The sequence below is a fragment of the Mariprofundus sp. KV genome, assembly GCF_013387475.1.
Classification (GTDB): Bacteria; Pseudomonadota; Zetaproteobacteria; order Mariprofundales; family Mariprofundaceae; genus Mariprofundus.
In genome coordinates this window covers 1-57,671 of sequence record NZ_VWNB01000013.1, presented here as the reverse complement: position 1 = coordinate 57,671, position 57,671 = coordinate 1, and the positions used below count along the sequence as shown (strand labels likewise).

Sequence of the window (57,671 nt, the reverse complement as noted above, 5' to 3'; positions counted from 1 at the left end):
TCGGACAGACACCAACGCACACCTTGCAGTCGATACAGTCACCCTTGCTGCTCTCATCCCCCCCTTTCACCTTACCGCGCGGCTCGCCACGGTGGTAGTCATAGGTCGGCAGAATCGAATCCTTATCCACCATCACACTCTGTATACGTGCATAGGGGCAGAGCCAGAAGCAGACCTGCTCACGCATAAAACCGGCCAGAATATAGGTGCCGGCAATAAACAGCCCCAACACCACCCAGGCGATCAGCGAGGCGGATAGGGTCAGATAGTCATGCCAGAGCTCAAAAGAGTTGGTGAAATAGGCGGCAAAGGTGATGCCGGTAAGGATGGCGATAAGAATCCACAAGGTATGTTTAATAACTTTTTTGCGGATTTTATCTGCCGACCAGGGTGCCTTGTCCAGCTTGCGCCGCTGCATGGGACTGCCTTCGATTTTATCTTCAATAAAGGTGAAAATATCGGTCCAGACCGTCTGGAAACAGAAGTAACCACAGAACAGACGCCCAGCTACAGCGGTTACACCAAACAGCGTGATCGCCAGCATAATAAGCACGAGAGAGAGCATCCAGATATCCTGCGGCCAGATGGTGATGCCAAAGAGATAAAACTTACGTCCCGGGATATCGAATAGTAGTGCCTGATGACCATTCCACTGCAGATAAGGGCTGATAAAGAAGAGCAGCCAGCTACTCATACTCAACCATTTAAGATTGCGAAAACGCCCCGGCATACGCTTGGCGTGAATCGTCTCACCACCGGTATTCACATGGTAGTGCAACGTGTCGGCATAGAGATCGTCGATGCTGTCACTGACCTGCCTGTTTTCGCTCATGATCTCCTCCGAAGAAGTCTCAGATCCCTCACGCCTTCCCCTTCAGGTGAGGGAAGGAGCGAAGATCTGTTAAGCCAAAGATGAATATGCTCATCTGAAAATTATTAATCTTTTGAGTTGATGATTTTATAAAACCAAATCATCCCGTAGACCAGAATAGCCAAAACGAAGACCATACTGATGAGTACACCTATTTCGACTGCATCCATGTTGTTCTCCTCTGAGTTTTTTCAATAGACACAAACAGTGCAGGGAGAGTCACCTCTCCCTGCATCGTGTGTTTTACTTGCCGCCGCCCATCGCATGCACCTTGATGGCCAGTATCTTGATCTGCTCAGGTGTCAGTTTGACACCGAAAGCAGGCATGATCGCACTGCGTGTCTCAGCGATATCCTCCTGATTCACACCGTAACGGATGGTTCTTAGCACCGCTTCACGACTGCCACCAAAGCGCCACACCTGATCGGTCAGGTTGGCAGCGCCGGAGAATGTATCGTCATTGAGTGCACCACCTTTGGCATTATCACCATGGCACCCCATGCAACCGGCCTCTTCAAAGAGTGCCCAACCCTCTTGTGTCGCTTCACCTCTGGGCAGAGCCACTACAAAGTCAGCCAGCTTTTCGATCTGATCAGATTCCAGCATATCGGCATGGGCTGGCATATCAGCCATACGCCCTTCAGTGATGGTTTCAATGATCGTGTCGATATCACCGCCAAAGAGCCAGTCATCATCCGCCAGCACGGGGAAGAGCCCTTCTGCACCCTCGCCACCAGCACCGTGACAGGCTGCACAGCTATCGCCGTATACAGCCTTGGCCGCCGACTCGGCAAAGTTGCGCAGTTCGGCATCAGCCATAATCTCACCGGCACTCATCGCTTTGAGTTTGGCCATATACGGCGCTTTGACCGCCTCATTCTCAACCACCGCCTCCTTGAACTCTTTGATCTGAGTCCAACCCAGCAGGCCTTCATTGGAGCCGTTGATCAGTGGAATGGATGGGTAGAGCAGGAAGTAGATGATGCACCAGATCCAGCCGATGTGGAACGAGATCAACCACCAGCGCGGAGGCGGGTTGGTCAGCTCGCGGATACCATCCCACTCATGTCCGGTATCCTGAGGTTTATTGGATTGATTATGCTTGTCCATGTCTCTCCTCCCGGTCGAGTTCCATATCATCTTCGTGATTGACGAAATCACGATGCTGTTCAAAGTTATCGCGGTTAGCTGGCTTAAGAATGGTGAAATAAGCCGCTGTCATAAGGCCTGAGATGACCAGCAGAATGGTCAGTCCGGTCCAGTCGGTGGTGGTCATGGCAGACCAGTCGGTGGAGAAGAAATCACTCACGATAATCCCTCCCTTCCTGGAATTTCACCATCGTTCCAAGCACCTGCAGATAGGCGACGATGGCATCCATCTCGGTTTTGCCTTTCACCGCCTCAGCGGCACCGGCAAAATCAGCCTCTGTATAGGGCACACCCACAGCTGCCAGTGCGCGCAGTTTGCGCTCTGTCAGTGTGTGATCGACGATATTCTCCGCCAGGAACGGGTAGCCTGGCATCACCGATTCAGGTACCAGCGAGCGTGGTGCTTTCAGATGCTGGATCTGCCACTCATCGGAGTATTTACCACCCACACGCGCCACATCAGGGCCGGTACGTTTGGAGCCCCACTGGAACGGATGGTCAAATTTCGACTCCGCCGCCAGTGAGTAGTGACCATAACGCTCTTTCTCATCGCGGAACGGACGAATCATCTGTGAATGGCAGAGATAGCAGCCTTCACGTACATAGATATCGCGCCCCTCCTGTTCCAGAGCAGTGTAAGGACGAATACCGTCCTCCTCCTTGTTGAGCTTCTCAATGGTGTTATCGAGATAGTAGAGCGGCACGATCTCGACAATACCTGCTACCGATACCACCAGTGCAATCATGAGGAGCAGAGCCCAGACATTTTTTTCGAGTTTTTCCTGAAATGACATCTGAATACCCCCTTAAGCCTTGGCTTCCGCAGCTGCAGAAACAGGCTGACGGGCACCACTGATTGTCTTGATGATGTTGTAGAGCATGATGAGAGAGCCCAGCAGCACCAGCACACCACCGATAGAGCGCAATGCGTAGTACGGATGCATCGCTGATACGGTTTCAGCAAAGGTGTAGACCAGATTGCCGTAGTCGTCTGTAGCGCGCCACATCAAGCCCTGCATGATGCCGGAAACCCACATCGCACAGATGTAGATGATGGTGCCGATGGTATGAATCCAGAAGTGTGTATTGACCAGACTCACCGAATAGATCTCGCGACCCCAAAGTTTGGTGACCATATGGTAGATCGCACCGATAGAGACCATCGCCACCCAACCCAAAGCACCGGAGTGCACATGACCGATGGTCCAGTCCGTGTAGTGACTCAAGGCATTTACTGTCTTGATCGACATCACCGGACCTTCGAAGGTGGACATGGCATAAAACGCCAGTGAGACAACAAGGAAACGTAATACGTAATCATCACGTAGCTTGTTCCATGCACCGGAGAGGGTCATCACACCGTTAATCGCACCACCCCATGATGGAATGATCATCGCCATCGATACAGCTGCGCCGAGTGAACCGGTCCAGTCGGGAAGTGCGGTGTACTGCAGATGATGCGCACCCAGCCATACGTAACCGAATGAGAGTGCCCAGAAGTGCAGTACAGAGAGTCGATAGGAGAATACCGGACGATTGGCCTGCTTGGGCACGAAATAATACATGATACCGAGAAAACCCGCAGTCAGGAAGAAGCCCACCGCATTATGGCCCCACCACCACTGAATCATGGCATCGTGAACACCGGAGTAGATGGAATAGGAGTGTGTCAGGGTAACCGGAATAGCCAGTGAGTTGACCACATGCAGGATGGTGATCATCACCATCATGGAGAGGAAGAACCAGTTAGCTACGTAGATATGGGATACCCTGCGATTGACGATGGTCATAATAAAGTTGAAGGTGAAAGCCAGCCAGACAACGGCAATAGCGATATCAATTGGCCAGATCAGCTCAGCATACTCTTTGCCCTGTGTCAGCCCCAGTGGGAAGGTGATTACTGCTGCAACAATAATTGCATTCCAGCCCCAGAAGGTGAACCAGGCCAGTTTATCACTCCACAGACGCACATGACACGTTCGCTGCACAATATAATAAGCTGTCGCCATCAAGGTTGAGCCACCAAATGCAAAAATAACGGCATTGGTATGCAGTGGTCTTAATCGGCCGAAGCTGATGTAGGGATTATCAAAGTTAAGTTCGGGAAATGTAAGCTCCCAGGCAATAAAATCTCCAACCAGCGCACCTACCACAAGGTAGACTACTGCAGCCAGGGAGAACCATTTTACAACGGTAAAGCTGTACTCTTGTTCGTCGGGTTTTTCTCCAGACACGGCTATCCTCCTATTCTTCCTCATAAAATCGTGATGCAGATCACAATTAGCGCAACATAATATTATTATTTTATAATATTGTCAATAGTAAATTTTAATGTTACTATGTCACCATCATACTACTATAGCAGAATCCATACAGCACACAGAGAGGACAAAATGTCGCAGCCAGAGAAAAAACAGATCAAACAACTTGGTCTGAAACTGTTTGCGGCAACGCTTCTACTTACAGCTGCATTATTTGTATGGAGTAGCTCCAACCATAAAAGCGACCATCTCTCACAGGATACCTGGGTGGATGCCGATGGCCAACTGCATCTGCTAGGTATAACACTCGGTAAAACCGTGCTGCGCGATGCCGAGATCGCCCTGAAGAGCCGTAGTGATATCGCCTTATATATATATCCTGAAGAACATGCCGAAGCCGGGCTGAAACTGGAGGCATTTTTTCCGGCCATTGCCGATCACAGTAAAGTCATCGTGGAGTTAGTGGCGGATGAGATCACTCTGCAACAGATGCAGCAGCGAAGTACCCTGCCCCACCTCTACCCCAACAAGGTGGCGCGCATGAATCTGCATCCGGAAGATCTGGCTCTCGCCCAGCAATTGGTTGTGAAAAACCTAACGCTGATACCCAGCATCACAATTACACCGGAAACACTCAAAGCCCGTTTTGGTGAACCTTCAACCATCAATAGCAGCGAAGATGGCATCACCTATTACCACGTTGCAGCCATTGGCCTGAAAGCCACACTGAAATCAGAGGATGCAACACGCCTCTATTTTACAAACCCGAACCAGTAGATAGAACCAGAGTACCTTGTGACAGGCATCGCATAGTTGGCAAGGCCGATGCAATAGCGTTGGCCTATCTTTTAAAAAGGAGCCAACTTATGCATCACTCATTCACTAAAAAAATTCGCCCTGTTCTGATAAAAAACAGCCCTTTAGTCATCGCCACAGCGCTCTATCTCGTCATATTCACAACCCATATATAACGAATCATGTGGCATTGATTATCTGCATGAGAGGAAGTGAAGTCAGTAAATGTTCTGATTGAACAGTTTACGAAAATAATGCGAACTGATCTCTATATATTCAGCTCAGGCATCAGCGGCAGCAGAATGATAAATTCAGCCCCCTCACCAGCAGGACTTGCCACTTCCATGGTACCACCATGTTTCTCCACAACATCAAAAACATTGGCCAGACCAAAGCCATTACCATCTGCTTTGGTGGTAAAGGCAGGTTCACATATCAGATCAATAACATCAGCAGCGATACCGGGTCCGGAATCTTTCACTCTCAGTTCGGCCCAGGGATAAAATTTATTCAGTGTCACCAGAATCGAGCCACAATTACCCCGACCAATAGCCTCAATGGCATTTTTCAGAAGATTCAGAACCACCTGATAAAGCTGCCCGTGATCACCGAGAATGTGCATAGCCTTAGCAGGGTGTTGCCAGTCAACAGTGATCTCCGGTGGAATCATCGGCCGGGTAAGCGAGATCGATTCATCAATAGAGCCGGAGAGATCAATAATACCGAGATGATCTTCACTATTATTGGCAAAGGTAAGAATGCGCTCAATCAATCCGTTGGTCCGCTCTATCGTTTGATCAATGGCATTGAGATGATTGTGAATTGATGGGTCATCACTGCGCCGCTTGATCATCGCTGATGCAGTGACAACGATATGCAGTGAATTACGGATATCATGGACAATGGCCTGAGTAAAATGGCCCAGAGAGCTCATCTTCTCAGCATGAACTTCGTGTCTGCACTCACGCCCCTCTTCACTGCTGGAAGGCGAACTGATCCCCTTTGCCATTATCATCTCCCTCAACATCCTGCTGAATGGATGAAGATGTTTACATAAAAGCGCTGTTTCCACAATGACTAAATCAGCATATAAATCATTAATAAACAGTGAATTGCTGTAGCTACCTAACGTGATTCATATCCCTATGCTGCATGGGGTTTTGCTGAGCTGAAGGAGGGCTCATCTGATGCGTGGACAGATCGTGACCTACTCCACCACCATGCAGCATATGCATCAGACTTGTGCCTCGCACCATGGTGAACAGTCCGAGAAGAATAACCAGAATACCGAGTAGCTTTAACACCAGCGAGCGTCTGTTGGCGGCAAGGAGATTCACCAATGCCGGTGCAGCCATCATTGCAGGAATGGTTCCCAGGCCAAAGGCCAGCATGGCAGAACCGGCTTCAGCCACCCCACCGGATGCGACACTTAAACCCAGTGCTGCATACACCAGACCACAGGGCAGAAGGCCGTTGGCCACTCCAATCGCAAACCAGCTTACCGGTGTACGTTTGCTGGCAGCCGATCTGATACGGTTGGCCAAACCCAGACCACCTATGGCACGGGCACCCAAGCGTGCAAAAGGATCAGGCATCCAGCCCGCCAGATTCAGACCAAAAGTGATCATAATCAGTCCGGCAAACAGCGTTAAGAAAAACTGAACCTGATCAAAACTTCCCAGCTGTTTCAGGGAGAAACCGATCAAACCACTGACCACACCCAACATGGCATAGGTGGTAACGCGGCCAAACTGGTAAGCGGCCAATCCTGACCACCAGACTTTTGGACGGGTCATGGAGAGTGCGGAGACAAGCCCGCCACACATGCCTACACAGTGCATGCTGCCAAAGAAACCCACCGAAAATGCTATGAGGAGAAGCTCCATCACTGACCCGATCTGTTGTGAATCGCCTTAAACAGGTCTCTGGTTACAATCTCCTTCTGCAACCAGTTGGCCCAGTGCTCAGCCGCTTTAAGCGTTGTGAAGCAACCACACTGGTGTGAGTGTTCAGTGAACCATACATGCGCCTGATAGAGACAACTCCGGTTCTCTTTCTGTTCCCTGACAAATAACATGAGTGACTCCTTTTTCTCTTGGATAATTATATTATCATTTACTTATATGTCAAGTGACAGATTGTCGCAGCAGAGTGTTTTTGTCTTCCCGCATTTCACGATGTAACACCCATTGTTACAATGGGCCTGCTGCTTTGCTATCGTTCGCAGAGATGGTTGAAACATGGCGGCGAATGAATCACAGATTCAACGTCAACGAGGGGAAAAGATTGAGCACTTCTGACAATCCAAAGAACAAACCGAAACGAATTCTTTCCGGTATGCGCCCGACAGGGAAACTGCATCTGGGTCACTATAAAGGTGTACTGGAAAACTGGCTGACACTGCAGCAGCAGCATCAGTGCTTCTTCTTTGCCGCTGACTGGCATGCACTGACCACCGATTACGCCAATCCATCCATCGTTAAAGATACCATATGGGATATGTTGATCGACTGGCTGGCTGTGGGCGTAGACCCGGAAAAAGCGGTGGTTTTCATTCAGTCCGAAGTACCTGAGCATGCCGAGTTGCATCTGCTCTTCTCCTTCATGACACCGCTCTCATGGCTGGAGCGCGTGCCCACCTATAAAGATCAGATTGAACAGCTCAGAGAAAAAGATCTCGGTACCTACGGTTTCCTCGGTTACCCGCTGCTGCAGGCTGCTGATATCCTGATCTACCGCGCTGATGGTGTGCCGGTCGGTGAGGATCAGGTGCCACACGTGGAGCTTACCCGTGAAGTAGCACGCCGCTTTAACCACCTCTACCGACAGGGTATCCCTCCCCTATTCCCTGAACCTGCATCAATGCTCATGCCTGCTGCCAAACTGCCGGGCCTTGATGGTCGCAAGATGAGCAAATCTTACGGCAACACCATTGAGCTGGGTGAATCCTGGAAAGTGACCGAGAAGAAGGTCAAAACCATGCCTACCGATCCGGCCCGTGTACGTCGCGATGATCCGGGCAACCCTAAAAACTGCCCGGTCTGGGATTTCCATAAGGTCTACTCCACAGAAGAGGAGCGCGAATGGGTCAAAGATGGCTGCACCACTGCAGCTATCGGCTGTATCGACTGCAAGATGTGTATGCTTAAACATCTGGAGGAGGAGCTGCAGCCGATTCGCGATCGCCGCATCGAGATTGCCAGCAGGCCCGATGATCTCAAAGATATTGTACGAGCCGGTAATGAGCGGGCTCGCCATGAGGCCTCCCGCACCATGGAGAAGGTGCGTAAAACACTGAAGATGGGCTATCGCGTATGATTCAGGGGGTGCAGGCGCCTCTGATTCAAGAGGAAGATAAGCAGTCTGCACTGCCTCCGGTTCAACTCGATCAATTTGAAGGACCGCTTGATGTACTGCTACATCTGATCCGCAGTCAGGAACTCGATGTTTTCGATATTCCTCTGGCCATGATCACCCGACAGTACCTCGATATTCTTGAAGCTCAGGAAGATCCTGATCTGGAGGTTGCCGGCGACTATCTGGTCATGGCCAGTACGCTGATGCAGCTGAAATCGCGCATGCTTCTGCCGCGACCAGAGATCGATGAAGAGGGTAATGCCATTGATCCTCGTGCCGAGCTTGCTGCCCAGCTGATCGCTTATGAGCAGTACCGCATGCTGGCTGAAGAGCTCAATGAAAGGCCGCGTCTGGGTCGTGATGTTTTCGTCAGATCTATCTTTCCGGAAGCCGATGAGGTGGAACGCCCGCTTCCCGATGGTGATCTCGATGCCCTGCTGCTCGCCTTCAGAGCAGTACTTAAACGCGTTGGTGGTGAGGTACGCCATCAAATCTTCTCAGAAACCATGAGTGTACGTGAACGCATGACCACGGTACTTGAGCGACTGCGATCCGGTGGCATGCAGCTGGATGAACTGCTGGCTGGAGAACCAGGTCGCGAAGCGCTGGTCACCACAGTACTGGCGATTCTTGAGCTCTGGCGTCAGCAGACCATAACTGTGATTCAGAGCGAGAATTACGGCTCAATCACCCTGATTCCCAAGGAGAGTATGCAATGAACAGTGACACACTACAGCAGCTCGCCTCTCAGATTGAGGCGATGATTCTGGCGAGTGATGAACCGCTTACCCTGCTTAAATTACGCACCCTGCTTGGCGAGGAGATGCAATCCTCCGACATCCGCGAAGCGATCACTGAACTGGAAGCGCACTACCAGAGTCGTGGCATCCGTCTGGAGAAGGCAGCTGGCGGCTGGCAGTTCCGTACAGCCCCCGAGCACGCAGAACTGATCCACAACATGTGGGAGATCAAACCGCAGCGTCTCTCCCGCTCGGCCCTTGAAACACTGGCCATTATCGCCTATCGCCAACCCACCACACGTGCCGAGATTGAGGCGTTAAGGGGTGTAAAGGTATCAAGCCAGATGATCGCCACGCTGCAGGAGCGCGGCTGGATCAAGGTGATCGGACGCAAAGAGGTGCCGGGTCGCCCTCACCTCTATGGCACCGGTAAACAGTTCCTTATCGACTTTGGACTGGAATCACTAAAGGATTTGCCGGAATCGGCACAGTTGATGGATGAAGATGAGATCCAGCAGATGGTGATGAAAAATATTGAACAACCCACGGAATCAGATGAAACAGACGAAGCAGACGAAGAAACCAACCAGGCAGCCTGAGCAGAATCGTAGCAGTAGCGGCGCCAAGGCTGCTGAAGCGGGCAGTAAAGGCAGATCTAAACCGTCTGAAAAGCGGGGCAAAGGCAAACCATCTCAAGTGCGAGGCAAAGCGCGCCCTCAAGGTAAATACCAGAACAAAACCAAGCCGGCCAAAAATCTGGATCCGGTCACTGCCAATCCGAATTCCGGTGAACGCATTAACAAATTCCTGGCCCGATGCGGCCTCTGTTCCCGGCGTGAAGCAGATCGTTGGGTTGAGGCTGGTCGTGTTACGGTAAACAGTGAGGTCAGCAAAGAGCCGGGGCTGTTGATCCAGCCACGGGATATCGTCTGTGTGGATGGCAAACCTGTTTCGGTACAGGAAAGTTTCACCTATATCCTCTATAACAAACCGATGGGCCAGCTCTGCACACGCCGTGATGATAAGGGGCGTGCTCTGATCTACGACACCCTTGATGTTGCGCCCAATGTCCAATCTGTTGGTCGACTGGACATGGACACGGAAGGTCTTCTTCTGCTCACCGATGATGGTGCGCTTACCCGCGCATTAACCCACCCTGCTGCCAAACTGCCACGTGAATATCGTGTGCGTGTCGGTGGTCAGGTCTCCATGGAGACGCTGGAGAAACTGCGTCGTGGCGGATTTGATATCGGTGATGGCGACAAGAGCGACAGCTGGGAGGTCACTGTAAACTCGGAGACCAAAGGTCACACATGGCTAACCGTGATCATTACACGTGGCCGCTATCGGGAAGTTCGCCGTACCCTTGAAGCCGTTGGTCACGCCGTTCGTCGATTGATCCGCACCCGTTTTGGCCCTATTCGCCTTGAAGAGGGCATGCCGCGCGGCAGCTACAGAACACTCAATCGTGCAGAGGTAAGAAAACTGCTTGATCGCACCAATATGGACCTTTGAACGATCCGACTCCGCTGCTGATTTTTGAAACACTGTTAACGGCCTACGGCCACCAGCAGTGGTGGCCGGCAGAGAGCCCTTTTGAGATGATGGTCGGTGCCGTGCTCACCCAGAACACCAACTGGAAAAATGTTGAGCAGGCTATTGGCAACCTGAAAGCGGCAAACATGCTTGATGCAGCTTCGATTGTATGTGCTGACCACGAACAACTGGCTGGGGTGATCAGACCATCCGGTTTTTTCAACCAGAAGGCTTGCCGACTGCAGCTGTTTTCACGCTTTTATATTGCACACGGAGAGATTTCCGGCCTGAGAAAACAACCGATGGATGAGATGCGAGTGCAGCTCCTCGCCCTCTCCGGCATCGGCCCTGAGACTGCCGACTCGATGCTGCTCTATGCACTGGAAAAACCTGTTTTTGTTGTTGATGCCTACACCCGGCGCATCTTTACGCGTCTGGGCCTGCTATCCGGGAAGATCGATTACGATGCCATTCAAAACTATTTCCATCAGCAGCTTGAACCTCAACTCTCACTGTTTCAGGAGTACCACGCCCTGATTGTTGAACACGCCAAACGCCACTGCCGCAGCAAACCGCTTTGCGGGAAATGCCCTCTGCTCAACAGCTGCAACTACTCAAAACAGTAGCAATAAACGAATATGTGATTTTTAAATAAGTGACAGCTGCCGCTGCTCTTCAGCAGCCTTCTGTTTGGCCACCACGCTCTTTTTCCTGATGGGGTCAGGTCTACTTTTGTACCGCTCTTGCTTTTCAGCCCGAACAATTCGCCCTACTGTCGTAAAATAGATGCCGAAAAACGCTGCAATCTGACTATAGCTGTAAACACCTGTTCGGTAAGCGGCAACGATCGCATCATTACGCTGCGGATAGAGCGCTGCTATCTCCTGCAAGCTTTTCACCGGCGCTTGTCGTTGCTGTTTGGGAATGTTTTTATCTTCAGCAGAGAGTTGAACCTGTTGATGTACTGTGGCCACAAAAGCATCCGATCCAAGATAGACCTGCCGGTTTAATCCTTGCCATATACGCTCATCAACACCGTCAGAGATAAACGCGCTATAGCTAGAGATCGCCCTCTTATGCGTACTGGAAAAGTGTGACAGCACTCTCTCTGTAGCAAGAAATTCAGGAGCCGCTTCCAACCCCGCGACACTCCGATAACTACTCCAGGGCCAGGATGCCACATCTTTGACCATGCCAGCCCGCACCGGGTTCAACACGACATAGCGAACCACCTCCAGAAAATATGCGTCAGCTTCAATAACGATAGCCTTGTATCGTCCCTGAAACAGGTGACCTGCTTGCTGATGCACTCTGTTAAAACGCTGGGTATAGAGCCCATTGAGTTGACGCATGCCTTTGCCAAGGTTTGCCTTCGGAGTCTCGATGACAAGGTGATAGTGATTATCCATCAGACAGTAGCCATGACAGAGCCAGCCCATATCATCAATCACATCAGCAAGCGTTTTCAGAAACTGTAGCCTGTCACTATCACTACGGAAGATATTCATCCCCGCATTACCACGGGAAGTGACGTGGTACATTGCACCTTCATATTCGATACGTAACGGTCTGGCCATGAGCTGACCCTAATTATCTTAAACAGACGGTTCAATAGTAGACCTGACCCCGAACAGGGTGTGGTAGACCTGACCCCGAACAGGGTGTGGCAGAGTTGCCCACAGAAGCTAGGCTCTGAGCATGTGGTTTGAACCCCCTGTTCCCCTCTCATCGTTACCGCGTGAACCCGGTGTCTACCGTATGCTCGACGGTGAGCGCAAAGTGCTCTATGTCGGTAAAGCGCGAAACCTGAGAAAGCGGCTCTCCAGCTACTTCCAGAAGATGCCCGACTCTCCACGCACCCAGGCGATGGTGCAGCAGATCCGTGATCTTAATTTTACCGTCACCAGCTCCGAGGCAGAGGCCCTGGTACTCGAACATAACCTGATCAAACAGCTGAAACCGCGTTACAACGTGCTGATGAAGGATTCGAAATCCTACCCCTATATTCTGCTCAGTGATGAGAATTATCCCAAGCTGCACCTCTATCGCGGCAAACGAACGCTGGCCGGTGAATATTTCGGCCCCTTCCCCAATGCCGGCGCCGTACATGCCACACTGCATGTGATGCAATCGATCTTCCGCATTCGTGATTGTGAGAACGGCGTATTTAATAACCGCTCACGCCCCTGCATGCAGCACCAGATCGGCCGCTGTTCTGCCCCCTGCTGTGATCTGGTCAGCCAGTCTGAATATGGTGAACAGGTCAATGAGATGCGCAGCTTCCTTAAAGGTGAGGATGAGGCGTTGTTGAAATCGTGGGAGTCGGAGATGCAGTACGCCTCTGATGCGATGGCATTTGAAAAGGCGGCACTGCTGCGTGATCGCATCCGCGCCCTGCGCTCCATTCTGGCCGGATCAGAGCAGCGTTCACTGCCGGAGAGTGCCGATGTCATCACCCTGATCCGCCATACCTCCGGCGTACTGGCCAGCATCGGCGTACGCCGCTCCGGTCGCGATCTCGGTACCCATACCCTGCGTATCGGTCAGGCTGTCGATGCCGAGGATGCCGAGATCCTGCAAACGCTGCTGATCGAGCGCTACCGCGATGATCTGCCACCGCATGAGATTCTGCTCTGCGCTTCAGAGCATGAGTGTGGTGAACTAAAACGGCTGCTTCGGCTGCTGCACCCCAAATGCAGATCGGTGGTCAACCACCCTCAACGTGGTAGCCGCAAGCAGTGGCTGGAGCAGGTCTTACACTCAGGCCGTCAGATGCTCTCAAGCCGTCGCAGTGAAGATCAGCAGCCGGCTTTTCAGGCGCTGGCGGAGCTGCTCTCACTGGAGACCATCCCTGAACGCATTGCTGCCGTGGATAACGCCCATCTCGGCGGTAAGCAGACGGTTGCCGCCATCACCTATGCCGGCTGGCAGGGACCGGAGAAGGATCTCTATCGCCGCTACAAGCTCGATGGCATCTCAGCTGCTGTTGATGTCAGGGAAGGTGATGATTATGGCGCTATGCAGGCGGTTTTAAGCCGCTTCTTCCGTGCTATCAGTGATGAGTCGATCACCTGCCCCGATCTGATGCTCATTGATGGCGGGCGTGGCCAGCTCGGCATCGCAATTGCATGTGCAGCTGATGCAGGCCTTCACGATTTGAAGCTGCTTGCTGTCGCCAAAGGAGATTCTCGCAAGATTGGAGAAGAGACACTCTGGCCGGGTTGGCTTGAGAGTGGCGAAGCGGGTATTGGCTCCCCCCTGAAACCGGGACGACACTCCCCCGCCCTGCTACTGATTGCCCGCGTTCGCGATGAGGCACACCGCTTTGCCGGTGCCTATATGCGCAAACGCAAAAAGCAGAGCATGTTCAGCTCTGCGCTTGATACCATCCCCGGCATCGGGCCAGCCAAACGCGCCACCCTGCTTAAACATTTCGGTGGTATTGAAGGGGTGAAAAAAGCGGCACGGGCGCAACTGGCTCAGGTACCGGGCATCTCCGATGGCCTTGCCGAGCGCATTTTTATCGCGCTACATAAATAACCCTGCTGTAAAAACAGAAACTGAACGCCTATACTCGCAAACCTATTTTCGGCGACATCAGGAGCGAACAGCTATGAGTGAGACGGGCAAAGAGATCATCCAAATATCAGCACTGATGGAGAGCAGTGGTGTGAAGTTCGGCACCAGCGGTGCCCGTGGTCTGGCTGATGATATGACCGACCGGGTCTGTTACGCCTACACGCTGGCTTTCCTGCAGTACCTGCTTGAAAGCGAGCAGATCACAACGGCTGATAAGGTCGCCATTGCCGGTGATTTCAGGCCAAGTTCTCCGCGCATCATGGCGGCTGTGGCCAAGGCTGTTGCTGCTGTCGGTTGCGAGCCGGTCAACTGTGGTTTTATCCCCACGCCTGCTGTTGCCTGTTATGCAATGAAGCTGAAGCAGGCCAGCATTATGGTCACCGGCAGTCACATTCCGGATGATCGCAACGGCATTAAATTTTATAAACCTGCCGGTGAGATCCTCAAAGAGGATGAACAGGCGATGTGCAACCGCGAAGTTGAAATTGCAGAGGGACTATTTGATGCACACGGCAATGCACGGCTTGCCTCCCTGCCCGGCGAGCAACCGGATGCCTGCCGCGACTATGTGCAGCGCTACCTGAACTTTTTCCCGGCCAATGCTCTTGATGGATATAAAATAGGTGTTTACGAACACTCCAGCGTAGCCCGCGATATTCTTGCTGAGGTCATTGAGGGCTTGGGGGCAGAGGTGGTGCGCCTGAACCGCTCGGACAGATTTATCCCTGTCGATACTGAAGCGATACGCCCTGAAGATGTGGCACTCGCACTGCAGTGGTCCCGGGAGCATAAGCTGGACTGCATAGTCTCTGCCGATGGTGATGGTGACCGCCCTCTGGTCTCGGATGAGAGTGGTGAGTGGTTGCGCGGTGATGTGGCGGGTATTCTCTGTGCCCACTATCTCGGTGCCAGATGCGTGGCAACACCGGTATCATGCAACAGCGCTGTCGAGAAAAGTGGCTGGTTCGAGCGGATTGAACGCACCCGCATCGGCTCCCCGTTTGTCATTGCTGCGATGGATGAACTTGTTGCCAGCGGCAGTGAAAATGTTGTCGGTTATGAAGCCAATGGCGGTTTCCTTACCGCCAGTGATATTACGCTTGATGGCAGAACGCTCTCTGCCCTGCCTACCCGTGATGCGGTTATTGTACCGCTTGCCATTCTGATGCTGGCAAAATCATTTAATGGTTCTATCTCTGACCTTTTAAAACAGCTGCCACAGCGTTTCACCAGCTCTGATCGTCTGAAAAACTTCCCGACTGAACTCAGCCAGCAACGGCTCAAACCATTAACCGGTGCAAATCACGACAGGAACAGGCGTGAAGCCGAAGCGATCCTTGGCGATCTGTTCGGCGATGTCACTGCCATCGATAATACCGATGGTGTGCGTATCACCTTCAGTAGTGGCGAAGTGGCTCATCTGCGCCCCTCCGGTAATGCACCGGAACTGCGCTGTTACAATGAAGCCGACTCTGAAGAGCGGGCTGCCGAGATGAACAAGACCTGTCTTAAGATCCTCGAAAGCTGGCGCGAATGATTGCTCACATCCGAAAAATGGTTCCATGCACTTTTCTTTGAACGCACAGGTAAACGTGTGATTTTACCTGTGCTTTCACAAAATTTCAGGATAACAATCTTGCACTGCTGAAGCATCTCCAGTTTCGCTCTCCTGCGGAATTGTGGTGGGCCTTCCATGGCCCACGGCTCATGCAATCGATAGAGTTCCACCATGCCCGATATTATCCTGACCACACTCAATGCCCGCTATACCCATAGCGCCATCGGCCTGCGCTATCTCTTCGCCAACCTTGGTGATCTGCAAGACCGTGCGACCATCAAAGAGTTTGTCATCAATGACAATGTGCAGGATGTAGCTGAAAAGTTGCTCAAAGATAACCCCGCCATCATCGGCATCGGCGTCTACATCTGGAACGCAGACCCATGCCGTGAACTGCTGGAGACAATCAAAAAGGTATCGCCTGAAACCATCGTCGTGCTTGGTGGCCCGGAGGTGAGTTACAGCCCGTTGCGCGTCAATTTTGATGCAGCCGATTTTATTATACAGGGCGAAGGTGATCTCGCCTTTGCTGAACTCTGTAATAGCATCCTGAGTGGTGATCTGCCTGCTGAGCGCATTATCAAAGCCGTGCCGGTGAACCTCGATGCAATCGAACTGCCTTACCGCTACTACAGTGATGAGGATGTGGCCAATCGCTATATCTATGTCGAGGCATCGCGCGGCTGCCCCTTCCTCTGTGAGTTCTGTCTCTCATCGATTGATAAAAAGGTGCGCCCGATCTTTCTCGACAGACTGCTCGATGAGTTTGAACTGCTCTGGGCGCGCGGTGTTCGTAGTTTTAAATTCATTGACCGCACCTTCAACCTGAATGTAGATGTTGCCAACCGTCTGCTCGATTTCTTCCTTGCCAAACAGCCCCCCTACTTTGTCCATTTCGAGGTGATTCCCGACCATTTTCCTGACAGCGTACGCGAGCGAATCAAACTCTTTCCGCCTGCCTCACTACAGCTGGAGATCGGTATCCAGACACTCAACCCGGAAGTGGCGTGTAATATCAGGCGCAATCTCAAGCTGGAGAAGATCGCAGAGAATATCCGCTTTCTCGAAACAGAGACCAGTGCCCATATGCATCTGGATCTGATTGTCGGACTGCCCGGCGAATCGCTGCAGAGTTTCGGCAATAATCTCGATCAGCTATCTGCCATGACCCACTCCGAGATTCAGATCGGTATTCTGAAAAAGCTCTCAGGCACCACCCTTGACCGCCACGATGAGCAATTCGGTATGGTCTACAGTGACCGTCCACCCTACGACATCCTCAAGAACAACGAGCTTGGTTTTGATGACATCCAGTGCATGAAACGCTTCGCCCGTTTCTGGGATCTCTATTACAACAGTGGCAACTTCAAACAGAGTCTGCCGCTGCTCTGGCCTGAGGGCAGAGTATTCGAGGGGTTCTACGCCTTCTCAGTCTGGGTCTATGGTGAAACCGCCTCAACATGGAAGATATCCCTTGATCGCCTTGCCCTGCTGCTGTTCCGTTATTTAACCGAGGTAAAAGGTCACGATGCCAGAGCGCTGGCCGCCCTGTTGATCGGTGATTTGATGAAGATCGAGGGCCGCAATATGCCCAACTTCCTCAAGCCCTACCGTCAGGACACCCCAAAATCCAAGCAGGTTCTCTCCGCCCACAACAAACGCCAGCTGCGCCATATTTAGAGACAACTCGAACGGTTGCTTCCAGCCATTGTGAGCGCTCTTAGGCTATCCGATCATTGTGCAGGCCAGGCCTAGCGCCAGACGCTGTCTGGTGAATCAAAGCTGTTAAGAGCCTTGATATAGTTGGAGCGCTCAAAGGCTGCCGGGTCGGTGGCTTTGGCATGGCTGACACTCCCCTTAAGCTGGGAGATGGAGGCGTACTCCTTCTCCTGCATCCACTGCTCGATCCCCTCGAGCACCTCAGCGAGATATTCGGGGCCGTGATGCAGCAGGGCTGAGCACATGTGTGTCACATCAGCTCCGGCCAGCAGCAACTTGATGGCATCATCTGCTGTGTGTACACCGCTGGTGGCGGCAAGTGTCATGTTCACGCGCCCGTAGAGCATGGCGATCCAGCGCATGGAGAGGCGTGATTCGACTGAGCTTGAGAGTTTCAGGCTCGGGGTTACAGCCAGTGTTTCAAGATCGATATCGGGCAGATAGTAGCGGTTGAAGAGTGATACACCATCAGCACCCGCCGCCTCAAGTTTTTTGACGAAATTACCGACCGAGCTGAACTGCGATGAGAGTTTCATGATCACCGGAATATCAACCTGCTTCTTCACCTCAGTGAGAATATTTACATAACGGCTCTCTACCGCATCAGCCCACTGCGTCATATCGGCAGGCATGTAATAGACATTGAGCTCCAGCGCATCGGCGCCTGCCTGCTGCAGCTGCTTGGCATGAGCAGTCCAGCCGCTGGGGGTGGTGCCGTTAAGGCTGGCAATCACCGGAATTTCCAGTGCAGCTTTTAACCCCTCCAGCTGCTCCAGATAACTTTCCAGATGGGTTTTATAACTATCCCCGGCAGGCAGGTAGCTGGAAGCTTCAAAATGGCCGATATCCTGATGATGCATCAGATGATCCAGCCGCTCCTCATCGGCAGTCACCTCCTCCTCAAATAGCGAATTCATGACAATGGCTGCAGCTCCGGCATCTTCGAGACGTTTGGCAGCGTCCGGATCACGTGCCAGAGGCGATGCAGAGGGTACCAGCGGGTTTTTTAGCTTCATACCCAGGTAAGTGGTCGATAGATCAGTCATGACTTCTCTCCTTCGCTCTCAGTCTCTGCAAATGAGAGGCTGGCCAGCTGTTCATAGTGATGGAATCGCTCCAGCACCCCGGCCTGTGCCCGTTTCATCAACTCATCAGCCGCTTCAGGATGGGTACGCCAAAGCATTGAGAAGCGTGCTTCGGTCTGGGCGAAATCCCTGTAGGGGATCGATGGTTTTTTGGAATCAAGCTGCAGCGGATTTTTACCTTCAGCCACCCGACGCGGGTCATAACGCAGCAGGTTCATGTGCCCGCTATTCACTGCCAACTCCTGCTGCCTGATGTTATGCGAGAGATCAACACCGTGGGCAATACAGGGGCTGTAGGCGATAATCAGTGACGGGCCATCATAGGCTTCCGCCTCCATAAAGGTTTTCAATGTCTGCAGATCCCTGGCACCGAATGCGACATGGCCGACATAGACATGTTCATAAGCCATAGCGATCATCGAAAGGTCCTTTTTGGGTACCGGTTTTCCGCCAGCAGCAAACTTGGCCACCGCACCAATCGGTGTCGATTTGGACATCTGGCCACCGGTGTTGGAGTAGACCTCGGTATCAAGCACGAGGATATTCACATTGCGACCGCTGGCCATGAGATGATCCAGACCGCCAAAACCGATATCGTAAGCCCAGCCGTCACCACCAATTGTCCAGACACTCTTTTTGACCAGATAATCGGCCAGCGATTCGAGATTGCGCGCCATCTCGCCATCGATGGCTGCCAACTGCTCTTTCAGCAGCACAACGCGGCGACGCTGTTCATGGAGTCCCGGCTCATCAGACTGATCGGCCTGAGCTAGGGCTGTGATAAGCTCAGCGTCGAGCTTCAGTTCAGGCTCCCTGAGCAGCTGCAGGGCATAATCACGATGGGCATCAATGGCCAGTCGCATACCCAGCCCGAACTCGGCATTATCCTCAAACAGGGAGTTGGACCATGCAGGCCCCCTTCCCTCCGCATTGGTGGTATAGGGTGTGGTTGGCAGATTACCACCATAGATCGATGAGCAGCCGGTAGCATTGGCGATCACCATACGATCTCCAAACAGCTGGGTGGCCAGTTTGATGTAGGGTGTCTCACCACAGCCTACACAGGCACCGGAGAACTCAAACAGCGGCTGGGCCAGCATCGCTCCCTTCATGCCGTTCCAGCGAATCTGTTCACGGTCATATTCAGGCAGTGCGAGGAAGTAATTCCAGTTCTCTCGCTCCTGTGCCCTCAGCGGTGGTTGTGCTGCCATATTCAGCGCCTTGTGGCTGGCATTACTCTTATCCCTGACCGGGCAGATCTCCACGCAGAGACCGCAACCGGTACAGTCCTCAGGGGCAACCTGATAGGAGATACGACTGCCCGCTTCAAACTCGCGCCCTTTCACCGCTACATGTTTAAAGCTCGCAGGGGCATCAGTTACGGCATCTTCGCTGAACACCTTGGATCGGATCGCCGCATGCGGGCATACAAACGGGCATTTGCCGCAGTGGATACAGATATCCTCATCCCAGACCGGAATCTCCAGTGCCAGATTGCGTTTCTCATAGGCTGCCGTTCCCAGTGGCCATGTGCCATCGTTGGGCATATAGCTGACCGGGATAGCGTCACCGCGTCCGGCAATAATTTCACCGGTAATGTTTTTGACGAAACGGGGAACATGATCGGCAACAGGCGGCTGCATGACCGATTCACTTGTCACTAGCGATGGCACCTCAACCCGGTGCAGATGAGCCAGTGCTGAATCGATCGCAGCAAAGTTACGCTCAACAATCTTCGCACCCTTACGCCCGTAGGTTTTCTCGACCGCCTCCTTAATCTTGGCAATCGCTTCATCTTTCTCCAATACACCGGAGATGGCGAAAAAGCAGGTCTGCATCACAGTATTGATACGACGCCCCATACCCGATTCACTGGCCACTTTATATGCATCGATAACGTAAAACTGCAGCTTTTTATCAATAATCTGCTGCTGCATCTTCTCGGTCAGATCATGCCACACGGCATCGACTGCATGTGGCGAGTTGAGCAGGAAGACAGCCCCCTCTGCGGCATGGGCCAGCATATCGTAGCGTTCAAGAAACAGCGGCTGATGGCAGGCGATAAAGTGCGCCTCATCTTTCCCGATCAGATAGGTGGAGTGGATCGGATCAGGTCCGAAACGCAGATGTGAGATGGTCACCGCCCCCGCCTTCTTGGAGTCGTAGACGAAAAAGCCCTGCGCATGCAGGTCGGTGCCCTCCCCGATGATCTTGATCGAGTTTTTATTGGCTGAAACCGTGCCGTCGGAACCCAGTCCGTAGAACATGCAGCGGGTGACATTGGCATTGGCAGATAACGTCATCTCACGCCACTCCAGACTGGTGTGGCTGAGATCATCATGGATACCGATGGTAAAATGATTCTTCGGGGACGCTTTCGTCAGCTCATCGAATATCGCTTTGATCATACCCGGTGTAAACTCTTTGGAGGAGAGACCGTAGCGGCCACCGATGATGCGCGGCATGGAGGCAAAGCGATCTCCGCCACAGCCCACATATTCAGCCAGTGCGGTCACCACATCCTTATACAGCGGTTCGCCATCGGAACCCGGTTCCTTGGTGCGATCCAGCACAGCGATCCTCTTCACACTGGCAGGTATCGCTGCAATCAGGTCTCTTGCAGAGAGTGGTCTATACAGGCGCACCTTGAGCACCCCTACCTTCTCACCACGGTTGAGCAGATCTTCCACCGTCTCTTTCGCCGCCTCTGCGCCTGATCCCATCAGCATCACAATCGACTCGGCATCATCTGCACCGTGATACTCAAACAGGTGATACTGCCTGCCGGTCAATTCGGCAAACTGATCGAAACAGGCCTGTACAATCGCGGGCATCGCCTCATAAAAAGGGTTCACCGATTCACGGCCCTGAAAATAGAGATCGGGATTCTGACTGCTGCCGCGCAGTACCGGCGCATCCGGGGTCAGGGCACGCTTGCGATGGGCGCGGATCAGTGCGTCGGGAAGCATGGCATGCAAGACATCATCGGATGGCACAATCGCCTCATTGACCTCATGCGAGGTACGGAAACCATCAAAAAAGTGAACCACAGGAATACGCGCTTTGAGGGTTACCGACTGGGTAATCAGCGCGAAATCCATCACCTCCTGCACCGAATTCGATGAGAGCATGGCAAATCCGGTCTGGCGCACTGCCATCACATCGGAGTGATCTCCGAAGATCGAGAGTGCCTGCGCAGCAATGGAGCGCGCCGCCACATGAAATACCGCACTGGTCAGCTCTCCGGCAATTTTGTACATATTGGGAATCATCAGCAGCAGACCCTGTGATGAGGTAAAGGTGGTGGTCAACGCACCGGACTGTAGTGAGCCGTGCACCGTGCCTGCAGCACCAGCCTCACTCTGCATTTCAATCACTTCAGGCACTGCGCCCCAGAGATTCTTGCGCCCCTGATTGGACCATGCATCACTCATCTCACCCATGCCAGATGAGGGAGTGATCGGATAGATGGCGATCACCTCGTTGGTACGGTGGGCAATGTAGGCCGCCGCCTCATTACCCTCGATGGTCACCTTATGCTTCTCCGCCATACCCGCCTCCTGCCATAAACCACGCAACAGGTTAAACGAAAAAAGTGGATTTTGCATGTAGCTAAATTGCTGTCAGCCACTGTGCATATACAGCAGTTATTGAGGCCTTCTTTTGTACCATCAGGATATTTGCAGCAAGCCTCTTCTCATACAAGAGGGTTCTATTTTCCAGCCTGCATGCGTTCGAGGTTCCGTTTCATCGCAGCCATGAAATCTTCGGCCTCTTCCCTGGCCTCTTCTGTGTTGGTATCGCGATCCACCCAGCGCATCACTGACTGCTCCGGCTCTTTGAGGAATGGAGAGGGTGCACACTTCTCCTTCTGACCGAAACGTTTGCGCACGCGCGTATAGCTGAGGGTGAGATAATAGCGGGCTCGGGTCATCGCCACATACATCAGGCGACGCTCCTCCTCCATGCGATTCTCCTCCAGCGCACTCTGATGCGGGAACATGCCATCCTCGACACCAACCACATAGACATGATCAAACTCCAGCCCTTTGGAGCCGTGTACGGTCATCAGACGCACCTGACCTGTCGGATCATCATCCTTCTTATCGGCCATGAGGAAAATATCCTGCAGGAAGCTGGCCAGATCGCCCCCCTTCTCCGCGTGCATGATCCACCAGCGGCGCAGCTCCATGAGGTTGCCCATGCGCATCTCCGCCTTCTCCTCACTCTCCGCTTCAGCCCGGATAGCCGCTTCAAGATGGGTCATGTCCAGTGCAGCATCAAAGGCCTCATCAGCTTCACCATGCTTAAACTGAAACTCCAGGGCGACAATCAGCTCACCAAACTCATGCAGGCTATGTGCCTTTTTATGCTCAAGCTCTTCGTGCTGACACGCCTCCAGCAGCGAGCAGCTGTGCGCCATGGCGAACTGTCCAAGCTCACCGAGCGCCTTATCACCGATACCACGACGAGGCCGGGCAATGGCGCGCATAAAAGCGAGATCATCATCAAAGTTGGCGATCAGACGCAGATAAGCGAGCAGATCCTGAATCTCGGCACGATCAAAAAAGGAGAGGCCGCCGGTGATATGGTAGGGAATCTTCTCCCGACGCATGGCCAGCTCAATCTCTCTGGCCTGATAGGAGGCGCGATAGAGCACACAGAAGTGATCCCAGTTGCTGCCGCACTCTCCATCATCAGCGCGCATACGCGCACCTTTGATATCGGTAGCTACCCGTTGCGCCTCCTCTTCAGGGTTAGGGGACTCCCAGACACGCACCGGCTTGCCCTTACCGAGATTGGAGCGCAATGTTTTACCCAGCCGTTCGGAATTTTTGGCAATCAGCGAGTTGGAGGCTTCAAGGATAGAGCCGGTAGAGCGGTAGTTCTCCTCCAGCTTGATCACCGTGAGTGTCGGGTAGTCGCGATCCAGCAGGAAGAGGTTTTTCACCTCCGCCCCGCGCCAGCCATAGATCGACTGATCATCATCACCCACCACCGTCAGATTACCCTTCTCAGGCACCAGAAGACGTACCCACTCATACTGCACACGCGAGGAGTCCTGATACTCATCAACAAGAAAGTGACGGGCACGTGAGCGCCACAGTGCCCGCACCTCATCATCCTCAGCCAGCAGGGCAATCGGCAAAACGATCAGATCATCAAAATCGACCGCATTCATCCGCTCCAGCAACAGATCATAGCGTTCACGAATCGCAGAGAGCTGGTTATCGTGTGCCTCAATCAGCCCGTTTTTCAGCGATGAGATACGGGAGATCAGACGATCCACCTGATCGGCATCGGCTGGCAGCTTCATATCCGAGAGTACCGATTTAAGGGCCGACTTCTGTTCGGCTCCGGCAAATACCGAGACATTGGCACGACGATTGAGCAGTTTGGCATGCTCACGCACAATCGCCAGCCCCAGTGCATGGAAGGTACAGATGCGCAGCTTCTCCGCTTTTTTACCCAGACGCTCTGCCAGACGCTCACGCATCTCTTTGGCCGCTTTGTTGGTAAAGGTTACGGCAGTAATGGCATCTTCAGGCACATCGCGCTCAACGAGCGTGGCAATGCGCTCGGTAATCACACGTGTTTTTCCCGAGCCTGCACCGGCCAGAACCAGTAGTGGCCCACCACGGTGATGGACGGCGCGATACTGCTCATCATTAAGCTGATTGCTAGACATAGGTGGCGCAGCATAGAGGGGTGCAACCACTTCGCAAGTGCAACATTTAAGAAGAGGGATTAGTCTTCACTGACCTTGGGAGGGGCGCCTTTTGCGTAAAGATTTTCCACATCATGTGTTTCGCGAATATGACATTCGCGGTATCGCAGGAAGCGACATCAGCGAGAAACTGGCTTACCGTCTGGGCAAAGCCTATGCGGCGATGTTGCCTGCGGGAGAGTCACGCCCGGTTATTGTTGGTCGTGATGTACGTCTCTCAGGCCCCTTGCTACAGCGTGCACTGGTGCGCGGACTGACTGATGCAGGCCTTGATGTTCTGGATATCGGCATTGTCCCTACCCCGCTGGCCTACTACGCCGTCTATACACTTGATGCAGCCGGCAGTGTGCAGGTAACCGCAAGTCACAACCCCGGTGATTATAACGGTTTCAAGATGATGATCGGTAAATCGAGTCTGCATGGCGATGAGATTCAGGCGCTTAAAGAGCTGATTCAGCAGGATTTCCCTGATGCAGCACAACCCGGAAGTTGCGCTCAGAGCTGCATCATCGACAGTTACATCGACTTCGTCGTGGGCGACTGCCCGCTGGCTTACCCGCTCAAGGTGGTGATTGATGCAGGGAATGGCCCTTCAGGAGCTATTGCCGCCCCACTCTACCGGCGTCTGGGTTGTGAGGTGATCGAGCTCTACTGTGAACCGGATGGCAACTTCCCCAACCATCACCCTGACCCGACCATCGAAGCCAACATGGCAGATCTGGCCGAGACTGTGCGTCGGGAAAAAGCTGATCTGGGAATCGCCTTTGATGGTGATGGCGACCGCATCGGTATTGTTGATGAGAATGGCGAGATAATCTGGAGTGACATGCTGCTTCTGCTGCTATCACGCCACCTTCTCAAAACCCATCCCGGTGCCACGATTATCTCGGAGGTAAAATGTTCTCAGCATATGTATGACGGCATTACCGAGGCTGGCGGCAAGCCGGTGATGTGGCGTACAGGTCACTCACCAATCAAAGCGAAGATGAGAGAGACAGGCGCCCTGCTGGCCGGAGAGATGAGCGGTCATATGTTCTTTGCCGACCGCTTCTTTGGTTTTGATGATGCCGCATATGCCGGTGCCCGCGTGATGCAGATGCTCACGCAAGGCAGAGCAAGCTTTGCTGATCTGTTAACCGGAGTTCCTGCCTCATTCGCCACACCTGAACTGCGCGTGGAGTGCAGTGATGCACGCAAGTTTGCACTGGTGCAGGAGGCCGTCGCCCATTTCCGGGCAGAGGGTTTCGAGATTATTGATATCGATGGTATGCGCATCCAGTTCAGTGACGGCTGGGCACTGCTACGTGCATCCAACACGCAACCGGCACTGGTATTGCGCTTTGAAGCAGATACGCAAGCGCGGCTAGCAGAGATGCGGGCCCTGATCGAAGGGTGGCTACTGGAGAACCGCTAAAGCTGATCAGGCTGCCTGCTGCTGCCTCTGAAGCGAGATGCTCTTGTTCTGCTGCTGAGATGAGAGCTGTGTCCAGCCTTCACGAAGCTTCTGAACCAGCTGAATCACCTCATTAACATGATCGGTTGAGCCGCTGCATAACCCTTCAGTAAGCCTGTTCATCATATACACATAGAGACTGGCCAGCCCCTGTGCCACTTGCCCGCCCTCTTCCATATTCAGGCTGGTAGAGAGCTCAATCAACGCCTCCATCGCCCGACTGGTATGCCTGGCTTCAGCCATCATATCGCTGGCCTGAATCGCCATACGCGCCTGTCCGAGTGATTTGAAGAGTGATTCATAGGTAAGCAGAACCAGCCCAAGTGGTCCTGCCCCGTCAATCTGGTTGCCCTGATACGTTTGATATCCGGTCATAGCTGCCTCCTTGCTGATTCAACTGGTTGTGATCATCACAACCATCCTTATATACCATAATGTATCGCATACCGGCTGGCAGACTTTAGAAGTAGCTGGAAATGAGTTACTGCTACAGGTTTTATGATTTTACTCAATCACGGTTCTGCTTTTCACACCACTCCTGCCATATCTTTCGGAAAGCATCTTCGACCCTGCAGGTAAAACTTTCAGCATCACATAACTTCTGCTCAACCAGATCCCGCAAGCTCAAACGCAAATCCTCCAGCCTCTGTCGGTCATCAGCCAATACTTTGGCAACAGTGACATACTGCTCAGGTGTTGATGCCGTCAAATCCTCTAAACCAATACTTGATAGTATACTCAAACCAACACGGCTGGCATGAAGATCACCATATAGTGAAACCAAAGGCACACCCATCCACAAGGCTTCAAAACTCGTTGTCGTACCATTATAGGGAAAGCTATCCAAGGCTATATCGACTTGATGATAGAGAGACAGATGATCCTGAGGCGATGCCAAGCGCCCATGAAGCATCAAACGATTCGCTCCGACACCATGCTTTCTAAAAGCGAGAAGCAGCTGCTTTTGAACCTCTTTATCACTCAACGCAGTATTTTTCAGCAATAACCGCGAATCAGGCACTGCCTTGAGAATCTCGCTCCATAACTGAATCAATTCAGGCTGAATTTTGGCCATCGCGTTAAAGCAACCAAAGGTAATATAACCTTTAGCGTTATTAGGTGCCATTTCAACATCAGGTGCCTCATTTAATGCAGAAAAACACAAGAAACCACCTGGTAAACGCAGCAATCTTTCAGCATGCCAACGCTCGTTACCGGCTGGGTCTGCCTTAATATCAGTAAAACGATAATCGATACTGGAGAGGCCGGTGGTATTGGGGTAACCGAGATAGGTAACTTGAATCGGTGCTGGTTTCTCAGCAAACACAAGTAACCTCTGAATAGAGGTATGACCACCTAAATCCACAAGAATATCGATACCATCCTGGCGGACCTGCTCTGCCACGGATCGATCAGGAAGCTGGCTTACATCTCGCCAAACATCAGTAAATCCCTGAAGGCGTTCGGTTATATCATCGGTTTTGATGACACTTGAGTAGCAGAAAATTTCAAAGTTGTCGCGCTGATGCTGCCTGAGCAGCGGTTCAAAAAAATAGGCCACCGAGTGGCGATATAAATCAGCTGAGACATAACCGATGCGTAACCGCCTGTTTTTATCAGGTATGTTCACATAAGAGGTGGGAGATAAGCCTGTTTTTACAGCGTGGGTTTCTGCAAACTTAAGATGCGCATCAAAGAGGCGCTGACCATCGGTAATGTGATAATTCAGATTAAATAGATAATTACTTGCTATACTCACATGATCGGGATGCTGTTGCATCGCTCGTTCAAGAAGTTTCTCAGCCTTCTCTGTTTGTCCCTGATCTCGCAGTAGAATAGCCAAATTAAGTTTAGCGCCATCTAAATCCGGATTGAGCTCCAGCGCCCGCTTCATGGCTCTCTGCGCTTTAAGAAACTCACCTTTTCTCTTAAGGGCATTGCCAAGATTAAAATGTGTGTCGGCAAGCCTGGGGTTCAGTTTAATCGCCCGACGATATGTCGCTATACCATCATCCAGTCGTCCCAGTGCACACTGTACACTGCCCAGATGATTTCGGAACATCGCTTCGCGTGGTCGCAAGGCAATCGCATTGAGAAGGAAAACCTCTGCTTCGGCTAACATGCCATGTTGATAGGCCAGCAGACCAAGCAGATGCTGCGCCTGCGCGTAGCTTTCACTTTCAGATGATATGGCTGAACATATCTGCTCTACTTCCTGAAAGCGGCCCTGATTATACATTTCAATTGCATCAGCAATGCCAGTCACAAATGACCTTCTCCCTCTCATTCACCACATCGATCATTGCCTACTATAGAATAAAGCAATCCATGAACAAGTCTGGATCATGCACTATAAATGATTGTATTTTAAGGGTCCTGGCCTGGAACATGCCGCTAACCGTCAAGCGCCTCTCTGATCATCGCTACCTTTCGCATGCCCTTCTCGAGTGATGCAATATCGGACTCTGCGGCACGGATCAGAGAAGATAGCTTACGCTGAGTACGCCGGAACTGGAGATTCAGGCTTTGCAGCTGGCTGATCAGGTTATCGTCCAGATTGGGAAGTTTCTCAACACTGATTTGCAGTTGATTCATTGCACTGTTAAGCGCTCTGTCTCTCTCACCCAGTTTTGCCCAGTTACGTCCTCTTATACAGCGATTCAACCCGTCCAGCGCCTTCAGGCAACCGGAGATCTGGTCCTGAACTGCGTCAGGAGAGGTTTTCACAGACCATAAGCCATCGCCGGCTGGAATGCGTTAGCGGAGACCTGTTGGCGTGCTACTGGCCGGGATAACTTTTTTTCCTGCTGATCAGCAAGCTCCTGCCAGCCATCACGCAATGTCCGGGCAAGTGCCATCACCTCATCCACACCCTTTGAAGAACCTGAGCACATATTTTCTGTCAGCGTGTTAATCATATAGACGTAGAGACGAGCCAGGCCTATGGCCACATCGCCCCCCTCTTTCATATTCAGCGATGATGAGAGCTCGATAACAGCTTCAATTGCTCGCCCGGTATGTTCGCCTTCCTGACTGAAATCACCCGCTTCGATAGCCAGTCGTGCACGGCCCAAGGCCCGATTAAGTGCATCATAGGTTAATAGCACAAGCCCTAAAGGGCCTGCTCCTTCAATCTGGTTTCCTTTATACGCCTTATAACCTGTCATATCAGCCTCCGTGCAATTTTTGTATTAATTGACGTTCATCGTCAACTGTTTGTGCATATATCTATCGGATTTTCCAAGCCAAACTTAAAGCCTGAGTGCAGTTATTTTAGTTGTTTCTGGCATTCTGTGCATTGATCTGCGCAGTCAGGAAATCACCCGAGCGCTGCAGTCCGGAAAGCACCTGCTGCATCTCAGTAAACTGTCTGGTCAGCAGCTCTCTCTGGCTCACCATCTGAGCCTCCATCGCCGCGATACGATCAGCCAGCGTGGTATAAATATCCATACTCGCCTGTTGCCTGTTCTGAAACAGGCCGGTGATCGGATTGGTAAAGAGGGAGAGCTGACCATCAAAGCGGGCGCCGATACCAATGCCGACGGTCAGATCGATAACACCTGTGGTGGTGCCTGTGTAGTAGACACCCATACCGTCAACAATACCGTCAGTGCCCTGCAGCAGCTGCCCCTTACCTGTGGCGGCGAGGCCATTAATAGTTCCCAGCACATCCAGGCCGCTTGCGCTCTGATCGGCAATACCAAGGCCATCAACACTCTGGGCAATGGAGAAGCCACTGCTGGAGCCATAACCGACAGATTGAATCTTTACACCGTTGCCTGCGATCACCGCTTCGATATTCATGGCATAACGCCCTTCGGTAACAACCGTATCTGAACCGAATGCAAGTGTGCCGCCGCCTTCGTTATTGGCCGTCAAGGAGATCGACAACTGGCTGTCACCAGACTGGATGTCGGTAATCTGAACATTACCATTCACATCCAGTGACGCGATCACCTGCTGGTTATAGGCGCTCTGAATTGCTGAAAGAAGGCCCGAAATGGTATCTGATGCAGGATCCAGCACTGTATAGGAGGAGTTCACCGCCTGACCTGTACGGGTGGTGCCGGTAATAGCGATGGTATCACCCACACTCACGCCCAGGGCCAGGTCATTAAAGAGATTGGAGCCGGTGGCTGGTAAACCGCCAACGGTCAATGCGGTGCTCAGATTGTGCTGTTCAGTAGCCACCCGCTGAAACTCAGTGTTCAGTGCACTGATGATAGCATTCTGTGTCTGCCCGGCAGTCAGATTAACCACTGCCTGACGGGCACTGCCGGTTTCAGTCAGGGTCACGGTCTGATCCGAGGCCAGAGCGACCGTCAAATCGGCACTGCCAGTAACTGAAGCCTGCGTGGCAGCCTGGGTGACATTCACCGAATAGGTGCCGGAAGTGGAGTTGTCGCCATGAATCAGAAACTGCATTTTTGAGTTTGTGCTGCTGCCGCTGGCGACAAAAAGATCACGGATGGTATTCGGATCACTGGCCAGAATGGGAGCAAACAGATTATCGTTGATTGAGAGCTGTCCGTACTGATCCGGCTCGACACCGATACTGACCAGACTGTTACGGTCAGAAGCCAGTCCGGGAACCGTCTGCAGCAGTGTTGATGAGAGTGAATTCTGCAGGTTTCTCAGCAGAGCCTCACCAGAAAGAATACCACTTTGCCCCGTCGCTTCATCAAAAACGAACTGCTCATTGATCAGAGATTGTACACTGTTATAGCCATCGACAAAAGACTGGACGCTATCCCGTAAAGAGACCTCATCCACACCAACGGTCATATTGACCGATACAGTCGGATCAGACTGTTTGAGAGTGAAGGTCACACCTGAGAGTACATCCGAAATCGTATTGCTACTGCGGGTAAGGGTTAACCCGTCCACAGAGATCTGAGCATCCTGAGCTGCCAGTACGGTTTGGCGCTGATTAGCCTGACCCGTTGCCCCCAACTGAAGGTTGGCCAGAGATCCGGCTGCATCAAGATCGGCACCACTCAAGGTATAACCGGTTGATCCGGTTGCATCGGCAACCAGAGTCAGGCGAAAATCACTGTCTGAAACCTTTACAACAGAGGCGGAGACTCCGGTAGCTGCTGCACCGGTGTTGGCCTGATTAATGTTTGCTGCGATGTCCTGCAGGGAGTCACCCACAGCGACAGTGATGGTCGCACCTTCAATAACAAACGTGCCACTCAGATTGAGTGCCGTTGTGTCACTTGTAGCGGCTGTGCCTGTATTATCTTTTACTGCGACGGATGATGCGAGACGTTGTGCCTGCGCCAGCTGCTCAACGACAATCGTATGCTGGCCGGCTGAAACTGAATTGGTACCGCTGACATCCAGCAGGGTGCTGGCTGAAACTGTTGCCGAGTCGCTACTCAGGCTTGCGGTGTAACCGAAAAACTCATTTTTATTGGCGAGACTTGTCGCCGTGCTGCGAAAACTGGCAAGCGCATCTCTGATGGTAGTGAGCGCATCCTGCTTGGCCAGTTCGCTTTCCTGCCTGCTTTGAGCCAGAGAAAGCTCCAGTTTTTGAAACGACAGCAGCCCTTCTACAGCTGCTGCCGTGTCAAAACCGGCGATGCCAGTTACCTGACTTGAAATTGTGTTAGCCATGATCAGGCCTGTTTATCCAGCAACAAACCTACCATTTCTCGCATGGCAACTTTATGCTGAAGAAACTCTTTAGATGGGATTTCGCGGACAACTTCACCGCTATTCTTATCTGTTACCTGGACATACAACATTCCGAGACGTTTTTCGTAACCGAATGAGATATCCTCATTGCTTCCACTCATTTCAAGGTTTACCTGACTTACTGCCTTCTGAACTTCCTGCTCAGTCACCTTTTTTTCGGCAGCTTGTACATTCTGTTCGCTCGAGACGGGGGCTTTTGTCGGTTGGACAGCTACCGGCCGAACTCCAGCTGATCCCACATTCGGCGAAGAGAGCATTAGGCTTGATTGCATCTGATCTATAGCAGCCATGTCATTACCTCCTTGCCTTTTATGGGCCTACCTCTCCCCCGTAGGGGAGAGGATTTAGCCAGTCTCTTACCTGAACAGTGAGAGTACATTCTGTGCAGCCTGATTAGCCTGCGCCAACATTGAAGTACCAGCCTGAGTAAGAATCTGGTTCTTGGTGAAGTTAGCCATCTCAGCAGCCATATCAGCGTCCCTGATGGATGATACTGATGCAGTTGCCTGCTCAATACTAGTCGCCAGGTTAGCCGCTACGAATGAGAGCTGGTTCTGAGTCGCACCGAGATCGGCACGTTGTGTAACCAGATTATTCAGAGCAGTAGTCAACTCACCAGCATAGGCAGTTGCGCCAGCCACTGTGGTAAGATCATTCGCACCTGAGATACCCAGACCAGTAGTGGTGTAGCTGTTACTGAATGCCACAGATACCTGGTTATCAACACCAGTTGCTGCACCAACCTGGAACACTGAAGATGCACCTGCATCGGTAATCAATGTACCGGTTGAGGCGATAGAACCAGTGCCCGCTGCAGTAGTAAGTCCACTGATGGAGGAGTTAATGGTGAAATCAAAACCAAGCAGTGAATAGTTCTGGGTTGCCTGACCTGTAGGCAGTGTTGCTACAGTTACAGATGCAGTGTTAGTACCATCTGTAATCCGGATTGCATCACCAGCACCGAAGGTATTGGTAACACCAGCCTGATCCACATAGCTGATTGAGAAGGTAGTACTTGCAGCAGCACCGTTAGCGGTGATGCTTGAAATACCGTTGGTGGTGGTATCATCAACAGTTGAACCAGCAGTAACTGCTGTACCAGCAGAACCATTCAACAGTTTAGTACCGTTATACTCAGTGTTAGCAGCAATCTTGTTAATTGCAGACTCGAGCTTACCGCGCTCAGCGTCCAGAGAAGCAAGTTCACCACCGTTGTTGGCAGACATCGCCTGTGTAGCCAGAGACTGCAGACGAACTACCATGTTCTGAATCTCGTTCACACCCGCGTCAGCAGTTTTCACCATGGCTTGCGCCTGGGTTGCATTCAATGCTGCTGCTTTCAGTCGAACGTTCTGAGAATCCAGTTTGGATGAAATAGCAAAACCTGCAGCATCATCGGCAGCCGAGTTAATACGGAAACCAGAAGACAGACGCTCCAGAGATTTGTTCATTTCCATGCTATTGGTGTTGAGGTGTTTGAGGGCCGTTACAGCCGCATTATTGGTTTGGACGGATAGTGCCATTTTAATCTCTCCTTAGTATGTAGTTAACGTGAACGACTTCCTGCCCTGTCACGGTGGGGTTCATCCCCTACAAGTTCTGTTCCTCAGCCCTTGTGATAAAGTGTATCGGAGAGAAAAAACCGCACTTTAATTTTTTTTTCTGTTTTTTTTCAATATCATTTTTTCTCACTCTCCAACCAGCGCCGCCACATCTCCCTATACTCACCTTCCAACACTGCGGTTAAACCAGCAGAGTCACACAACTCTGATTCAGCCATCCGCTCTCTCAGCGTGGCACGAATCGCGCGTAACCGTGCCAGGTCTGTAGCCAGATCACCTACTATATTTATATAGGCATCTTCATCGGCCGTAATCAACCGCTCAAGGCCTACCCTGCTCATTAGCGTAGACCCGACACGCCCGGCATGCAACCTGCCCTCCAGCGTCACCACAGGAACCCCCATCCAGAGCGCCTCACAGGTTGTTGTGGTGCCGTTATAGGGAAAACTATCCAGAGCGATATCGGCCTGCCTGTAGTAACCCAGATGCTCTTCACAACTATGGGCCCATGTGAATATCTCGATACGCTCAGAAGCGATGCCCTGATCCGCGAAGAGTTTAAGGAGATGGTCGCGCACCCCCTCATCTTTGAATGAGAAGTGTTTTACCATCAAGCGTGAATCAGGTACGGCATGCAGCACCCGCGACCATAGTTTCACAACATCAGGACCGATCTTGGCCATATGGTTAAATGAGACGAACCGGATAAAACCGGCCTCATCCACAGGAAGTGCCGATACATCAGGGGCATGTCCATAAGGCGTAAAGGCGATAAAGCAGCGGTCGAGTCGAATCAATATCTCACTATGAAAGGCATCACTACAGGCCGGATCCGCAATCAAGTCGGTAATGCGATAGTCCATAGCCTGCATACCGGTTGTGGCCGGATAGCCCAGATAGGTCACCTGCACAGGTGCTGGCTTACGGGCAAACACCAAAAGACGGTGATTGGCTGTATGGCCGGAGAGGTCAACAAGGATATCAATCTGATCACTTCGGATCAGTTGGGCTGCTGCATCATCTGAGAGATGGCCAATCTCCCTCCAGTTGTGGACAAAACTGCGAATCACTGCTGTGCGATCATCAGGCTTTAACAGATTAGAGTAACAGCTGATCTCAAACTTCTCCGCATCATGATGTTTCAACACACCCTCTATAAAATAAGCAACGGAGTGGTTACAGAAATCAGATGAGACGTAACCGATACGCAGTCGCCTCCCTGCCGATCGCTCATTATCGAACTTAAGCTGCTGTAACAGTGGTTTTGCATGCATCTCATCCCAGCGATGGTGCTCCTCCAGCAGAACAGCGCCATCTGTAAGCATGCAATTCAGTTCAAAGAGAAGGTTGGAGTGGGCCTGCATGTAGGATGGATGAAGTTCAATTGCTTTGCGGTAGCAGGCTAAGGCCTGCTGCTGCTCGCCCTGATCACGAAGATCATTGCCAAGATTATTCCACGCCTGATGAAATTTAGGCATCCGGGCAACACTCTGCCGGTGATAACCTTCAGCCTCTGAAATCTTCCCCTGTGCCCACAGTACATTAGCAAGGTAAAAAACGGCATTCGGATCTTCCGGCAGTGCCTGAACAACCCGCCTGAAATAGCCTTCAGCCTCTTCATATTCACCCTGATCAGAGAGCGATTGCCCCAACCCGAACACAACCTCTACCGATTCCGCTCCCAGCTCAATCAAACTGCGGAACTCTCTCTCGGCTGATACAGAATCGCACAGGTGGCGGTAGAGGTTGGCAAGATTAATTCGCGCAGCATGAAACTGCACATTCACATTGAGTGCATTCTGATACAGCTCAACAGCACGACGAAATTCACCGCTATCCCGATAAAAATTGGCAAAGTTGTATAAACATTCGACACTGTTTGGATCAAGTTCGAGAGCTTGTTTGTAGCACCTGCAAGCCTCCTGCATTCGTCCCATCTGCCTGTAGATACTACCCAGAGTATTATAAAAGCTAATCTCCTGAGGCTGTAACTTGATAGCCATTTGAACGCGTTCAAGCCCCTGCTCAAATCGACCCAACTGCACTGCATTAGCTGCCGCAAGGTGCCAGGCGTAGGCATGTTGACGATGAGCATTCAAAAACTCCTGACAGGCAACCTCCAGATTCTCATGTTTGCCACTATTATAGAGTTCGATCAACTGATTCAATTCAATCTTCATTAAGAATCAAAACCTCATACCCAGACCATATTTATTCATTTTTCAAGTTCACACCTAGCAGGTTACATGCCGACACCTTAAGTTATAGAAAGCAAAAGCCCTCACCCGCAACAGGTGTCAATAAATAGATGGTCTGATACTTGCTTGTGATGTGACAGGAGTCGACCGGGCAAACCGGTCACATGCAGGGGTAACGATGCAAGAAGAGTCGCAGGCACAAAAAGCTTTAGCGCAACAGCTGCGCACACTTATCCAGAATGGAGAAACGCTCAAAGCGTATGAACTGTTCTGCCGCTTTGACAAAGATGTATCAGATATTGAACTGTTGCTGGAAGCTGGAAAGTGTCACTACTTTCATATCAATCACGAAGAGGCCATCAAATACCTGAAACAGGCTTATGATATGGATGCAGAGAACAGCGAAGTTCGGCAGATGCTCTGGTCCTCTTATCGCGACTGCAGAATGTACAGAGAGATGCTTGAGCTGACGGCTGAGATAAGCAAAAACATTCACTCAACCGCAGAGCTGATGATGGTCTACAGAGCCTATCTCTCTGTCTGTGACTGGCACAATGCGCGTAAATATCAGGCAGAGATCATCGCCCTGGGTAAAGAGGGTAAAATCGACAGCAACATGCTGCCTGCCCTGCTCATTGAGACCTGTGCCCTTCCCGATATCGATCAGGCGTCAGTTCGTGATCTGCACTGTCAATTTGGCACCACCCTGTTCGAGTCCAGAAAACATGACATGCCATCATCCTATCCAGCCCTGAGTCACCTCGGCGGCAGAATGAAGATCGCCTATATCTCATCAGACTTCAATTTTCACCCGGTCGGCTGTTTTATCAATCATATCCTGAGCCATCACCTGCGCGACAAATTTGAGATCTACTGCTACGCCCATCTTCTAAGAAGTGATGAGATCACTGATCATATCAGAAACAGCGTCGACCACTTTATTGATATCACAAAGCTCTCCGATGCCCAGCTGGCAGGCCGTATTCATGCCGATGGTATCCATGTCGCCATTGATCTCAATGGCATGACAACAAACACGAGAATCGCTTCGCTGGCCCACCGTCCGGCACCGGTCCAGATCACCTATCTCGGCTACCCCAACACAACCGGCCTGAGTACAGTTGATTATCGCATCACCGATCACTTTGCCGATGACAACAGTGATCAGTTTTACAGCGAAAAACTGATCCGCATGCCACAAAGTTTCATCTGTTACGGATTTGACACCACAGCATTCAGTTCGAGCAAAACACCTTCTGAGACAAAGGGTTATGTCACATTCGGATCATTCAACCATGTCAGAAAGCTCAACCCCGAAGTGATTGAGACATGGAGTGCGATACTGAATCATGTTGAAAATTCGCGCCTTATCCTCAAGGCCAAGGATCTTGATGATGCAATCATCAGAGAGAACGTCATTGCTGAATTTGCATCACATGGCATCTGCCGGGAGCGCCTGCAGGTGCAGGGTTTCACCGCCCAGTATGAAGATAATTTCAGAATGTATAATGAGGTGGATATTGCACTGGATACATTCCCGTACAATGGCACAACCACTACCTGTGATGCACTCTCTATCGGGGTGCCGGTTGTTACACTGGTGGGTGAAAGTCATGCCCAGCGTGTCTCCTACTCGATCCTGAAAAATATCGGTTTTGAAGAGGGCATCGCATTCAGCCGGGATGAATATGTCGAAAAAGCCGTGCAGTTGACCCGGAACCCGGCCGGGCTTTCAATCATACGCTCATGCCTTGTTACCCTGTTCAAACACTCCATCCTGCGCAATCCACAGCAGTTCACCCGTCAACTGGAGAGTCTTATCTGTGATGCATGGTCAGAGAAGACCGGGTTGCCACTGCCTGCGGCCGTGTTGCGTGAAGAGAGCAGTGCCGCACCCCAATACGAGGCAAATACAACAAGCGGACGAAAATTGCATATCGGTGGCCAGACAGCGCACCCTGAATGGGAGATCTTTGATGCCAATTCTGGCGATATTGTTGACCATGTCGGTAATGCCAATGATCTCTCGCGCTTTGAAGAGAACACCTTTGATGCACTCTACTCCTCACATGTGCTGGAGCATTTCAGTTACCAGACAGAGCTTTCACAGGTACTGGCAGAGTGGTATCGCGTTCTTAAACCCGGCGGCATCATCTATGCAAGCGTACCCAATCTTGAGGTGTTGTGTGAACTGTTCCTGATGAAAGATCAGCTTACTGACCAGGACCGATTCAATGTCATGCGTATGATGTACGGTGGTCAAATTGACGCTTACGACTTTCATAAGGTCGGTTATAACGCCGGCATCCTTGGTGGATTTCTCTATAACGCCGGATTTAAGAATGTGCGTCAGGTGCCGGAATTCAACATCTTCAATGATACAAGCAAGATGGTCTTCGCAGGCAGGCCGATCAGCCTGAACCTGATTGCTGAAAAGCCGCAAACCTGACCATGATTTTCAGGTCATCAAATATCGGGAACACTCTACCCACAAAAAAGATTGTTTATTAAATTACCAGGAGAGCTTTATGGCTGAGATTAAACAGGTTCAGAAACCATTCGACAATTCCCAGAACTGGTTGTCTGAACATGCATCCAATGTCACATCACAAACCGGTGAGGATGGCATTATCGAGAAGATTTTTGAGATTATGGGCACCAATGAAGAACCATGGTGTGTCGAATTCGGGGCCTGGGATGGCAAGCTCTACTCCAACTCCTACAACCTGCTGGTCAATAAGGGTTGGCACGGCGTCATGATCGAAGCCAACACGGAAAAGTTTGGCGAACTCACCACCACCTATCAAAACTATCCCAAGGTGCATTGTGTTAACCGCTTTGTGCAGTTCCAGTCACCGGACTCACTTGATGATATCCTCAATGAGACCGGTATCCCGAAGGATTTCGATTTCCTCTCCATTGATGTTGATGGCAACGACTACCATATCTGGGACTCGCTGAAAGAGCACCGCCCCCGCCTTATTGTCATCGAGTTCAATCCCTCCATCCCTAACGATATTGTTTTCATTCAGGATCCCAATAACGACCTCAATCACGGCAACTCCCTGCATGCGATGATCGAACTGGGCAAAGCCAAAGGGTATGAACTGATCTGCACCACACCGTGGAACGGCTTCTTTGTTCCCAAAGAGTACTTCCACCTCTTCGAGATCGAGGATAATTCAATCTACCGTATGTACAACGATCAGCCGTATGGCACGAAGCTTTTCCAACTCTATGATGGCACACTGCTTATTGGCGGTAATACGCAACTGATCTGGCACAACATACCCATTGCGGCAGATGAGATTCAGGTGATCCCCCGCTCTGTCAGACGTTTTCCTGACAAGCAGTAGAGTCACAAGTGCATATCATCACCATCACAGCATAAGCTGTTAACGAATCATATTTCTCAGGGTGTTCCATGATTTAGTGGAGCACCCTAAAATTATTTCAGATAATTTCTAAAGTCCGTCTATCGGCTACCGATATGTATTCCTGAAGGCCCAAAAGGCCTACGGTGGTACATGGACTCCTCCGTTCACAATTTAACACAGGGATATGATATCCCGCTTTACTGACATGATGTCAGCACATGTTATTTGACGTGAGAAGGAGAGAACCATGATCATTTTACCCGTTTCCACACCTGCCGTTGCCATTGACCAGAACACCGTCAATCAATCACAACAGAACCAGTCCCAGAGTCTGCAGGATGCACGTAAAGCTACCGATACGGTACAACTCTCTGCTGAAGCACGGAAAATGGCTGGCTCCGAATCCAACTACACTGCAACAGCCCCTGCCACCCCACCAGCGGTGGCCACACAGGAGGCATCTGCCTCAGCCAATAGTGTGTCGCTTGCAGCTGAGATTCAGAGCACTCCGACGCCTGCTCACATTGCCACGGATAATGAAGTAACCGAAAAAGTGGCAGACAGTGAAGTGGCCGAGCAGCAGAGGCCTGTGAATGCAGCAACAGGTAAACAGGAGACGACCAAGATCGATATCGTCGCCTGATCTAGTCCGATCTAGTTCTTAACGGGGTATTCGTTAGCAGGGTTTTCTCTCCCCCCCTCCCTATAAAATTCTGCTGACGATGCCCCCACCTAATAGTTCATCTCCAGCATAGAACGCAGCCACCTGACCGGGGGCTGTTGGTTTTTGTGGCTTCTGGAATCGGATATGCAGCGCATCACCGGTTTCACTCACTGCACAGGCAGCAGGCTGCATCTGGTAACGCACCTTGGCAGTAACAGCTTCATCGGCATACGGCTTACGAATCCAGCTGATATCAGCCACCTCAACCTCGCGAATCACTGCATCCTCAGGATGCGCCACAACCACAGTCGCTTTCACACCATCGAGCCCTACCACATGCCAAGGCCCGTTTGGCAGCCCTAAACCTTTGCGCTGACCCAGTGTGTAGTGGGCAATGCCCTGATGACGCCCCAGCTTGTTGCCCTGGGTATCGACAATATCACCTTCAACAAAACCTTTGGATGCACCTTCGCGCTTCAGGAATGCGATGCGATCACCGGCGGGGATAAAACAGATATCCTGACTCTCATGTTTCTCTGCCGTTGGCAGCTTGTAAAAACGGGCAAGTTTGCGGGTATCATCCTTCTCAAGGCCACCGACCGGAAAGAGGATACGTGATGCCTGTTCACGATTGGTTGTCGCCAGGAAATAACTCTGATCCTTTTTGGCATCGTTACCCTTCAGAAGATGGATACCGGACTCATCATCTGAGCGCTGCACATAGTGGCCGGTAGCTACATATTTGGCTTCCAGTTGATCAGCAGCCTTCAGCAGTGCCCCGAACTTCACAAAGCGGTTACAGCGTTCACACGGATTGGGGGTGCGTCCTGTCTCATAATCGGCCACAAACGGATCGATCACATCGCGACGGAACTCTTCGCGCATATCCATCGCATAGAATGGAATACCAACCGCATCAGCTACACGGCGCGCATCATATGAGTCTTCAAGTGAACAGCAGGAGCCATGCGCATTCACATCCTCACGCGAGTAGTCCCAGACATTAAGAAATACCCCGACCACATCCAGTTCAGCCTCTTTCAGCAGAGCGGCCATGACCGAGCTATCTACCCCGCCGCTCATCGCAGCGATCACCCGCACCCCTTTCAGATGTTTCAGTCCGCCGACAACTTCAGCGATTATCTCTTCAGCAGTTCGTTCCATGCGCCAAACCTAGCACTCGACCTGGATTTGTCCTGCTGTTGCATTGTGCGGGTTAAGATCAGCAGCGATAACACCGTGGCGTTGCAGGAAATCGATAATCACCAGATTGCAGTTGGGTTTGAAATCTTCCGTATCGCGCACAATCTCAGCCACCTTTTCAATCGGCATCAACGCAAAGCTTTCGACCTCACCATCGGTGCAACGGGGTGTGAAATCTTCTGGCAGAAGCAGGTCGTAACAGAAGATTGTGTCATGCCTTACCCCCTTGGCCACCTCACAGCAGTAGCTTATCTGCCCCACATATTCGGCAGCAGCAGCCAGCTCAGGCGGAATATCCGCCTCCTCCCTGCACTCCTTGGCGAGATTCTCAGCCAGCGAAATGGCATGCGGCAAACCACCAGCCACCAGCTGATCCAGCCGACCGGGAAAGGCTCTGCGATCCGATGCCCTGCGTGCGATCCACATTGCCAATCCGTCAGAAGTCTGCACATAACCATTAAGATGCTGACCGAATGCACGAATGCCGAACTGTGAAACAGAAGCCCGGTCAATCTGCAGCAGCGCCGGTTTGCCAAATGCTTCGAGCACCGGAAACATCTCACCCATCAGATGCGTAACACCACCGGACTCGGCCAAACTCGATAGTACCGTTGCAACAGCATCTGATCGCTGTTCAAAACCGGTAAGCTGCGAATGAAGCAGCACCTGCTTATCGTTGACCACAAAACAGTCAGGAAACCCGGCAAGCTGATCAGCAAAGTCATGGCGAATCCGCCCCACTTCTATGCCATCAACAATAAACGGCAGAAAGTTATCGGGATTCCAGCGATTCAGTGCTTTAATATGATCAGCATAAGCCATCAGAGACCCCTGTCGTCCTGAACGATCTCAACCAGAATGCCGCTCGGGTCTTTGATGAAAAAGTATTGGATACCTGTTTTACCCTCAACAACCTCAACTCCATCAGCCAGACCAGCGGCTTGCAGGGCCTCTCTGGCAACATGGATATCGGCCACCCTGATACCGAAATGTTTAATGCCGATACGTGGCAGATCGGTCGCCAGCTCTTTTGATGATTCCGGTGCAGCAGAAGCATCTGCAAAACAGAACAGCTCCAGCAGCATCTCATCCATCTTAAGGTGGACGATTGCAACCCTCTTATCCTCGGCCTGCCACTCATAAACCGGCTCAAAACCAAAGGTAGAGTAAAATTCGATTGAGCTTTCCAGATTCTGGACACTCAGAGAGACATGATGAAAACTGAACATGCCAGTATCTTACCAGCCGCAACCATTTTGTCCTTCAAGTTTGCGCATTGTTCATGCATGAACTACGCTCTAACAAACACGGAGATTGAATGCGACAGAAAAAAGTACTGTTCAAACCTCCCCCTAGTTGATGCGAGGCTTGAATCGACCACTATTTCCCCTTTTCCGTGTTCAACTAGGTTTATTGGATAGGAGGGAGTTTTGTCTGGATATATTATAAAAAACACACAAGATAAAAAACACACAAGGAATAAATTCCCTATATCAACACTGTTATAAGTTGAATTGATTAAATGAAATTCAAAACATTATATAAACCATATATATTCATATTTCTTGTATCATCACTTCTCGCAAATACAAGTTGCGGCGGTGGTGGCGGTGAATACTATCCCCCTGAAATCGCAATTAATAAAATTGGTGTTTTTAAAGAAGAAGTTACTTCTCAGAATCTCGATTTTAAAATCGATTTGGAAAGTAACCTTAACTTGGAAAGCAATGATAAGATTATCTCAGGATACACTTACTATTCATTTCGCAACTTTAATTTTAATAACATAAAATATAAAATTGGAATACCAATCAATAATTGGGTAAGCATCATTGATGCAAATGAAAATATTATTAAAAAGCTAGAAACACCGAGATATACAAGGAATGCGGCCGCTGTAGAGCTTGTTGGGGAAAATGCTAAAAAATATCTTGCGGTTTATATCGATCAACAATCAACAAGTCATAGTTCAACACTATATATCTTGTCCGAAACATGGGATGTCTTGTACAAAGAACATCTATTAGGAGCAAAATGGATGTCAAAGGAAACTTCTGAACATGGTGACAGCCTTATAGTCTACGCTGAGAAAAAATGGCGTCCTGAAGAAAAATGGATTTGTGTTGGAGGTCCTTGGAAATATCACCTTTTTAACAAACAATAATTTTCTTATCACCAACTGCTTCTCTAGACGACTGTTAGCAGCCCGTTAAATAAGGGGACAGTTTACTTATTTCTGTAACTGAACAGCCATCAATCCCCTTAGATTACCATCCGGCATCGGTTTAAAACCGTTAATTCGGGGGCCGGAGACGGCTATCACCGGATCATACCAGAGTGGGATGTAGACCATATCCTGCTGCATCTTCTGTTGAATCTTCGCATAGATCAGTTTGCGTTCAGGCTGACTCTCTCCGGCAGCGGCAGCGTCTAGCCAGCTGTCCACTTCCGGATTGCTGTAGCGACCACGATTGGCACCTTTTGGTGGCCACATCTCGGTGTGCAGAATCCAGCGATAGATATCGGGATCGGTGATACCTACCCAGGCGAGTGAGAAGACCTGAAAATCACCGCGTTTGATGCGGGCATAAAAACCGCCCCACTCCAGTGATTCGATGGAGACCTTGATGCCAACCTGCTGCCACATCGCGGCAATGGCTGTGGCCAGCCGCAGGCGAATCGGGTCGGTACTGGTTCTATAGTTGAGCACAAAACGGATGCCATCTTTATCCCTAGGGAAACCGGCCTGATCAAGCAGGGCTTCGGCTTCAGTGAGATCAAATGCTGTTACAGGCAGTGGATTGGAGGCCCAGTGGCTGGCTGTAAGTACTGTTTCTGCAAGGACAGGCAGATCGGAGAAGAGTGCGGCTTTGAGTTTGTTGCGATCCAGCGCCAGTGCCAGTGCTTTGCGAACGCGAACATCACCTACCACTCTGTCCTGCATATTCAGGCCGATGTAGGAGAAGGTGGTGGATGGTGCGGTTTGAATATTTAACTGCTTCTGCTCACGAATATAGGGTAGTAGATGTGGCGGCAGATCATTCTGCACAAAATCGAGTTCACCACGGGTCAGTTTCAGCACCCTTGTGACCGGATCTTTCACACCGTTAAAGCGGATTTTAGCGACGCTGCCGACGTTTTCTCTGCGCTCAAGGGTGATGCCACTCTCACTCCAGGCAGTGAGCTTATAGGGGCCACAACCGATGGTTTTGTGTGCATCATGGGGCGCAGAAGCGATCGATGCAGGGAGAATACCGAGATTCAGACGCGTAAGCAGTGAGGCATCGGGTTTGGAGAGGTGAATGGTGATTTGATGTTCACTATCAACTTCAACGCGTTCAATAGCAGAAAAACTCGCTTTAAGCGGGCTGACAAGTTTGGCATCAATCACCGCATTGAGTGTGGCTGCGACATCGTTTGCTGTCACCGGGCTGCCATCACTGAAGGTGACACCCTGCTTAATCCTGAAATGCCACAGCAGTGGCTCAGGGTGCGACCAGCGATCAGCCAGATCAGCTTCGGCATTGAATGATGCATCCAGCCTTAACAGGCCACGATGCAGAAAATCCTGCACCCGCACCGATGCCGCATCGGTAGCAAAACGGGGATCAACTGTGATCGGTAGCTGTGCCAGCCCCACGCGCAGCAGATCACGATCACTCTCAGCCTGCTGGCAACCGGCCAGAAGCAGCACACAAAGAATCGACCTTAAGAGAAAAATTTTCATCAACAGAACAGAGGATGCTTCAATTTTGATTCATGGCAAGGCGTAAGGCGCGCAAAACCGGAGCGTATTGAAATACGTGACTCAGGCATCCATTGCCTTCGCCCTGCGGGCAATCCTTGATTGTCCAAACGGTTCCTGCCTTTTTGTGAGGATTTGAGCACCGAAGCAACGCAGCCATGGGACAAAAGTGGAGTATTCATTTTTATATCCGAGTCCAGAGACTCATCGCCTCTACATGCCCTGCCCCGGGAAAAAGATCCAGTGCACGCAGCGCTTTGAGCTGATATCCATGCTTTTTCAGAATAGCACCATCCCTTGCTCCAGCCGCCACATCACAAGAGATCATAATAATCTTTTCCGGCAGCAGACGTGAAATCTGATCACAGATCCGTTTGGCACCACGCCTTGGCGGATCAAGCAGCAGCAGATCAGCGCCGATATAGGGCTCGATATCAAAATCCTCAAAGAGATTAGCCTCTGTAAAGCTGGCTTTCACATGCAGCGCTTTGGCATTGGCTGCTGCCGCACGCACACTGGCGGCATTAAGTTCTGCACCGAAGACCTCTGCCCCGCTCGCTGCTGCAAGTGGCAGCGAGAGATTGCCGATACCACAGAAGAGATCAGCGATACGTCGCGGTTTTCCTGCCCAATCCTGAATCTGGGCAATCAACTCACGGTTCCCTTCAACCTGCCCCTGCACAAACCCATCCGGGCCAACCGTAACTGCCACATCCAGATCTCCTGCAGGCAGCTGATCATGCAGTGGGATAACAGGCTTCTTCAATGGCCGGGTGATACCCTGAGCATCCCGCCACCACCACTGCAGAACCAGTGCATCAAGTTCATCGGTGGCAATCGACTCAGGCGGATGCTCTGTTTCGAAAATGAGATGAACACCATCATTAAGCTGCAATGCCTGAACTGATGCCACACCGTTCAGATGCATATTTTTTTCAATCAGGCGGGCGAGTTGATTAAGCTGAGGTGTGACAACCAGACAATCACGATGGCGCACCGGCTGATGGCTGGCAAAGGCTTTAAAGCCGAGAAACAGCCCCGCCCTGTCACTGCCCACTGACCAGCGGACACGCCTGCGAAAACGATCTTCCTGCCATACAATCGGTAACCACGCCGTATCACTCTTTATGAACGGTGCAAACGCACTTTTCACCCACTCCGATTTCAGTTTGGCCTGATCAGAGCCGGAGATTGATTGTAGCGCACAACCTCCACAAAGAGTTGCAACAGGGCAGGCTGGCGTGATGCGCTGATCAGAGGCTTCAAGCACCTCGACAATCTCGCCACGCCATACGCCACGCCGCTTTCCAGAGATATGTACGGCCAACTCATCACCGGGTACGGCATTGGCAACCAGCACAGTGTCACCATCTGCATGCACCAGCGCCTCACCGCCGGGCAGTATCGGGCCAGCACGCCCCTTCAGGGTTTTACCGATCATCGCTGTAGATGATCCAGATGATCAAACTGACTGAGATAATCAGGGCGTGCGCTCTCAACCCCTTTTGCCTGTCCCAATATCTTAAACACCTCACCCATGCCATATGGCATCAATACCCGTTTGGCGTGCGCCATCAAGTGCATGCTGGTGGCATCATTCTGCACTGCCAGCGACTGCACAAAGGCTTGTACTGATGGTGATTGCGCAAGCCAGCCACCCTGCGACATCCAGAGCAGTGGAGTCAGACCAACGGCTCTGCCAGCCTTTACCAGCACCGTGAAATCGACATGGGCTGTAATATCGCGACTGCCGGGATCTTCCAGCACATCTTCACTGGCGGCCTGACCGATATGGGCCATCAGAGAACCCTCGCGCCTGCCCTCGCGGTAATACTCCTGCTGTGAATAGCCGTAATCATTGGTAAAGATAAAACCGCGCTCAACGATTGCTGCAAGCTGCTGCTGCCAGCCCTCTAGTCCGGGATTCCACTCACTGATATAACCATCCTGCCAGCCTGCAATCAGTTCCTCTGCGATCTGTGGCCCATCTTCAATCACTGTTTCACTATTTTTCCAATCAAAGCCTGCCTCACTGGCAACCACACCACGCTCATAAAAAGAACCACCGTTATGGCAGAAGCAGCGCACCGGGAATGCATCGGGCAACTCATTACTGAAGACAATGATATTTTCGCGTGGCGCAACCGCATCAAGGGAGGAGACAACCTCAACGTTAAAACCTGCATCGGCAAACAGCTCGATCTGACGATCACGCAGCTGCGCACTGCGCTCAACAGAGATCACAGTAGCCGGTTTTGCCATTGAGAACTGGGCGATCATCGCCAGCGTTGAAGCCAACAGTTTGCCTGAGCCTGAGCCCTGCTCCAGCAGTGTCCACTGCGTCGGTTCACCCAGCTCTTTCCATGCCCAGAAGAGCAGATCGGCAAAGCCGAGTGATAACCAGGGGCCAAGTTCGGGGGCAGTGACAAAATCCCCTTTTTCACCGAAAACGGTTTTCGATTCGTAATAACCGAGTCCCGGTTCGTAAAGCGCAGCCTGCATAAATCGGTCAAAAGGGAGAAAACCATCACCCTCTTGAATCCGGTTTTGAATCACCTTATATAACTGTTGATGCTCGGACATGGTTGACGCTTTTACCCCCCAGGACTAACTTGTCGTGCAATTCCAATCCAAAGAGGAAACTAGATGTCTTCAGATTTAATTATTCATGTCAGTGACGAAAGTTTTGATGCCGATGTACTAAAAGCAGGCGGCCCTGTCGTCGTTGACTTCTGGGCCCCATGGTGCGGCCCGTGCAAACAGATCGCCCCGATTCTGGACGAAGTTGCGTCCGAGAAGCAAGGTCAGGTAACAATCGCTAAAATCAATATCGATGATAACCCGAACACGCCTGGCAAATATGGCGTTCGTGGCATCCCTACATTGATGCTTTTCCGCGATGGCAACGTTCAGGGCACTAAAGTTGGCGCAGTCAACAAAGCCAAGCTCACCGAGTTCATCGACGAGCATCTGGACTGATTCCAGCTCAACCGCATTACAAAGGCAGGGTTAACCCCCTGCCTTTTTTTGTTTCTATAAAATCTTTTAATTCAACCCGAATAAGATTGTCACTGCAGAAATGTGCAGGCCAAAGATCTGTACCACGCTATTGCACTGAACGGCATTCTGCCTGAGCCTGCTGTCTCATGAGTCCACCACTACATATCGTTCTAGTCGAGCCAGAGATTCCTCCAAATACCGGCAACATCGCACGGCTGTGCGGCTGTACGGGTTGCACCCTGCATCTGGTGCATCCGCTCGGGTTTGATGTCGATGAGAAAGCGGCGCGCAGAGCCGGGCTGGATTACTGGCAGCATCTCGATATTCACCACCACCAGAGCTGGCAGCAGGCGCGGCAGTTTATCGGTGAAGAGCGCAACTGGTATGGACTCAGTTCAAAGGTGAAAACCAGCTTCTGGGACGTGCAATACAAACCCGGAGATGTGCTGGTTTTCGGCCCTGAAACCCGAGGCTTAAGTCAATCCATTTTAGCGCAGATCAATGGTGTAACTATCCCCATGCGGGAGGATGCACCGGTGCGCTCGCTGAATCTCTCCAATGCCTGCTCCATCGCCGTGTTTGAGGCGCTAAGACAGCTTAAACAGTGATATCACAAGGAATTATCCACCGCACGCATATGCCCATTAAGGTTTTTTAAGAATTAGCTCTGCCAGCTCAAATCAGCATCACAAGTAGGCATTCAAAATATTGTTATTAAAGGATTTTTCACATAGCCTAAAATTTAGGCATAAGTCATACAGCATGAACAAAGGCAGGTTAACCTTCAAACCGTGAACTTTTATCCACCAGGTTATCCACAGGCTCTGTGGATAGCGCGGGTAAGCCCTTTCTTTTCAACAGTTAGCAGCTTTTCGGACGGTGAAGGGAACATTTTTGCTACAATCTCAAGCTGCAGATAGAAGAGAATAATCAGAGCTTCTTATGCTGCAAAACCGGCATCGATGCCCGCACCAGATCCAGCTTCTGCATGGAGAGTTCACTACAAATAAATCCCTCCCCTTCAGCCAGCTCCTCTACCACCTCTCCCCAGGGGTTGATGATCATACTATGCCCCCAGGTCTGCCTGCCATCGGGGTGTTTTCCCGACTGAGCAGAGGCCAGCATAAAACACTGATTCTCAATCGCCCTTGCCCTGAGCAGGGGCTGCCAGTGGGCACGTCCGGTTATGGCTGTAAATGCAGCCACATTGACCAGCAGCTGACAGCCTGCATCAACATAACGGCGATAGAGCTCAGGAAAACGCAGATCGTAACAGATGCTCAGGCCGATCTTGAAACCCTCTACAGTGACGGTGACAGGTTTATCCCCCGCCTCAATCAGTGCCGACTCATGGTAGGACTCGCCATTGTAATCCATATCAAAGAGATGAATCTTGTCGTAGAGCGCAATGAGGTTGCCTCCGGCATCAAAGACCGGGCAGGCATTGCGAATCTTCCCGTCTCGACCGCCAAGCAACAGCGTGCCGCCAATCATGGCGATACCGTGAATCACCGCCTGCTGCGAAAGAAATTTCAGAATTGATGAGTCAGCCTGATCTTCGACCAGCGCCCGCTTCTGCGCTTCACTACCACCCATAAATGCAAAGTTCTCAGGCAGAACCATCAATCTGGCCCCTGCTTCTGCCGCTTTTGCCAGCAGAGAGGTTACCACCTCAAGGTTTCGCGCCACCTCTCTGACAGAGCAGAGCTGTATGCAGGCGACCTTCAGTGTCGCATCACCACTCATTCGACTGCATAGCGGCCAATGGATCTGATGGCACCGACATTGGCCGTTTCAGAGATTACCGGCACCAGCTTACCATCACAGGCACTCATCAGGGTCATCATGCCCGGTCCGTGACCGGCCAGTGGCGAATCCGAGTGAATGACAACACCAATGGTGACCGCCCCTTTGCGATAGGTGCGCCCGTAGCGGTTATCATGATCCATCACTGCCACGAAATCACCGAATCGAAGCCGCTGCATACCATTCTCTTTCACCATCTCCTCATCATGACAGAGAATATCGTAATCGCCGGTAGCTACTGAGAGCGCACCGATTCCCGACCCCATCGCATGGCCGGGCACGATCACATTCACCGGCACCTCAATCTTGCCATCCTCACGCTCAGTTAGCCCCCAGGCGTCGAGCAGATCCGGATCGAGGTTGTAGATAAACACCTCAGGATGATCGATGAGTTTTAGCCCCTGCCCGTAACCTTTGATCAGGAATTTATCATCGCAGGTCAACTTATCGAGTGTCTCATCGGGAAAATCGAGCATCAGGTGCTCAACACCACCATGGTGGCCGAGCACGGTGCCTTTCTCCCCTTTGGCAGCACCGGAAATCACCGTGGCCTGATTGCCGCAACAGGCGAGAAACTGGTAGCCTGACTCACATTTTCTGTTCTTATGACTCATGGTCGTGGATACACCCGGCTCTATATGTTCACCGGCCCAGCCAAAGACCGAATCACCGATCTTCACGTTGTAGGTGATGCCACCGGTGGAGGGCCAGGAGAAGACCTCACCGGCAGAACCCACCTCAAACGGTGCCCACTGATGCGCCGGCGCAACAGAGCCCTGTACGGCGGTCTGCACCAACTGATCACGATTACTCTTCAGACTCATATTATTTATCCTTTTTTCACCGCATTCCTTTGCGGCCCAATATCTCATCTTCGATTAGAAACGAAAAGCTAGCAGATAATCAATCACTGATCCGGTTGAGAAATTCGCTTCGAGAAATCTCACGCGCACCAAGACTCTGCAGATGGGCAGTGTGAAACTGGCAATCAATCAACTTCCAGTTTTCACGCAGAGCCCGCTCACAGAGTGCCGCCAGCGCCACTTTAGAGGCATCAACTTGCCGACTGAACATCGACTCGGCAAAAAAGACCCCGTTGTGCAGCACGCCATAGAGCCCGCCGATCAATCTATCCTGCTGCCACACCTCTACCGAGTGGGCATAACCCTCGGCAAACATCTGCTCATAGGCGGTAATCATCTCAGGCAGGATCCAGGTGCCGCTCTCGCCTCTGCGCGGAATCTCTGCACAGGCATGAATCACCTCGGCAAAGGACTCATCGAATGAGACGCTATATATATCCTTGCGCATACGACGGGCCAGACGTCTGGAGCAGTGAAACTCTACTGGAAAGAGCACCATGCGCGGATCCGGCGACCACCAGAGAATCGGCTGCCCCTCTCCATACCAGGGGAAAATGCCTTTGCTATATGCCGCCAACAGCGTCTCTGGCTGCAGATTACCACCGGCAGCCAGCAGCCCGTCATCATCAGCCTGCGAAGGATCAGGAAATTCCATCATAGGTACAAACAATATCGCTCTGCTCACACAAAGCCACCACCCCCTGAACCCCCATTTGAACCTCTCTTATCCAGCCATGACCAACCATGCTTAATTATTATATTAGACTATGAGAATACTTTAATGGTAGAGTTGGCTATCTTGCCGCTAATCGGAGGACGAAATGGACGACAACAAAACAGCTTCCGCACTTGAGAGATTTGAACAGGATGAGGCCCGCATCCGCACTAAAATTCGCCGCACCATGCGCCAGCAGAGCTTCATATGGTGGATATCCATTGTAGCAGCAGCCGGATTTTTTGGCTGGATCGGCATGGCACACCACCAACAGGGTATCCCGCTTGAAGAGTTGGCAGCAGATGCGCTGCCCATCCTTATGGTAGTCACCATTCTTATCACAACGTTGTATATTGTTTTCATCTTTCTCTACTTCTCAATCGGCCGGAGGATTTATCACTCTAAGAGCGTGAACTTCATGCACCTGAATGAACACCTGCACCCGGATGATCATCACGAATTTGTATGGCACAGCTACTTCTGGAGGGATTGCAACAGAGTACAGCGGCGCATGGATGCAGCATTTGTCGTCACATTGAAGGTATTCAAACTATCTACTATTTTTGCATTGATTGTATTCCTGCAGTTTGCCTGGATGGAGTTGATGGATATCAGTGGGCAGGAGATGGCCGATGAACATTATGCCTATCTCGGCCTGATTGATCTGACCCTGTTTTCAGTACTTGTGCTGTTCATTATCGTACTGATCACCATTCGTATCGGTAAACTTGGCCAGCAAAAAGATCCACATGGAAAAACCGGCAAAGGCAACTACTACGAGCCTGATCAGGAGTAATCGGGAGCTGAATCCTTCACCTGATCAGGCCTGACTTGCTGAAATCAGACCTAAAGTTAGTCTGCTGCGCGATGAAAATGATCCGCAGATCAGACAACACGAGGTTTTTTAATGGACGAAGCTACGATTCCCACAGCACTTGAGCAGTTTCAGGAAGAGGAGAGGCAGACTCGAGAGAAGGTACTACGCCTTAAGCGACTGAAAAATATCACCTGGCTCGTCATCGCACTGCCTACGGCTGCTCTGGCCGCATTTATTGCTTACAACCACACCACGATGGAACCGCAGGCGCTGGCCGAGTTCGCCATCCCTCTGCTGAAGTGGGGATCGCTGGCCTGCACCATCATCTATCTCGCCTATATTGTGATGCATATGCCGCTGGTGCGCGCCATCTATCAGGCCAAAAGTGTCATCTATCCACGCTATAACGCCACCGTTTCTGAGAGCGAGCAGAAGACATTTCAGTGGCAATCCTACCTCTCTAAAAACGAGCAGCGCAGCGCAGGTGGAAAAACTGCTGCTTTGATACTGGGTGCCAAGGCCTTCAGCCTCTTCATGCTGATTATCTTCTACCAGCTCTCATGGATACATGCGCTGGGCCGCATTGGAGTGGAGCTTAACAATGAGCACTACTCGTTTATGGGATTTATCGATTTCGCCCTCTTCTCTTCACTGGTTCTTTTCACCGTTGTACTGTTCTTCACCCGCGTCTCCTCACTGGCGAAGAGATAGAGCCAGAGCCGGTATCAATTAACAGCAGAACACCCTTGCTGCAATGCGGTGCAGGCGTCAGTCTGCGCCGCCATGTCTTCGCTCTCCTTCGAAATACTCGCCAAAGATGAAAACGGTTATGCCCGTGCCGGTCGTGTGCAGTTGCCACACGGCAGCGTGGAGACGCCTGTTTTCATGCCGGTAGGCACGCAGGCGACAGTAAAAAGTCTCACCCCTGCAGATCTTACCGATGATATTGAAGCTTCGATTATTCTCGGCAACACCTACCATCTGATGCTGCGCCCCGGTGCTGATCTGGTGGAGAAGATGGGTGGGCTGCACAAATTCATGGCCTGGGATCGCCCTATCCTCACCGACTCCGGTGGTTTTCAGGTCTGGTCACTTGGTGAGCTGCGCAAGATCGAAGAGCACGGTGTCCGTTTCCGCTCCCATATCGATGGTCGCGAAGTATTCCTCGGCCCCAAAGAGAGCATGGAGATCCAGCGCAAACTCGGCAGTGATATTGTCATGGCCTTTGATGAGTGCACCCCCTACCCGGCCACCTATGAGGAGGCCAATGACTCCATGCAGCTCTCCATGCGCTGGGCTGCAGAGTGCCGTGAACACCTGCCGGTCAATGAGTCGCAGGCGCTGTTTGGCATTGTGCAGGGCGGCATGTATCCGGAGCTGCGCATTGAGAGCCTGAAGGCGATCTCGGAGATCGATTTTGAGGGCATTGCTATCGGCGGCCTCTCGGTTGGTGAACCCAAAGCGGAGATGATGGCGATGATGGATGCACTGGCGCCGCACCTGCCACAAGACAAACCACACTATGTGATGGGCGTAGGTACACCTGATGATCTGATCGAAGGCATTGATCGCGGCATCGACATGTTTGACTGTGTGATGCCCAGCAGAAATGCGCGTAACGGCACCCTTTTTACTGATGATGGCAAGATCAACATCAAAAACCTTAAACATTTCGATGATGCATCGCCAATCATGGAATCTTGTAACTGCTACACGTGCAAGAACTTTTCCCGTGCTTACCTGCGTCATCTGTATATGGCCAAGGAGATTTTAAGTTCAAGGTTGAATACCTTGCACAATCTTCACTACTATTGCCATCTCATGTCCCGGGCCAGAACCGCACTGATTGAGGGGAACTGGCCCGAATTCCGTGACAAGTTTTTACAACGCTACCGCGGTGAAGCATAATCGCCGTCTATTGATATTCAGGAGTTACAACATCATGAAAACAGTTCTCTCTCTCTCTTTCGCATCCATGGCTGCGGCAATGGGCATCATCACACCGGCTTTTGCTGAAGGTGCTGCTGCAGATGGCGGCTTTGCCTCTCTGATCCCATTGTTGCTGATCATGGTGATTTTCTACTTCCTGCTGATCCGTCCGCAGCAGAAGAAACTCAAAGAGCATCGCGGCATGGTCGACTCACTCAGCAAGGGTGACAAGGTGATGACCGGTGGTGGCATCTACGGCAAAATCACTGCGGTCAACGAAGATATTTTGAAGGTTGAGATCGCTGAAGGTGTAGTGATCAAGGTGAAACGCGACACCGTTGCCGGCCTTACTGACACAGCCCCTGCAAAAGCGGCCAAACCTGCCGATAAAGCAGCAGCCAAAGACTAACAGCTTTTTAAACAAGGATTTTATTCATGCATAGCTTTCCACGCTGGAAATACGGGCTCATTCTGACCGTACTTGTGGTCTCCCTGATGGGAGCCCTGCCCAACCTCACTACACCACCATCATGGTGGCCATCTGCCCTGAGCACGCCGATGACCCTCGGCCTTGACCTGAAAGGCGGCATCCACCTGGTGCTCGATGTAGATGTAGATAAAGCCGTATCACACAGCGTTGCAGGCGATATCGACACTGCCCGTCAGGCGCTGCGTAAAGAGCGCATCCGCTACAGTAAACTGAGCAATGACAACAGCAGCATGACTGTTGTGATCAGAGAGGCTGGCGAAATCGATGCTGCCCAACAGGTACTGCAAGAGAACTTCAACACCTATACCATCAGCAATCCGGCTGGCAGCACCTTTGTGCTTAACCTGAAACCTGAAACCGCCAAAGAGCTGAAGAAGTTTGCTGTTGATCAGGCGATTGAGGTGATTCGTAACCGTATTGATGCACTCGGCACCACTGAGCCAACCATTATCAAACAGGGTGAACGTCGCATTCTTGTGCAGATTCCCGGTTTTGAAGACAGCGCCCGCGCTAAGGATCTGATCGGTCGCACCGCCCAACTGGAATTTAAGCTGGTGGATGAGAAGGGCGACCTTGATAAAGCACTCTCCGGCAGCATCCCTCCAGGTGATATTATCATGTACGGTCCGGATCAGACCCGTAACGGCAAGAGCTATCGCCAGCCCTATCTGCTCAAACGTCACACTGAGCTCTCCGGCAATGAAATTGCCGATGCACGTGTCTCGATCGACTCCCGCTACAACGAGTATGCTGTAACCCTGAAATTCAACACCAAAGGCGCTCGCAAGTTTGATAAGCTGACAGCTGCCCATGTCGGTGAGCGTTTTGCCATTATTCTTGAGGGCACAGTCAACTCTGCACCGGTAATCCGCGAACGCATTGCCGGTGGTTCTGCCCAGATTACCGGCAGCTTCTCCCCTGAAGAGGCTCATGATCTGGCTATTATCCTGCGTGCAGGTGCCCTGCCCGCTCCAGTTAAAGTGGTGGAAGAGCGCTCCATCGGCCCGAGCCTGGGTCAGGACTCCATCGATCAGGGTGTCAACTCCATCCTCATCGGCTCAGCCCTCGTGCTGATCTTTATGGGTATCTACTACCGTATGTTCGGTATGGTCGCCAACGTTGCACTGGTCTTCAATATGCTGCTGATTCTGGCTGCCATGAGCATTATCGGTGGCACCCTGACCCTGCCCGGTATTGCCGGTATCGTATTGACCATCGGTATGGCTGTGGATGCCAATGTGCTGATCTTTGAGCGCATACGTGAAGAGCTGTCACTGGGTAAAACGCCGCTGGCAGCTATTGATGGCGGTTATGATAAAGCACTCTCCACCATCGTGGATGCCAATATCACCACGCTGATCGCCGCCATTGTGCTTTTCCAGTTCGGTTCCGGCCCGGTGAAAGGTTTCGCTGTCACCCTCTCGGTGGGTATTCTGGCATCGATGTTCACGGCTATCACAGTGACACGCGGCATCATCGCATTCGCAACCGCCAAACGTAACCGCATCGAAAAACTGAGCATCTGAGGCTACTGATATGCAACTGATCCGTTCTGACATCAACGTCGATTTTATCGGCAAGAGAAAATTCGCCCTGATCATCTCAGGTATCATGCTGCTGGTTTCGCTTGGCGCACTGGCAACCAAAGGCCTGAACTTCGGCATCGACTTCACCGGCGGTACGCTGGTTGAGGTTAAATTCGAAAAAGCACCGGCTATTACTGATGTGCGCAGCGCCATCTCACCCAAGGGTTACGGCAATGCCGTGATTCAGGAGTTTGGTGCACCCGAAGAGATTCTGATTCGTGTGCAGAACAAAGAGGCGGAGAACTCCTCGGTGATCAGCACGGCCATTCTTGATGGTCTTGCCGAGAAGTTCGGTGCAGATGCGATTGAGATGCGCAGGGTTGAGTTTGTCGGACCGCAGGTGGGTGAAGAGCTGACCCGTGCCGGTATCATGGCTGTATTGATCGCCATGCTGGCTATCCTGATCTATGTCACCTTCCGTTTCGAGTTCCGCTTTGCGCTCGGAGCTGATGCAGCCCTGCTGCACGATATCACCATCGTGCTTGGCCTGTTTGCACTTACCGGCAAAGAGTTCTCACTGCCGGTGATTGCCGCACTGCTGACAGTGATCGGCTACTCGCTCAATGATACCATCGTGGTCTTTGACCGTATCCGTGAAAACTTCGCGGCCAACCGCAAACGCAAGAATCCGCTTGATGAAAACCTGGTGGTCAATGACTCGATTAATCAGACGCTGTCACGCACCTTGATGACCTCCGTGACCACCTTACTGGTGGTGCTCGCCCTCTTCCTGCTGGGCGGTGAAGTGATTCACGATTTTGCCTTTGCACTGATTGCCGGTATTTTTGTCGGCACCTACTCATCAATCTATGTTGCCAGCCCGGTCATGCTTGCGCTTGCAGGACGCTTTAAAGGCAACGAGGATGAGATCAAGGAGATGGAGGCCAGGCCCTGAGGCCTGCCTTCAGGCCATGGAAGCAAGATTGAAGTGAAAGGTGATATCTCTTCCCGACTACCCGGAGGAACACTGCTGTTCACCGGTTACGATGATGCACAGATCAGCATTAACCGCCAACCCTACGCCAGCGGCCTCTGCATCCATGACAACGCCGTGACAGCCCCGTGGGGGCCTGAGCGGCTTAGTGAGTTAACCACAGAGCATCTGATCATGCTGATGGATCCGGCGCCTGAAGTTCTCATCCTCGGCACAGGCCGACAGACCGCATTTCCCTCTGCGGAAATTCTGGAGTTTGTCAGCAGCAGAAAGATCGGACTTGAGTGCATGGATAGCCGCTCAGCAGCCCGCACCTACAATATCCTCATTGAAGAGGGACGAGAAGTATCAGCAGCCCTGCTGCTACCCGGCGCCCGGAGATAAGATGGCAATTTTTGAACTTTCAATCCAGACCCACTTCTCAGCGGCCCATAGTCTGCGAGACTATCCCGGTGACTGCGCACGCCTGCATGGTCATAACTGGCATGTAAGGCTCTATGTCGAATGTGAAGAGCTTGATGAGATAGGGCTGGGTATCGACTACAAGATCATGAAAAACGAGCTCAAGGCGGCCCTGGAGCCCTGGGATCACTACAACCTGAATGATGTGCCACCGTTTGATAGCATTAATCCATCCAGCGAGAATGTGGCGCGCGAATTGTACAGGGAGATGAGTCGCCGCCTTGATGATGAGCGCATCCGGGTCTCACGCGTAGAGATCTCGGAAACCTGTACCGCCAAGGTGACCTACCGCCCATAAACAGAACGTGGGCCACAATGGGCCCACGTCTGTCAGTTTATTACTGGAGCATCCTCTAAGCGATTAAGCCTGGCACTCGCCACGGTAGAGGCATGGTGTAACAGCACAGTTGGCGATACGGCCAAAGCAGTCTGTGTTGCCTTCTGCGATCTGGATGGCGTGAATCAGTTCAGGCTTGCGAAGCTTCGCACCCCCCTTCAGACCAATGCCAGCTGCTTTTTCAAGCAGATCTTTTTTTGTCACGGTATTCTTTGTAGCCATGTTGGTTTACATCCTATAGTTGAAATTGGCGCGAACCATAGCGCCGAAAACCCTATTAGCAAGAGAAAAGCATTGATTTTACTGGCGTTTACAAGTAATCATCACACTGCTGTCCGGTTAAGCATGGATGAGCGTCATTTGCCGATGAGTTTCTGCTGATGTTGGCTTTCCGGGAGGATCTTTCTCGATTAGCAGTTCGAGAAAATCTCGTCGGTGCATGATGTTCGTTG

At 51.5% G+C, this 57,671-nt stretch carries 54 protein-coding genes (1 of these 54 running past the window's edge); 24 read left to right on the top strand and 30 right to left on the bottom strand.

Translation table 11 applies throughout. From position 1 onward, the window contains the following. The 5 genes from ccoG to ccoN form a co-directional block, all read right to left on the bottom strand. Nucleotides 1-832, bottom strand: partial view of a cytochrome c oxidase accessory protein CcoG gene (ccoG, locus tag F3F93_RS11020; RefSeq protein ID WP_176959241.1) — the 5' portion only. Its footprint begins 593 nt before the window's first position; 832 of the gene's 1,425 nt are visible here — the first part of the coding sequence; the start codon lies at nucleotides 830-832; its stop codon lies beyond the left edge, outside the window. Nucleotides 833-1,114: 282 nt separating this feature from the next. Then, nucleotides 1,115-1,981: a cytochrome-c oxidase, cbb3-type subunit III gene (gene ccoP, locus F3F93_RS11015; RefSeq protein WP_176959240.1), complete on the bottom strand. Its 867-nt coding sequence runs from the start codon at nucleotides 1,979-1,981 to the stop codon at nucleotides 1,115-1,117. Beyond that, entirely contained in the window at nucleotides 1,968-2,180 is a 213-nt protein-coding gene (locus tag F3F93_RS11010) for a CcoQ/FixQ family Cbb3-type cytochrome c oxidase assembly chaperone (RefSeq protein ID WP_347239250.1), read from the bottom strand. The genes ccoP and F3F93_RS11010 overlap by 14 nt, the downstream gene beginning before the upstream one ends. Continuing rightward, on the bottom strand, nucleotides 2,173-2,814 hold the full coding sequence (gene ccoO, locus F3F93_RS11005; protein WP_176959239.1) for a cytochrome-c oxidase, cbb3-type subunit II: 642 nt from the start codon (nucleotides 2,812-2,814) through the stop codon (nucleotides 2,173-2,175). The genes F3F93_RS11010 and ccoO overlap by 8 nt, the downstream gene beginning before the upstream one ends. Before the next feature lie 12 nt (nucleotides 2,815-2,826). Then, nucleotides 2,827-4,254, bottom strand: coding sequence for a cytochrome-c oxidase, cbb3-type subunit I (gene ccoN / locus F3F93_RS11000; RefSeq protein WP_347239249.1), 1,428 nt, complete (start codon nucleotides 4,252-4,254; stop codon nucleotides 2,827-2,829). Nucleotides 4,255-4,413: 159 nt separating this feature from the next. Between ccoN and F3F93_RS10995 the strand changes: the two genes are divergently transcribed. Beyond that, nucleotides 4,414-5,058 carry a hypothetical protein gene (locus F3F93_RS10995; RefSeq protein ID WP_176959237.1) on the top strand — a complete coding sequence of 215 codons (645 nt, stop codon included), beginning with the start codon at nucleotides 4,414-4,416 and terminating at the stop codon, nucleotides 5,056-5,058. A 286-nt stretch (nucleotides 5,059-5,344) separates the two neighbouring features. Here F3F93_RS10995 and F3F93_RS10990 read toward each other — a convergent pair whose 3' ends face one another. The 3 genes from F3F93_RS10990 to F3F93_RS10980 all read right to left on the bottom strand — a co-directional run bounded on the left by F3F93_RS10990 (nucleotide 5,345) and on the right by F3F93_RS10980 (nucleotide 7,153). Beyond that, the gene (locus F3F93_RS10990) at nucleotides 5,345-6,085 is read right to left on the bottom strand and encodes an ATP-binding protein (protein WP_241697111.1); all 741 of its coding nucleotides are present in this window, start codon (nucleotides 6,083-6,085) and stop codon (nucleotides 5,345-5,347) included. Between the two features lie 112 nt (nucleotides 6,086-6,197). Continuing rightward, a complete protein-coding gene (locus F3F93_RS10985) occupies nucleotides 6,198-6,962 on the bottom strand; it encodes a sulfite exporter TauE/SafE family protein (protein WP_176959235.1) in 765 nt (254 codons plus the stop codon). Then, nucleotides 6,962-7,153 carry a hypothetical protein gene (locus tag F3F93_RS10980; RefSeq protein WP_176959234.1) on the bottom strand — a complete coding sequence of 64 codons (192 nt, stop codon included), beginning with the start codon at nucleotides 7,151-7,153 and terminating at the stop codon, nucleotides 6,962-6,964. The genes F3F93_RS10985 and F3F93_RS10980 overlap by 1 nt, the downstream gene beginning before the upstream one ends. A gap of 209 nt (nucleotides 7,154-7,362) precedes the next feature. Between F3F93_RS10980 and trpS the strand changes: the two genes are divergently transcribed. The 5 genes from trpS to F3F93_RS10955 are packed head-to-tail and all read left to right on the top strand — an operon-like array spanning nucleotide 7,363 to nucleotide 11,335. Then, nucleotides 7,363-8,394, top strand: coding sequence for a tryptophan--tRNA ligase (gene trpS / locus F3F93_RS10975; protein WP_176959233.1), 1,032 nt, complete (start codon nucleotides 7,363-7,365; stop codon nucleotides 8,392-8,394). After that, a complete protein-coding gene (locus tag F3F93_RS10970) occupies nucleotides 8,391-9,152 on the top strand; it encodes a segregation/condensation protein A (protein ID WP_176959232.1) in 762 nt (253 codons plus the stop codon). Before trpS ends, F3F93_RS10970 begins: the two co-directional genes overlap by 4 nt. Next, a complete protein-coding gene (scpB, locus tag F3F93_RS10965; RefSeq protein WP_176959231.1) occupies nucleotides 9,149-9,772 on the top strand; it encodes an SMC-Scp complex subunit ScpB in 624 nt (207 codons plus the stop codon). The genes F3F93_RS10970 and scpB overlap by 4 nt, the downstream gene beginning before the upstream one ends. Continuing rightward, nucleotides 9,729-10,688: a pseudouridine synthase gene (locus F3F93_RS10960; RefSeq protein ID WP_176959230.1), complete on the top strand. Its 960-nt coding sequence runs from the start codon at nucleotides 9,729-9,731 to the stop codon at nucleotides 10,686-10,688. Before scpB ends, F3F93_RS10960 begins: the two co-directional genes overlap by 44 nt. After that, entirely contained in the window at nucleotides 10,685-11,335 is a 651-nt protein-coding gene (locus F3F93_RS10955; RefSeq protein WP_206675430.1) for an endonuclease III domain-containing protein, read from the top strand. Before F3F93_RS10960 ends, F3F93_RS10955 begins: the two co-directional genes overlap by 4 nt. A 21-nt stretch (nucleotides 11,336-11,356) precedes the next feature. Here F3F93_RS10955 and F3F93_RS10950 read toward each other — a convergent pair whose 3' ends face one another. Then, nucleotides 11,357-12,286: a transposase gene (locus tag F3F93_RS10950; RefSeq protein WP_176959229.1), complete on the bottom strand. Its 930-nt coding sequence runs from the start codon at nucleotides 12,284-12,286 to the stop codon at nucleotides 11,357-11,359. Nucleotides 12,287-12,407: 121 nt separating this feature from the next. Between F3F93_RS10950 and uvrC the strand changes: the two genes are divergently transcribed. The 3 genes from uvrC (at nucleotide 12,408) to F3F93_RS10935 (ending at nucleotide 17,526) form a co-directional block, all read left to right on the top strand. Then, a complete protein-coding gene (gene uvrC / locus F3F93_RS10945; RefSeq protein WP_176959228.1) occupies nucleotides 12,408-14,249 on the top strand; it encodes an excinuclease ABC subunit UvrC in 1,842 nt (613 codons plus the stop codon). A 73-nt stretch (nucleotides 14,250-14,322) separates the two neighbouring features. Further along, nucleotides 14,323-15,825 carry a phosphomannomutase gene (locus tag F3F93_RS10940; protein WP_176959227.1) on the top strand — a complete coding sequence of 501 codons (1,503 nt, stop codon included), beginning with the start codon at nucleotides 14,323-14,325 and terminating at the stop codon, nucleotides 15,823-15,825. Nucleotides 15,826-16,017: 192 nt separating this feature from the next. Next, entirely contained in the window at nucleotides 16,018-17,526 is a 1,509-nt protein-coding gene (locus F3F93_RS10935; protein WP_176959226.1) for a B12-binding domain-containing radical SAM protein, read from the top strand. Nucleotides 17,527-17,597: 71 nt separating this feature from the next. Here the strand turns inward: F3F93_RS10935 and F3F93_RS10930 are convergent, their stop codons facing one another. The 3 genes from F3F93_RS10930 to F3F93_RS10920 all read right to left on the bottom strand — a co-directional run bounded on the left by F3F93_RS10930 (nucleotide 17,598) and on the right by F3F93_RS10920 (nucleotide 24,339). Continuing rightward, nucleotides 17,598-18,611 carry a dihydroorotate dehydrogenase-like protein gene (locus tag F3F93_RS10930; protein WP_176959225.1) on the bottom strand — a complete coding sequence of 338 codons (1,014 nt, stop codon included), beginning with the start codon at nucleotides 18,609-18,611 and terminating at the stop codon, nucleotides 17,598-17,600. Beyond that, a complete protein-coding gene (gene nifJ, locus F3F93_RS10925; protein ID WP_176959224.1) occupies nucleotides 18,608-22,201 on the bottom strand; it encodes a pyruvate:ferredoxin (flavodoxin) oxidoreductase in 3,594 nt (1,197 codons plus the stop codon). Before nifJ ends, F3F93_RS10930 begins: the two co-directional genes overlap by 4 nt. A 161-nt stretch (nucleotides 22,202-22,362) precedes the next feature. After that, a complete protein-coding gene (locus F3F93_RS10920) occupies nucleotides 22,363-24,339 on the bottom strand; it encodes a UvrD-helicase domain-containing protein (RefSeq protein WP_176959223.1) in 1,977 nt (658 codons plus the stop codon). 91 nt (nucleotides 24,340-24,430) lie between these two features. On the opposite strand from F3F93_RS10920, the gene F3F93_RS10915 reads away from it, so the two are divergent. After that, complete coding sequence (locus F3F93_RS10915) at nucleotides 24,431-25,792, top strand: phosphomannomutase/phosphoglucomutase (RefSeq protein ID WP_176959222.1); 1,362 nt, start codon at nucleotides 24,431-24,433, stop codon at nucleotides 25,790-25,792. 6 nt (nucleotides 25,793-25,798) lie between these two features. On the opposite strand, the gene fliS (F3F93_RS10910) is transcribed toward F3F93_RS10915, so the two are convergent. The 8 genes from fliS (F3F93_RS10910) to F3F93_RS10875 all read right to left on the bottom strand — a co-directional run bounded on the left by fliS (F3F93_RS10910) (nucleotide 25,799) and on the right by F3F93_RS10875 (nucleotide 35,273). Continuing rightward, entirely contained in the window at nucleotides 25,799-26,206 is a 408-nt protein-coding gene (gene fliS / locus F3F93_RS10910; protein ID WP_176959221.1) for a flagellar export chaperone FliS, read from the bottom strand. A gap of 133 nt (nucleotides 26,207-26,339) precedes the next feature. Beyond that, nucleotides 26,340-28,097 carry a tetratricopeptide repeat protein gene (locus F3F93_RS10905; RefSeq protein ID WP_176959220.1) on the bottom strand — a complete coding sequence of 586 codons (1,758 nt, stop codon included), beginning with the start codon at nucleotides 28,095-28,097 and terminating at the stop codon, nucleotides 26,340-26,342. 128 nt (nucleotides 28,098-28,225) lie between these two features. Continuing rightward, on the bottom strand, nucleotides 28,226-28,558 hold the full coding sequence (locus tag F3F93_RS10900) for a hypothetical protein (RefSeq protein WP_176959219.1): 333 nt from the start codon (nucleotides 28,556-28,558) through the stop codon (nucleotides 28,226-28,228). Continuing rightward, nucleotides 28,555-28,998 carry a flagellar export chaperone FliS gene (fliS, locus tag F3F93_RS10895; protein WP_176959218.1) on the bottom strand — a complete coding sequence of 148 codons (444 nt, stop codon included), beginning with the start codon at nucleotides 28,996-28,998 and terminating at the stop codon, nucleotides 28,555-28,557. Before fliS (F3F93_RS10895) ends, F3F93_RS10900 begins: the two co-directional genes overlap by 4 nt. Before the next feature lie 106 nt (nucleotides 28,999-29,104). Continuing rightward, nucleotides 29,105-31,450 carry a flagellar filament capping protein FliD gene (gene fliD, locus F3F93_RS10890; protein ID WP_241697109.1) on the bottom strand — a complete coding sequence of 782 codons (2,346 nt, stop codon included), beginning with the start codon at nucleotides 31,448-31,450 and terminating at the stop codon, nucleotides 29,105-29,107. 2 nt (nucleotides 31,451-31,452) lie between these two features. After that, nucleotides 31,453-31,821: a flagellar protein FlaG gene (locus F3F93_RS10885; protein WP_176959217.1), complete on the bottom strand. Its 369-nt coding sequence runs from the start codon at nucleotides 31,819-31,821 to the stop codon at nucleotides 31,453-31,455. A gap of 66 nt (nucleotides 31,822-31,887) precedes the next feature. Then, nucleotides 31,888-33,054 (bottom strand): flagellin, encoded by a 1,167-nt coding sequence (locus F3F93_RS10880; protein WP_176959216.1) that lies wholly within the window; start codon nucleotides 33,052-33,054, stop codon nucleotides 31,888-31,890. Between the two features lie 155 nt (nucleotides 33,055-33,209). Beyond that, on the bottom strand, nucleotides 33,210-35,273 hold the full coding sequence (locus F3F93_RS10875) for a tetratricopeptide repeat protein (RefSeq protein WP_176959215.1): 2,064 nt from the start codon (nucleotides 35,271-35,273) through the stop codon (nucleotides 33,210-33,212). Nucleotides 35,274-35,469: 196 nt separating this feature from the next. On the opposite strand from F3F93_RS10875, the gene F3F93_RS10870 reads away from it, so the two are divergent. The 3 genes from F3F93_RS10870 to F3F93_RS10860 all read left to right on the top strand — a co-directional run bounded on the left by F3F93_RS10870 (nucleotide 35,470) and on the right by F3F93_RS10860 (nucleotide 39,311). After that, the gene (locus F3F93_RS10870; RefSeq protein WP_176959214.1) at nucleotides 35,470-37,740 is read left to right on the top strand and encodes a methyltransferase domain-containing protein; all 2,271 of its coding nucleotides are present in this window, start codon (nucleotides 35,470-35,472) and stop codon (nucleotides 37,738-37,740) included. Between the two features lie 79 nt (nucleotides 37,741-37,819). Then, nucleotides 37,820-38,647 carry an FkbM family methyltransferase gene (locus F3F93_RS10865; RefSeq protein WP_176959213.1) on the top strand — a complete coding sequence of 276 codons (828 nt, stop codon included), beginning with the start codon at nucleotides 37,820-37,822 and terminating at the stop codon, nucleotides 38,645-38,647. A 268-nt stretch (nucleotides 38,648-38,915) separates the two neighbouring features. Beyond that, on the top strand, nucleotides 38,916-39,311 hold the full coding sequence (locus F3F93_RS10860) for a hypothetical protein (RefSeq protein WP_176959212.1): 396 nt from the start codon (nucleotides 38,916-38,918) through the stop codon (nucleotides 39,309-39,311). A 60-nt stretch (nucleotides 39,312-39,371) separates the two neighbouring features. Here F3F93_RS10860 and mnmA read toward each other — a convergent pair whose 3' ends face one another. From mnmA to F3F93_RS10845, 3 genes are read right to left on the bottom strand one after another with little or no spacing between them, the layout of a single operon-like run. Next, nucleotides 39,372-40,496, bottom strand: coding sequence for a tRNA 2-thiouridine(34) synthase MnmA (gene mnmA / locus F3F93_RS10855; RefSeq protein WP_176959211.1), 1,125 nt, complete (start codon nucleotides 40,494-40,496; stop codon nucleotides 39,372-39,374). 9 nt (nucleotides 40,497-40,505) lie between these two features. After that, a complete protein-coding gene (locus F3F93_RS10850) occupies nucleotides 40,506-41,357 on the bottom strand; it encodes a DUF4743 domain-containing protein (protein WP_176959210.1) in 852 nt (283 codons plus the stop codon). Beyond that, nucleotides 41,357-41,764, bottom strand: coding sequence for a VOC family protein (locus tag F3F93_RS10845; RefSeq protein ID WP_176959209.1), 408 nt, complete (start codon nucleotides 41,762-41,764; stop codon nucleotides 41,357-41,359). The genes F3F93_RS10850 and F3F93_RS10845 overlap by 1 nt, the downstream gene beginning before the upstream one ends. A 293-nt stretch (nucleotides 41,765-42,057) precedes the next feature. On the opposite strand from F3F93_RS10845, the gene F3F93_RS10840 reads away from it, so the two are divergent. Then, nucleotides 42,058-42,699, top strand: a complete 642-nt coding sequence (locus F3F93_RS10840) for a hypothetical protein (RefSeq protein WP_176959208.1) — start codon at nucleotides 42,058-42,060, stop codon at nucleotides 42,697-42,699. A gap of 66 nt (nucleotides 42,700-42,765) precedes the next feature. Here F3F93_RS10840 and F3F93_RS10835 read toward each other — a convergent pair whose 3' ends face one another. The 3 genes from F3F93_RS10835 to F3F93_RS10825 all read right to left on the bottom strand — a co-directional run bounded on the left by F3F93_RS10835 (nucleotide 42,766) and on the right by F3F93_RS10825 (nucleotide 46,863). After that, entirely contained in the window at nucleotides 42,766-44,262 is a 1,497-nt protein-coding gene (locus F3F93_RS10835) for an ABC transporter substrate-binding protein (protein ID WP_176959207.1), read from the bottom strand. Nucleotides 44,263-44,464: 202 nt separating this feature from the next. Beyond that, on the bottom strand, nucleotides 44,465-45,721 hold the full coding sequence (locus F3F93_RS10830; RefSeq protein ID WP_176959206.1) for a methyltransferase: 1,257 nt from the start codon (nucleotides 45,719-45,721) through the stop codon (nucleotides 44,465-44,467). Beyond that, entirely contained in the window at nucleotides 45,718-46,863 is a 1,146-nt protein-coding gene (locus F3F93_RS10825) for an SAM-dependent methyltransferase (protein WP_176959205.1), read from the bottom strand. Before F3F93_RS10825 ends, F3F93_RS10830 begins: the two co-directional genes overlap by 4 nt. A gap of 63 nt (nucleotides 46,864-46,926) precedes the next feature. Here F3F93_RS10825 and trxA point away from each other — a divergent pair, with 63 nt between their 5' ends. Continuing rightward, nucleotides 46,927-47,259: a thioredoxin TrxA gene (gene trxA, locus F3F93_RS10820; protein WP_176959204.1), complete on the top strand. Its 333-nt coding sequence runs from the start codon at nucleotides 46,927-46,929 to the stop codon at nucleotides 47,257-47,259. 167 nt (nucleotides 47,260-47,426) lie between these two features. Further along, nucleotides 47,427-47,888 carry a tRNA (cytidine(34)-2'-O)-methyltransferase gene (locus F3F93_RS10815; protein ID WP_176959203.1) on the top strand — a complete coding sequence of 154 codons (462 nt, stop codon included), beginning with the start codon at nucleotides 47,427-47,429 and terminating at the stop codon, nucleotides 47,886-47,888. Between the two features lie 322 nt (nucleotides 47,889-48,210). On the opposite strand, the gene F3F93_RS10810 is transcribed toward F3F93_RS10815, so the two are convergent. The 3 genes from F3F93_RS10810 to aat all read right to left on the bottom strand — a co-directional run bounded on the left by F3F93_RS10810 (nucleotide 48,211) and on the right by aat (nucleotide 50,607). Further along, complete coding sequence (locus F3F93_RS10810; protein WP_176959202.1) at nucleotides 48,211-49,026, bottom strand: carbon-nitrogen hydrolase family protein; 816 nt, start codon at nucleotides 49,024-49,026, stop codon at nucleotides 48,211-48,213. Then, nucleotides 49,023-49,910: a DUF4438 domain-containing protein gene (locus F3F93_RS10805; protein WP_176959201.1), complete on the bottom strand. Its 888-nt coding sequence runs from the start codon at nucleotides 49,908-49,910 to the stop codon at nucleotides 49,023-49,025. The genes F3F93_RS10810 and F3F93_RS10805 overlap by 4 nt, the downstream gene beginning before the upstream one ends. Before the next feature lie 79 nt (nucleotides 49,911-49,989). Beyond that, the gene (gene aat / locus F3F93_RS10800) at nucleotides 49,990-50,607 is read right to left on the bottom strand and encodes a leucyl/phenylalanyl-tRNA--protein transferase (RefSeq protein WP_176959200.1); all 618 of its coding nucleotides are present in this window, start codon (nucleotides 50,605-50,607) and stop codon (nucleotides 49,990-49,992) included. Between the two features lie 163 nt (nucleotides 50,608-50,770). On the opposite strand from aat, the gene F3F93_RS10795 reads away from it, so the two are divergent. The 8 genes from F3F93_RS10795 to queD all read left to right on the top strand — a co-directional run bounded on the left by F3F93_RS10795 (nucleotide 50,771) and on the right by queD (nucleotide 57,180). Further along, nucleotides 50,771-51,460 carry a hypothetical protein gene (locus F3F93_RS10795; RefSeq protein WP_176959199.1) on the top strand — a complete coding sequence of 230 codons (690 nt, stop codon included), beginning with the start codon at nucleotides 50,771-50,773 and terminating at the stop codon, nucleotides 51,458-51,460. Between the two features lie 111 nt (nucleotides 51,461-51,571). Further along, nucleotides 51,572-52,192, top strand: a complete 621-nt coding sequence (locus F3F93_RS10790; protein ID WP_176959198.1) for a hypothetical protein — start codon at nucleotides 51,572-51,574, stop codon at nucleotides 52,190-52,192. 72 nt (nucleotides 52,193-52,264) lie between these two features. Further along, complete coding sequence (gene tgt, locus F3F93_RS10785; protein ID WP_176959197.1) at nucleotides 52,265-53,389, top strand: tRNA guanosine(34) transglycosylase Tgt; 1,125 nt, start codon at nucleotides 52,265-52,267, stop codon at nucleotides 53,387-53,389. Nucleotides 53,390-53,423: 34 nt separating this feature from the next. Continuing rightward, nucleotides 53,424-53,819 (top strand): preprotein translocase subunit YajC, encoded by a 396-nt coding sequence (gene yajC, locus F3F93_RS10780; RefSeq protein WP_176959196.1) that lies wholly within the window; start codon nucleotides 53,424-53,426, stop codon nucleotides 53,817-53,819. A 26-nt stretch (nucleotides 53,820-53,845) separates the two neighbouring features. After that, a complete protein-coding gene (gene secD, locus F3F93_RS10775; protein WP_176959195.1) occupies nucleotides 53,846-55,426 on the top strand; it encodes a protein translocase subunit SecD in 1,581 nt (526 codons plus the stop codon). A 10-nt stretch (nucleotides 55,427-55,436) separates the two neighbouring features. Further along, nucleotides 55,437-56,381: a protein translocase subunit SecF gene (secF, locus tag F3F93_RS10770; RefSeq protein WP_176959194.1), complete on the top strand. Its 945-nt coding sequence runs from the start codon at nucleotides 55,437-55,439 to the stop codon at nucleotides 56,379-56,381. A gap of 33 nt (nucleotides 56,382-56,414) precedes the next feature. After that, complete coding sequence (locus tag F3F93_RS10765) at nucleotides 56,415-56,804, top strand: MTH938/NDUFAF3 family protein (protein WP_347239248.1); 390 nt, start codon at nucleotides 56,415-56,417, stop codon at nucleotides 56,802-56,804. A 1-nt stretch (nucleotide 56,805) separates the two neighbouring features. Continuing rightward, nucleotides 56,806-57,180, top strand: coding sequence for a 6-carboxytetrahydropterin synthase QueD (gene queD / locus F3F93_RS10760; RefSeq protein ID WP_176959193.1), 375 nt, complete (start codon nucleotides 56,806-56,808; stop codon nucleotides 57,178-57,180). A 63-nt stretch (nucleotides 57,181-57,243) separates the two neighbouring features. On the opposite strand, the gene F3F93_RS10755 is transcribed toward queD, so the two are convergent. Beyond that, on the bottom strand, nucleotides 57,244-57,441 hold the full coding sequence (locus F3F93_RS10755) for a hypothetical protein (RefSeq protein WP_176959192.1): 198 nt from the start codon (nucleotides 57,439-57,441) through the stop codon (nucleotides 57,244-57,246). Nucleotides 57,442-57,671 lie beyond the last annotated feature (230 nt).

Bases quoted from the DNA above. Each gene is read 5' to 3' on its own strand.
- F3F93_RS10935 (WP_176959226.1), top strand. From the start codon at position 16,018: ATGCCCGATATTATCCTGACCACACTCAATGCCCGCTATACCCATAGC.
- ccoP (WP_176959240.1), bottom strand. From the start codon at position 1,981: ATGGACAAGCATAATCAATCCAATAAACCTCAGGATACCGGACATGAG.
- F3F93_RS10850 (WP_176959210.1), bottom strand. From the start codon at position 41,357: ATGGCTTATGCTGATCATATTAAAGCACTGAATCGCTGGAATCCCGAT.
- F3F93_RS10835 (WP_176959207.1), bottom strand. From the start codon at position 44,262: ATGAAAATTTTTCTCTTAAGGTCGATTCTTTGTGTGCTGCTTCTGGCC.
- secF (WP_176959194.1), top strand. From the start codon at position 55,437: ATGCAACTGATCCGTTCTGACATCAACGTCGATTTTATCGGCAAGAGA.
- F3F93_RS10960 (WP_176959230.1), top strand. From the start codon at position 9,729: ATGAAACAGACGAAGCAGACGAAGAAACCAACCAGGCAGCCTGAGCAG.
- aat (WP_176959200.1), bottom strand. From the start codon at position 50,607: ATGATGGAATTTCCTGATCCTTCGCAGGCTGATGATGACGGGCTGCTG.
- F3F93_RS10980 (WP_176959234.1), bottom strand. From the start codon at position 7,153: ATGTTATTTGTCAGGGAACAGAAAGAGAACCGGAGTTGTCTCTATCAG.
- F3F93_RS10845 (WP_176959209.1), bottom strand. From the start codon at position 41,764: ATGTTCAGTTTTCATCATGTCTCTCTGAGTGTCCAGAATCTGGAAAGC.
- F3F93_RS10870 (WP_176959214.1), top strand. From the start codon at position 35,470: ATGCAAGAAGAGTCGCAGGCACAAAAAGCTTTAGCGCAACAGCTGCGC.
- F3F93_RS10755 (WP_176959192.1), bottom strand. From the start codon at position 57,441: ATGGCTACAAAGAATACCGTGACAAAAAAAGATCTGCTTGAAAAAGCA.
- F3F93_RS10940 (WP_176959227.1), top strand. From the start codon at position 14,323: ATGAGTGAGACGGGCAAAGAGATCATCCAAATATCAGCACTGATGGAG.
- mnmA (WP_176959211.1), bottom strand. From the start codon at position 40,496: ATGGAACGAACTGCTGAAGAGATAATCGCTGAAGTTGTCGGCGGACTG.
- F3F93_RS10970 (WP_176959232.1), top strand. From the start codon at position 8,391: ATGATTCAGGGGGTGCAGGCGCCTCTGATTCAAGAGGAAGATAAGCAG.
- F3F93_RS10815 (WP_176959203.1), top strand. From the start codon at position 47,427: ATGAGTCCACCACTACATATCGTTCTAGTCGAGCCAGAGATTCCTCCA.
- nifJ (WP_176959224.1), bottom strand. From the start codon at position 22,201: ATGGCGGAGAAGCATAAGGTGACCATCGAGGGTAATGAGGCGGCGGCC.
- yajC (WP_176959196.1), top strand. From the start codon at position 53,424: ATGAAAACAGTTCTCTCTCTCTCTTTCGCATCCATGGCTGCGGCAATG.
- uvrC (WP_176959228.1), top strand. From the start codon at position 12,408: ATGTGGTTTGAACCCCCTGTTCCCCTCTCATCGTTACCGCGTGAACCC.
- F3F93_RS10810 (WP_176959202.1), bottom strand. From the start codon at position 49,026: ATGAGTGGTGATGCGACACTGAAGGTCGCCTGCATACAGCTCTGCTCT.
- F3F93_RS10930 (WP_176959225.1), bottom strand. From the start codon at position 18,611: ATGACTGATCTATCGACCACTTACCTGGGTATGAAGCTAAAAAACCCG.
- F3F93_RS10995 (WP_176959237.1), top strand. From the start codon at position 4,414: ATGTCGCAGCCAGAGAAAAAACAGATCAAACAACTTGGTCTGAAACTG.
- F3F93_RS10795 (WP_176959199.1), top strand. From the start codon at position 50,771: ATGGACGACAACAAAACAGCTTCCGCACTTGAGAGATTTGAACAGGAT.
- fliS (WP_176959218.1), bottom strand. From the start codon at position 28,998: ATGACAGGTTATAAGGCGTATAAAGGAAACCAGATTGAAGGAGCAGGC.
- F3F93_RS10920 (WP_176959223.1), bottom strand. From the start codon at position 24,339: ATGTCTAGCAATCAGCTTAATGATGAGCAGTATCGCGCCGTCCATCAC.
- F3F93_RS10805 (WP_176959201.1), bottom strand. From the start codon at position 49,910: ATGAGTCTGAAGAGTAATCGTGATCAGTTGGTGCAGACCGCCGTACAG.
- F3F93_RS10790 (WP_176959198.1), top strand. From the start codon at position 51,572: ATGGACGAAGCTACGATTCCCACAGCACTTGAGCAGTTTCAGGAAGAG.
- F3F93_RS10840 (WP_176959208.1), top strand. From the start codon at position 42,058: ATGAAATTCAAAACATTATATAAACCATATATATTCATATTTCTTGTA.
- F3F93_RS10985 (WP_176959235.1), bottom strand. From the start codon at position 6,962: ATGGAGCTTCTCCTCATAGCATTTTCGGTGGGTTTCTTTGGCAGCATG.
- F3F93_RS10825 (WP_176959205.1), bottom strand. From the start codon at position 46,863: ATGTCCGAGCATCAACAGTTATATAAGGTGATTCAAAACCGGATTCAA.
- scpB (WP_176959231.1), top strand. From the start codon at position 9,149: ATGAACAGTGACACACTACAGCAGCTCGCCTCTCAGATTGAGGCGATG.
- F3F93_RS10860 (WP_176959212.1), top strand. From the start codon at position 38,916: ATGATCATTTTACCCGTTTCCACACCTGCCGTTGCCATTGACCAGAAC.
- F3F93_RS10885 (WP_176959217.1), bottom strand. From the start codon at position 31,821: ATGGCTGCTATAGATCAGATGCAATCAAGCCTAATGCTCTCTTCGCCG.
- F3F93_RS10830 (WP_176959206.1), bottom strand. From the start codon at position 45,721: ATGATCGGTAAAACCCTGAAGGGGCGTGCTGGCCCGATACTGCCCGGC.
- queD (WP_176959193.1), top strand. From the start codon at position 56,806: ATGGCAATTTTTGAACTTTCAATCCAGACCCACTTCTCAGCGGCCCAT.
- fliD (WP_241697109.1), bottom strand. From the start codon at position 31,450: ATGGCTAACACAATTTCAAGTCAGGTAACTGGCATCGCCGGTTTTGAC.
- trxA (WP_176959204.1), top strand. From the start codon at position 46,927: ATGTCTTCAGATTTAATTATTCATGTCAGTGACGAAAGTTTTGATGCC.
- ccoO (WP_176959239.1), bottom strand. From the start codon at position 2,814: ATGTCATTTCAGGAAAAACTCGAAAAAAATGTCTGGGCTCTGCTCCTC.
- tgt (WP_176959197.1), top strand. From the start codon at position 52,265: ATGTCTTCGCTCTCCTTCGAAATACTCGCCAAAGATGAAAACGGTTAT.
- fliS (WP_176959221.1), bottom strand. From the start codon at position 26,206: ATGACCGGATATCAAACGTATCAGGGCAACCAGATTGACGGGGCAGGA.
- F3F93_RS10865 (WP_176959213.1), top strand. From the start codon at position 37,820: ATGGCTGAGATTAAACAGGTTCAGAAACCATTCGACAATTCCCAGAAC.
- F3F93_RS10875 (WP_176959215.1), bottom strand. From the start codon at position 35,273: ATGAAGATTGAATTGAATCAGTTGATCGAACTCTATAATAGTGGCAAA.
- F3F93_RS10880 (WP_176959216.1), bottom strand. From the start codon at position 33,054: ATGGCACTATCCGTCCAAACCAATAATGCGGCTGTAACGGCCCTCAAA.
- F3F93_RS10950 (WP_176959229.1), bottom strand. From the start codon at position 12,286: ATGGCCAGACCGTTACGTATCGAATATGAAGGTGCAATGTACCACGTC.
- F3F93_RS10990 (WP_241697111.1), bottom strand. From the start codon at position 6,085: ATGGCAAAGGGGATCAGTTCGCCTTCCAGCAGTGAAGAGGGGCGTGAG.
- secD (WP_176959195.1), top strand. From the start codon at position 53,846: ATGCATAGCTTTCCACGCTGGAAATACGGGCTCATTCTGACCGTACTT.